The 55,439-nt window shown below is 64.0% G+C and carries 51 protein-coding genes and 1 pseudogene (2 of these 52 cut by a window edge); 23 read left to right on the forward strand and 29 right to left on the reverse strand.

Annotation, left to right across the window (positions count from 1 at the left end; translation table 11 throughout):
- The 8 genes from tssH to tssA form a co-directional block, all read right to left on the reverse strand.
- Positions 1-60, reverse strand: the 5' end (the start) of a protein-coding gene (tssH, locus tag ACOZJV_RS18600; RefSeq protein WP_421548209.1) for a type VI secretion system ATPase TssH. Its footprint begins 2,622 nt before the window's first position; only the first 60 of its 2,682 coding nucleotides appear in the window; its start codon is at positions 58-60; its stop codon lies beyond the left edge, outside the window.
- The gene (gene tssG, locus ACOZJV_RS18605) at positions 53-1,105 is read right to left on the reverse strand and encodes a type VI secretion system baseplate subunit TssG (protein WP_078470428.1); all 1,053 of its coding nucleotides are present in this window, start codon (positions 1,103-1,105) and stop codon (positions 53-55) included. The genes tssH and tssG overlap by 8 nt, the downstream gene beginning before the upstream one ends.
- Complete coding sequence (tssF, locus tag ACOZJV_RS18610; RefSeq protein WP_078470429.1) at positions 1,069-2,928, reverse strand: type VI secretion system baseplate subunit TssF; 1,860 nt, start codon at positions 2,926-2,928, stop codon at positions 1,069-1,071. Before tssF ends, tssG begins: the two co-directional genes overlap by 37 nt.
- The gene (gene tssE / locus ACOZJV_RS18615; protein ID WP_421548210.1) at positions 2,925-3,440 is read right to left on the reverse strand and encodes a type VI secretion system baseplate subunit TssE; all 516 of its coding nucleotides are present in this window, start codon (positions 3,438-3,440) and stop codon (positions 2,925-2,927) included. The genes tssF and tssE overlap by 4 nt, the downstream gene beginning before the upstream one ends.
- A 167-nt stretch (positions 3,441-3,607) precedes the next feature.
- A complete protein-coding gene (locus ACOZJV_RS18620; RefSeq protein ID WP_078470431.1) occupies positions 3,608-4,096 on the reverse strand; it encodes an Hcp family type VI secretion system effector in 489 nt (162 codons plus the stop codon).
- Between the two features lie 124 nt (positions 4,097-4,220).
- Complete coding sequence (tssC, locus tag ACOZJV_RS18625) at positions 4,221-5,714, reverse strand: type VI secretion system contractile sheath large subunit (protein WP_078470432.1); 1,494 nt, start codon at positions 5,712-5,714, stop codon at positions 4,221-4,223.
- A 15-nt stretch (positions 5,715-5,729) separates the two neighbouring features.
- Entirely contained in the window at positions 5,730-6,245 is a 516-nt protein-coding gene (tssB, locus tag ACOZJV_RS18630) for a type VI secretion system contractile sheath small subunit (protein ID WP_078470433.1), read from the reverse strand.
- A gap of 81 nt (positions 6,246-6,326) precedes the next feature.
- Positions 6,327-7,349, reverse strand: coding sequence for a type VI secretion system protein TssA (gene tssA / locus ACOZJV_RS18635; RefSeq protein WP_421548211.1), 1,023 nt, complete (start codon positions 7,347-7,349; stop codon positions 6,327-6,329).
- A gap of 392 nt (positions 7,350-7,741) precedes the next feature.
- On the opposite strand from tssA, the gene tagH reads away from it, so the two are divergent.
- The 13 genes from tagH (at position 7,742) to ACOZJV_RS18700 (ending at position 25,715) form a co-directional block, all read left to right on the forward strand.
- Positions 7,742-9,277: a type VI secretion system-associated FHA domain protein TagH gene (tagH, locus tag ACOZJV_RS18640; RefSeq protein WP_421548212.1), complete on the forward strand. Its 1,536-nt coding sequence runs from the start codon at positions 7,742-7,744 to the stop codon at positions 9,275-9,277.
- A gap of 62 nt (positions 9,278-9,339) precedes the next feature.
- Positions 9,340-9,849, forward strand: coding sequence for a type VI secretion system lipoprotein TssJ (gene tssJ, locus ACOZJV_RS18645; protein WP_078470436.1), 510 nt, complete (start codon positions 9,340-9,342; stop codon positions 9,847-9,849).
- Between the two features lie 15 nt (positions 9,850-9,864).
- Positions 9,865-11,199 carry a type VI secretion system baseplate subunit TssK gene (gene tssK, locus ACOZJV_RS18650; protein WP_020294506.1) on the forward strand — a complete coding sequence of 445 codons (1,335 nt, stop codon included), beginning with the start codon at positions 9,865-9,867 and terminating at the stop codon, positions 11,197-11,199.
- 6 nt (positions 11,200-11,205) lie between these two features.
- Positions 11,206-12,531, forward strand: a complete 1,326-nt coding sequence (locus tag ACOZJV_RS18655) for a DotU family type VI secretion system protein (RefSeq protein ID WP_078470437.1) — start codon at positions 11,206-11,208, stop codon at positions 12,529-12,531.
- Positions 12,528-16,031, forward strand: coding sequence for a type VI secretion system membrane subunit TssM (gene tssM / locus ACOZJV_RS18660; RefSeq protein WP_078470438.1), 3,504 nt, complete (start codon positions 12,528-12,530; stop codon positions 16,029-16,031). Before ACOZJV_RS18655 ends, tssM begins: the two co-directional genes overlap by 4 nt.
- Positions 16,028-16,681, forward strand: a complete 654-nt coding sequence (tagF, locus tag ACOZJV_RS18665) for a type VI secretion system-associated protein TagF (protein WP_421548213.1) — start codon at positions 16,028-16,030, stop codon at positions 16,679-16,681. The genes tssM and tagF overlap by 4 nt, the downstream gene beginning before the upstream one ends.
- A gap of 1 nt (position 16,682) precedes the next feature.
- Positions 16,683-17,417, forward strand: coding sequence for a PP2C family protein-serine/threonine phosphatase (locus ACOZJV_RS18670; RefSeq protein ID WP_078470440.1), 735 nt, complete (start codon positions 16,683-16,685; stop codon positions 17,415-17,417).
- 2 nt (positions 17,418-17,419) lie between these two features.
- Positions 17,420-20,551 carry a serine/threonine-protein kinase gene (locus tag ACOZJV_RS18675; protein ID WP_421548214.1) on the forward strand — a complete coding sequence of 1,044 codons (3,132 nt, stop codon included), beginning with the start codon at positions 17,420-17,422 and terminating at the stop codon, positions 20,549-20,551.
- Positions 20,551-21,267, forward strand: coding sequence for an ABC transporter ATP-binding protein (locus tag ACOZJV_RS18680; protein ID WP_421548333.1), 717 nt, complete (start codon positions 20,551-20,553; stop codon positions 21,265-21,267). Before ACOZJV_RS18675 ends, ACOZJV_RS18680 begins: the two co-directional genes overlap by 1 nt.
- Positions 21,267-22,469: an ABC transporter permease gene (locus tag ACOZJV_RS18685; protein WP_421548215.1), complete on the forward strand. Its 1,203-nt coding sequence runs from the start codon at positions 21,267-21,269 to the stop codon at positions 22,467-22,469. Before ACOZJV_RS18680 ends, ACOZJV_RS18685 begins: the two co-directional genes overlap by 1 nt.
- Complete coding sequence (locus ACOZJV_RS18690; RefSeq protein ID WP_078470443.1) at positions 22,462-24,171, forward strand: formylglycine-generating enzyme family protein; 1,710 nt, start codon at positions 22,462-22,464, stop codon at positions 24,169-24,171. Before ACOZJV_RS18685 ends, ACOZJV_RS18690 begins: the two co-directional genes overlap by 8 nt.
- Before the next feature lie 83 nt (positions 24,172-24,254).
- The gene (gene tagQ / locus ACOZJV_RS18695; RefSeq protein ID WP_078470444.1) at positions 24,255-25,193 is read left to right on the forward strand and encodes a type VI secretion system-associated lipoprotein TagQ; all 939 of its coding nucleotides are present in this window, start codon (positions 24,255-24,257) and stop codon (positions 25,191-25,193) included.
- A 138-nt stretch (positions 25,194-25,331) separates the two neighbouring features.
- Positions 25,332-25,715 carry a helicase gene (locus ACOZJV_RS18700; RefSeq protein ID WP_078470445.1) on the forward strand — a complete coding sequence of 128 codons (384 nt, stop codon included), beginning with the start codon at positions 25,332-25,334 and terminating at the stop codon, positions 25,713-25,715.
- A gap of 88 nt (positions 25,716-25,803) precedes the next feature.
- Here ACOZJV_RS18700 and ACOZJV_RS18705 read toward each other — a convergent pair whose 3' ends face one another.
- The 6 genes from ACOZJV_RS18705 to exbB form a co-directional block, all read right to left on the reverse strand.
- A complete protein-coding gene (locus ACOZJV_RS18705) occupies positions 25,804-27,204 on the reverse strand; it encodes an aminoacyl-tRNA deacylase and HDOD domain-containing protein (protein ID WP_078470446.1) in 1,401 nt (466 codons plus the stop codon).
- A 79-nt stretch (positions 27,205-27,283) separates the two neighbouring features.
- Positions 27,284-29,359 carry an ATP-dependent DNA helicase RecG gene (gene recG / locus ACOZJV_RS18710; RefSeq protein WP_078470447.1) on the reverse strand — a complete coding sequence of 692 codons (2,076 nt, stop codon included), beginning with the start codon at positions 29,357-29,359 and terminating at the stop codon, positions 27,284-27,286.
- 9 nt (positions 29,360-29,368) lie between these two features.
- A complete protein-coding gene (locus ACOZJV_RS18715; protein ID WP_020296032.1) occupies positions 29,369-30,289 on the reverse strand; it encodes a hydrogen peroxide-inducible genes activator in 921 nt (306 codons plus the stop codon).
- Positions 30,290-30,452: 163 nt separating this feature from the next.
- Complete coding sequence (locus tag ACOZJV_RS18720; protein WP_020296031.1) at positions 30,453-31,202, reverse strand: TonB family protein; 750 nt, start codon at positions 31,200-31,202, stop codon at positions 30,453-30,455.
- A complete protein-coding gene (exbD, locus tag ACOZJV_RS18725; RefSeq protein WP_020296030.1) occupies positions 31,199-31,627 on the reverse strand; it encodes a TonB system transport protein ExbD in 429 nt (142 codons plus the stop codon). Before exbD ends, ACOZJV_RS18720 begins: the two co-directional genes overlap by 4 nt.
- 6 nt (positions 31,628-31,633) lie before the next feature.
- The gene (gene exbB / locus ACOZJV_RS18730; protein WP_421548216.1) at positions 31,634-32,626 is read right to left on the reverse strand and encodes a tonB-system energizer ExbB; all 993 of its coding nucleotides are present in this window, start codon (positions 32,624-32,626) and stop codon (positions 31,634-31,636) included.
- 189 nt (positions 32,627-32,815) lie between these two features.
- On the opposite strand from exbB, the gene ACOZJV_RS18735 reads away from it, so the two are divergent.
- Positions 32,816-33,667, forward strand: coding sequence for an SDR family oxidoreductase (locus ACOZJV_RS18735; protein ID WP_421548217.1), 852 nt, complete (start codon positions 32,816-32,818; stop codon positions 33,665-33,667).
- Between the two features lie 88 nt (positions 33,668-33,755).
- Here ACOZJV_RS18735 and ACOZJV_RS18740 read toward each other — a convergent pair whose 3' ends face one another.
- From ACOZJV_RS18740 to ACOZJV_RS18765, 6 genes are all read right to left on the reverse strand, one after another.
- Positions 33,756-34,496: a hypothetical protein gene (locus ACOZJV_RS18740; RefSeq protein WP_421548218.1), complete on the reverse strand. Its 741-nt coding sequence runs from the start codon at positions 34,494-34,496 to the stop codon at positions 33,756-33,758.
- A gap of 55 nt (positions 34,497-34,551) precedes the next feature.
- Entirely contained in the window at positions 34,552-34,932 is a 381-nt protein-coding gene (locus ACOZJV_RS18745; protein ID WP_003176922.1) for a RidA family protein, read from the reverse strand.
- Between the two features lie 39 nt (positions 34,933-34,971).
- Complete coding sequence (spoT, locus tag ACOZJV_RS18750; RefSeq protein ID WP_020296026.1) at positions 34,972-37,077, reverse strand: bifunctional GTP diphosphokinase/guanosine-3',5'-bis pyrophosphate 3'-pyrophosphohydrolase; 2,106 nt, start codon at positions 37,075-37,077, stop codon at positions 34,972-34,974.
- Positions 37,078-37,134: 57 nt separating this feature from the next.
- Positions 37,135-37,398, reverse strand: a complete 264-nt coding sequence (gene rpoZ / locus ACOZJV_RS18755) for a DNA-directed RNA polymerase subunit omega (protein WP_003177259.1) — start codon at positions 37,396-37,398, stop codon at positions 37,135-37,137.
- 168 nt (positions 37,399-37,566) lie between these two features.
- Positions 37,567-38,187 carry a guanylate kinase gene (gmk, locus tag ACOZJV_RS18760; RefSeq protein ID WP_078470452.1) on the reverse strand — a complete coding sequence of 207 codons (621 nt, stop codon included), beginning with the start codon at positions 38,185-38,187 and terminating at the stop codon, positions 37,567-37,569.
- 12 nt (positions 38,188-38,199) lie between these two features.
- Positions 38,200-39,063 (reverse strand): YicC/YloC family endoribonuclease, encoded by an 864-nt coding sequence (locus ACOZJV_RS18765; protein WP_421548219.1) that lies wholly within the window; start codon positions 39,061-39,063, stop codon positions 38,200-38,202.
- A 272-nt stretch (positions 39,064-39,335) separates the two neighbouring features.
- On the opposite strand from ACOZJV_RS18765, the gene rph reads away from it, so the two are divergent.
- Positions 39,336-40,058, forward strand: a complete 723-nt coding sequence (rph, locus tag ACOZJV_RS18770; protein WP_020296023.1) for a ribonuclease PH — start codon at positions 39,336-39,338, stop codon at positions 40,056-40,058.
- 33 nt (positions 40,059-40,091) lie between these two features.
- Positions 40,092-40,460 (forward strand): DUF4870 domain-containing protein, encoded by a 369-nt coding sequence (locus ACOZJV_RS18775; protein WP_078470454.1) that lies wholly within the window; start codon positions 40,092-40,094, stop codon positions 40,458-40,460.
- 61 nt (positions 40,461-40,521) lie between these two features.
- On the opposite strand, the gene ACOZJV_RS18780 is transcribed toward ACOZJV_RS18775, so the two are convergent.
- Positions 40,522-41,301, reverse strand: a complete 780-nt coding sequence (locus ACOZJV_RS18780; protein ID WP_020296021.1) for an exodeoxyribonuclease III — start codon at positions 41,299-41,301, stop codon at positions 40,522-40,524.
- 82 nt (positions 41,302-41,383) lie between these two features.
- Here ACOZJV_RS18780 and pyrE point away from each other — a divergent pair, with 82 nt between their 5' ends.
- A complete protein-coding gene (gene pyrE / locus ACOZJV_RS18785) occupies positions 41,384-42,028 on the forward strand; it encodes an orotate phosphoribosyltransferase (protein ID WP_078470455.1) in 645 nt (214 codons plus the stop codon).
- A 94-nt stretch (positions 42,029-42,122) separates the two neighbouring features.
- Here the strand turns inward: pyrE and argB are convergent, their stop codons facing one another.
- The 4 genes and pseudogenes from argB to coaBC all read right to left on the reverse strand — a co-directional run bounded on the left by argB (position 42,123) and on the right by coaBC (position 46,381).
- Positions 42,123-43,028, reverse strand: a complete 906-nt coding sequence (gene argB / locus ACOZJV_RS18790) for an acetylglutamate kinase (RefSeq protein ID WP_020296019.1) — start codon at positions 43,026-43,028, stop codon at positions 42,123-42,125.
- A gap of 24 nt (positions 43,029-43,052) precedes the next feature.
- A pseudogene (locus ACOZJV_RS18795) lies at positions 43,053-44,456 on the reverse strand (phosphomannomutase/phosphoglucomutase); the annotation flags it as partial.
- 255 nt (positions 44,457-44,711) lie between these two features.
- On the reverse strand, positions 44,712-45,167 hold the full coding sequence (dut, locus tag ACOZJV_RS18800) for a dUTP diphosphatase (RefSeq protein ID WP_020296017.1): 456 nt from the start codon (positions 45,165-45,167) through the stop codon (positions 44,712-44,714).
- A gap of 5 nt (positions 45,168-45,172) precedes the next feature.
- Positions 45,173-46,381, reverse strand: coding sequence for a bifunctional phosphopantothenoylcysteine decarboxylase/phosphopantothenate--cysteine ligase CoaBC (gene coaBC, locus ACOZJV_RS18805; protein WP_020296016.1), 1,209 nt, complete (start codon positions 46,379-46,381; stop codon positions 45,173-45,175).
- Between the two features lie 131 nt (positions 46,382-46,512).
- Between coaBC and radC the strand changes: the two genes are divergently transcribed.
- A complete protein-coding gene (gene radC / locus ACOZJV_RS18810; protein WP_078470457.1) occupies positions 46,513-47,187 on the forward strand; it encodes a RadC family protein in 675 nt (224 codons plus the stop codon).
- Positions 47,188-47,254: 67 nt separating this feature from the next.
- On the opposite strand, the gene ACOZJV_RS18815 is transcribed toward radC, so the two are convergent.
- Complete coding sequence (locus ACOZJV_RS18815; protein WP_020296014.1) at positions 47,255-48,841, reverse strand: ABC transporter substrate-binding protein; 1,587 nt, start codon at positions 48,839-48,841, stop codon at positions 47,255-47,257.
- Between the two features lie 546 nt (positions 48,842-49,387).
- On the opposite strand from ACOZJV_RS18815, the gene rpmB reads away from it, so the two are divergent.
- Positions 49,388-49,621 carry a 50S ribosomal protein L28 gene (rpmB, locus tag ACOZJV_RS18820; protein ID WP_007894701.1) on the forward strand — a complete coding sequence of 78 codons (234 nt, stop codon included), beginning with the start codon at positions 49,388-49,390 and terminating at the stop codon, positions 49,619-49,621.
- A gap of 11 nt (positions 49,622-49,632) precedes the next feature.
- The gene (rpmG, locus tag ACOZJV_RS18825) at positions 49,633-49,788 is read left to right on the forward strand and encodes a 50S ribosomal protein L33 (RefSeq protein ID WP_003177274.1); all 156 of its coding nucleotides are present in this window, start codon (positions 49,633-49,635) and stop codon (positions 49,786-49,788) included.
- Positions 49,789-49,846: 58 nt separating this feature from the next.
- Here rpmG and ACOZJV_RS18830 read toward each other — a convergent pair whose 3' ends face one another.
- Entirely contained in the window at positions 49,847-50,209 is a 363-nt protein-coding gene (locus tag ACOZJV_RS18830) for a cupin domain-containing protein (RefSeq protein WP_201128577.1), read from the reverse strand.
- A gap of 236 nt (positions 50,210-50,445) precedes the next feature.
- Between ACOZJV_RS18830 and ACOZJV_RS18835 the strand changes: the two genes are divergently transcribed.
- The 3 genes from ACOZJV_RS18835 (at position 50,446) to ACOZJV_RS18845 (ending at position 53,668) form a co-directional block, all read left to right on the forward strand.
- On the forward strand, positions 50,446-51,939 hold the full coding sequence (locus ACOZJV_RS18835) for an aldehyde dehydrogenase (protein WP_421548220.1): 1,494 nt from the start codon (positions 50,446-50,448) through the stop codon (positions 51,937-51,939).
- 132 nt (positions 51,940-52,071) lie between these two features.
- The gene (locus ACOZJV_RS18840) at positions 52,072-53,220 is read left to right on the forward strand and encodes an MFS transporter (RefSeq protein WP_078470460.1); all 1,149 of its coding nucleotides are present in this window, start codon (positions 52,072-52,074) and stop codon (positions 53,218-53,220) included.
- A 34-nt stretch (positions 53,221-53,254) separates the two neighbouring features.
- Positions 53,255-53,668, forward strand: coding sequence for a hypothetical protein (locus ACOZJV_RS18845; protein ID WP_421548221.1), 414 nt, complete (start codon positions 53,255-53,257; stop codon positions 53,666-53,668).
- A 15-nt stretch (positions 53,669-53,683) separates the two neighbouring features.
- Here the strand turns inward: ACOZJV_RS18845 and ACOZJV_RS18850 are convergent, their stop codons facing one another.
- Together ACOZJV_RS18850 and ACOZJV_RS18855 are read right to left on the reverse strand one after the other, a co-directional pair.
- Positions 53,684-55,249: a phospholipase D family protein gene (locus ACOZJV_RS18850; RefSeq protein ID WP_201128572.1), complete on the reverse strand. Its 1,566-nt coding sequence runs from the start codon at positions 55,247-55,249 to the stop codon at positions 53,684-53,686.
- A 60-nt stretch (positions 55,250-55,309) separates the two neighbouring features.
- Positions 55,310-55,439 carry the final stretch of a PLP-dependent aminotransferase family protein gene (locus ACOZJV_RS18855; protein ID WP_421548222.1) on the reverse strand. Its footprint extends 1,304 nt past the window's final position, so the window shows 130 of its 1,434 coding nt (coding positions 1,305-1,434); the start codon falls outside the window, past its right edge — the gene reads right to left on this strand; its stop codon occupies positions 55,310-55,312.

Below are 55,439 nucleotides of genomic sequence, written 5' to 3' on the forward strand. Positions count from 1 at the left end.
GGCTTTGTAGGCGACGCTGTTGAGTTTGCCGAACAGCGCTGCGCGACTGATTTCACCCATGCTCTGTGCTCCTTGATGTGCGTGAGGTAGTGGCCAGTTCGGCGTAGTGCCGGGCCAGAATTAAGTCATCGGCGTCTTTGCCGGGTTGGCCGAGCCAGGTGTTGAAACCCAGGCGGAAGCGACCGTTGAGTTGCAGCGCGGGCACCTGCGCCTGCTCCAGGACCAGGTTCAGGTCCCAGTCCAGTTCGTGCCCCAGGTACTCGGCGACCCAGGCCACCAGTTCCTTGAATTGCTGGCCGTCGGGGAGCATGCCCATGTAGGCGTCCAGGGACAGCGGCCCGAGGCGGATGCGGAATTTGTGCTGGCGATCCCAGACGTGGCTGCCCAGGCAGAAATCCACCCCCAGCTGATTCGCGCTGACCCCGACCCGGCTGCGCTCGGGCAGCTCCAGCCACTGGCCGACGTATTCCTCGATCTGCACCGGCAGCCCGAAATACTCGCCGATGATCGCCCGCAGGCCGTCGGGGTAACGGGTCTGGGCCGCGAGGTGGCCGCTGTAGTGCAGCTTGGCGGTGTCCGGGATCAGCCCCTGCTTGAGCAGGCTCGGCATGCCGCGCCCGCTGAGGGCGGCCAGGCGCGCCGACCAGTAATCGTCGTCCGGACGGTCGTGGCTGACGGTTGGCCGGGCCTCGGCCCAGGCCCGGTAGAACAGGCTCAGCAGGCGGTGGTGGAACACATCCAGAAAGCGCTTGCTGGTGCTGTCGGCGTTGTTGCGCTGGCGCTCGCGCACGTATTCGGTGATGTGCAGCGGCAACGGGCCGTTGGGGCCGCCGAGGCCGAAGAAGAACTGCTCCAGGCGCGCCGGGGCGCCGTCGCCGCCAGGTTCTACCGACGCCAGGGTGGACGGGGCGAAGCTGCAGTCGGCCTGCTGGCCAAGGCGCAGCGGGTCGTCCGCCAGGCGCAGGGAATGGCCGAAGCGCGGCAACTGCGGCGACAGACACTCGATACGCCGCAGCGCCTGGAAGAAATCATATTCCCAGGGCTCGGCGTGCATCGCCGTCAGCGTATTCAAAGAGTCGGACGGCGTCCGGGCTTGGCTTTCCATCGCATGATCTCGCCGCGTTCGGTGGTACGTAGCACCGTCTCGGTAAAACTGTTGATCGACACGTAACGTGCCAGGAAGCGCTCGAATACCGCGCCGAGGAGAAACACCCCGGTGCCACGGAACGCGTTTTCATCGAATTCGAGGGTGATCTCCAGGCCCCGGCCAAACACGATCGGCCCGGGCATCGGCAGGCGCCGGGTCACGGCCTTGCTGCTGACTTCACGCAGACCTTCGATCTGCAATTGCAGGGCGGCGTCATTGCTGTCGCCGTACAGGCGCAGCAGTTCGCGCAGGGCGGCGGCGCCCTGGCCCTGTTCGCTCAACGACAGGTAGTTCAGCGACAGCTGGCTGATCAGGCGCCAGGCCTTGCCGTCATGGGCGTGGCTGGGGCGCGGCCGGCTGGGCCCCGCCAGGCAGCGCACGGCTTGCACCGGGGCACTGTCGGCCAGGGTGAAGTCGGTCTTGCTGTTGCCCACGTTCATGAACAGCGGCAGGTCGCGGTTGGTGCACAGGGCGCTGACGCCCAGTTGCCGCAGGTCGTGGCGGTAGGGCGCCTGCTGGCTGTCCACCAGGCTGACGAAGCTTTCGCTGCCGATGTAGGTCGAGCGCGGGCCGTTGCGCCGCTGGTCGCTGGATAGCACCCGCGGTTCGCGGCGCAAGGTGTAGTAGGCCTGGTCGCGGCCGTAGCGCGACGGGTCGCGCACCGCATAGAACGGCAGGAAGGGTTGTTCCGGGCCGGTGCCGTGGCCGCTGATGGCGCTCAGGGAGTGGATCTCGAAATCCATCGGCCGGGTGCGGTCGGCGATCACGTGGTGTTCGTTGACCCGGTCCGAAAGGTGGATGCGGTCCACGCGCTTGGGGAACAGGTTGATCGCCGGAGTGCAGAAGGGCACGAACTGCGCCGCGCCGACGCTGCTTTCCAGGCTGGGGTCATGGCGCTCGAAGAGCACGATCAGCTCCAGCTCCTGGCCGCTGCAACGCTGCACGGCGCGACCCAGTTCGGCGAACTCGACGAACAGAAAGCGGTTGGGCAGGGCGAAGTATTCCTGCAACAGGCGATAACCCTGGAAGGCGCGGGGCACCACGGGCAGGGCCGCGTCGCAGTCATCGAAACCACGGGAGCGCAAGGCCCCGGCCGGCAGGCGCTCGACCCAGTTGCCCCCCGGCTGGCGGGCAAACACCGCGCAGGCATTGCCCAGCAGTTGCTCGTAGAGGCGGAACGGTTGTTCGTCATTGCCGTTGAGGTACAGCGGCAGGCTGTCCAGGGCCAGGCTGTTGAACGGCAGCTCGGCACCGGTGCGCAAGGTCAGGCGCAACCCGGCCTTGGCCTTGGGCTCGCTGGCGGCCAGGCGCCCGAGCACCGCCGAGGGGTTGCCGAAGTACTCGGCACTGGCGACCTGCAACGGCCACAACGTCACCGCGTGGGCGGTGCGGTACTCGCAGCAGGTCTGAGTGTCGCGGCCCAGGGCGGCGCGCAGAGTGGTGTCGCGCTCCAGGGTGAAGCCGCCGCTCAGGGAGCCTTCGTCCGGGTCGGCCTGCATCTGCACCACGGTCATCGACGGGGTCGGCGCCAGGTAGTGCGGGTAGGCGATTTCCAGCAGGTTGTGGGTGAAGGTCGGGTACTCGGCGTCGAGCTTCAACTGCACCCGCGCAGTCAGGTAGGCAAAGCCTTCGAGCAGGCGCTCCACATACGGATCGGCGCAGTCCATGCCCGACAGGGTCAGGCGGCTGGCGATCTTCGGGTATTCCTTGGCGAACTCCGCGGCGCTCTCGCGCACGTGGTGCAGTTCCTGGTTGTACAGCTCCAGCAGGCGCGGGTTCATGGGCGCCTCCGCTGGTCGGCCTGGACCACTCGCACATTCCCGGACTCCAGGTCCAGGTCGGTCTGCAGCAGCAGACGCAGGGGCACCGGCTGGGCCCACAGGTCGCCTTCGATTTCGAAGCTCAGGGCGTTGTGGTTCATCTCGCCAGGGGCGGTTCGCGCCCGCACGCGCAAGGTGTTGCGCAGGATGCGTGGCTCGAAGGTGGCGATGGCCTGGTGGATCAGGCTTTCCAGGGCCGCGATATCAATGCTCGACGCACTGTGCCCGGCCAGCGCCGGCAGGCCGTAGTTGATCACCGAGGTGCCGGCCGGGCTGTGCAGCGTGGCGTCGGCGTCGAGCAGGGAGGTGGTGTTGAGCAACCAGGTCAGGTCGCGCAGCACGGAATTCTTCAATTGGGTCAGGGACAGCACGCGCTTGTCGGCGCTTTCCTTGAGGTTGCCCGGTTCATCGTCGCTCAGGCGATCGAGCAAGGACGGTTGCAGGCGGTCGCGCGCGGCGATTTCGCTTACCACAGAGGCAGCTCCACGGTCGGGTTGCGAGGGCATGACGTGATGGAGACAGGCATAGCCATGGGTTCAGGCACCGGAGCGGGAGAGGGGCATGGAATCAGGTTCGAAGCGAACCCTGCAGCCGCTGCCACAGGCTGCGAAGGCAACCGGTGGCAGCGCTGCAGACGGAATCAGCGCTTGGTGTTCGAGCGGATGTTCCAGCCGTACTTGATGGCGCCGCCATCTTTGCTGCCGTCGGCTTTCTGCGGCTGATACTCGACCATCACCTGGGCGAAGTTCAGGGTGATGTTTTCGGTCAGGCGATCATCGCTGCCCGAACCGCCGGTGCTCAGCGAGGTGACCAGGACTTCTTCGAGGTCGATGATCATGTACTCGACCTGGCTTTCGCCGCCGGCCTTGCGCACGGTCAGGCGCACTTTGTCGATGTGCTTGCCGCTGGAGCAGAGCATCATCAGGTTCGGCGATGCCTTGTCGACGTACTTGGTCAGCGACAGGTCCTGGATGTTGACCTTGCCTGCGCCACCGCCACCACCAACGTGCATATTGCCGGACTGCGACATGCCCCAGCTCCAGTTCAGGACGTCGATCTCGTCCTTGTGGGCCTTGTCCATGGACTCGCCCTTGATGTCACCGATCTTGATGAAAATATCAACAGCCATGTTTTCTCCCTATGTGGCACTTGCCACGATGTTGGTTCTGCTTCTGTAGCCAGAAGACTGCGTCGTTCGATCCGAGCTGCCGCCGCTGCGTCGTACCTGGGCAGCGGCGACAGGTTATTGCGGTTTACGCGCCCTTGGCGGACGGCAACTTCGAGACCAGGCGCAACGACACGGTCAGCCCTTCGAGCTGGTAATGCGGGCGCAGGTAGAACTTGGAGTTGTAGTAGCCCGGGTTGCCTTCCACTTCCTCGACAATCACCTCGGCAGCCGCCAGCGGGTGCTGGGCCTTGGTGGTTTCGGTGGAGTGCGCCGGATCACCGTCGACGTAGTTCAGGATCCAGTCCTGCAACCAGCGCTGCATCTCGTCCTTCTCTTTGAAGGAGCCGATCTTGTCGCGCACGATGCACTTCAGGTAATGAGCGAAACGGCAGGTGGCGAACAGGTACGGCAGGCGCGCCGCGAGGTTGGCGTTGGCCGTGGCATCCGGGTCGTCGTATTCGGCCGGTTTCTGCAACGACTGGGCGCCGATAAAGGCCGCGAAGTCGGTGTTTTTCTTGTGCAGCAGCGGCATGAAACCGTTCTTCGCCAGTTCCGCTTCGCGGCGGTCGGAGATCGCGATCTCGGTCGGACATTTCATGTCCACGCCACCGTCATCAGTCGGGAAGGTGTGCGCCGGCAGGTTTTCAACCTCGCCACCCGACTCCACGCCGCGAATCCGCGAGCACCAGCCGAAGTGTTTGAACGAACGGTTGATGTTCACCGCCATGGCGTAGGCGGCGTTGGCCCAGGTGTACTTGGAGCTGTCGGCGCCGTCGGTGTTTTCTTCGAAGGCGAAGGCTTCCACCGGGTCGGTCTTGGCGCCGTACGGCAGGCGCGCCAGGAAGCGCGGCATGGTCAGGCCGATGTAGCGCGAATCTTCCGATTCACGCAGCGAACGCCAGCCGGCGTATTCCGGGGTGGTGAAGATCTTGGTCAGGTCGCGCGGGTTCGACAGTTCCTGCCACGAGCCCATGCCCATCACGGTCGGCGAGGCCGCGGCGATGAACGGGGAGTGCATGGCGGCGCAGACTTTCGACAGCTCGCCCAGCAGCTCGACATCCGGTGGCGACTGGTCGAAGTAGTAGTCGCCCACCAGGCAGCCGTACGGCTCGCCGCCGAACTGGCCGTATTCCTCTTCGTACATCTTCTTGAAGATCGGGCTCTGGTCCCAGGCCGTGCCCTTGAATTTCTTCAGGGTCTTGTGCAGCTCCGGCTTGGAGATGTTGAGCACGCGAATTTTCAGCTGCTCGTCGCTTTCGGTGTTGTTCACCAGGTAGTGCAGGCCACGCCAGGCGCTTTCCAGTTTCTGGAAGTCCGGGTGGTGGATCACCTGGTTGACCTGGGCGGTGAGCTTGGCGTCGATGGCGGCAATGATCGATTCGATCGACTTGATCGCATCGTTGGACACCAGGTCAGTCTGCGCCAGGGCCTGTTCGGCCAGGGTGCGGACGGCGGTTTCGACGGCTTCGCGGGCACGCTCGGTCTTGGGTTTGAATTCTTGCAGCAGCAGCGAGGCAAATTCGCTGGCCTGCTCGGTCCCGGCGGGCTGGGACTGATTGTCACGCATCGATTCGGTCATGATCGTAAGTCCTGATTAAGCGTTCGGCTCGGAGTCCGCAGGCTTTGGCGCGCTGGCCAGGGCCTGGAGCAACGCCGGATCCTTGATGGCTTTCATGATGATTTCTTCGGCACCGGTCTTGCCGTCCATGTAGGTCAGCAGGTTGGCCAGCTGGGTACGGGCTTCGAGCAGTTGGTTCAGCGAGTCGACCTTGCGCGCCACGGCGGCCGGGCTGAAGTCGTCCATGCTTTCGAAGGTGATATCCAGGCTCAGGTTGCCTTCGCCGGTCAGTTCGTTGGGTACATGGAACGCGACGCGCGGCTGCATGGCCTTGAGGCGCGAGTCGAAGTTGTCGACGTCGACCTCCAGGAACTTGCGATCCTCAACCGCCGCCAGGGGCTCGGCCGGCTTGCCCGCGAGATCGGCCATCACACCCATGACAAAGGGCAGCTGGACCTTTTTCTCGGCGCCGTAGAGTTCGACGTCGTACTCGATCTGCACGCGGGGCGCACGGTTGCGCGCGATGAACTTCTGAGAACTTTGCTTCGCCACGTTGCTGCTCCTGGTCGCTACTGCGACGGTGTTGGCGTCATCGGTGGTTGCCGTTAACGGGACTGCTTGCTCCGGGCGTGGTTAGTCGCTTTCGGGGCCGCGCAGGTTTTCAAATTGGGACATGCCATCGGGAATCAGGTTGCGCACGATCGACTCGAAGTCGGCGTGCACCAGGTTCTTGGCCCGGTTCAACAGCACGGGCAGCGGGCTCGAAGGCTCATGGCGGCTGTAGTAGGCCAGGAGCCGGTCGAGGCTGCGCAGCACGTCGTCGCGGTTGCCGATCTCGCCTGACACCCGGGGCACGGCGGCCACGGCCAGCGGTTGCCCGGGGGCGTCGGCCACCGGCTCATCGGCGCTGGCCACAGGCGCACTCTCGACGCCTTGCGGCGCGTGCTGGCCGAGCACTTGCAGGGCCATTTTCAGCGGCTGCTTGAGGGCCGAAAGATCGACGCCACTGGCCGAACCGACCTGCTCGTTGACCTGTTGTTCGATGGCTTCGGCGGCGCTGCGGGCCTGGTTCAAGGCCGCGCGCACCTGCTCCAGCTGCTCGGGGTCGCTGTCGCGCATGGCCCCGGCCAGGTGATCGGCGCCCAGGGTCTCGCCGGAGAAACTCTGCAAGCCGCTGGCGTTGAACGCCGCCCGCAGGCTGACCGGGCCAAAGGCGCGGGAGCGGGTCAGGATGCTTTCGCGCAGCAGGCGCACGGTGGCGTCCGAGGTCAGGCCAGCCAGGGCGTTGATGCGTACTGTGGGGTCGTTGTTGTCGTCTGCATCCAGGCGCGGGTGCAGGTGCGGCCAGTACTGCAGGAGCAGTTCGCTGATCAGGGTCAGGGACGTGGCCAGGCCCGGCAGGCCTTCAAGGGCCAGGCTGCTTTGCAGGAGCAGTTGGGCGATGCGCAGGTCTTTGCTGCGCGCGAGCAGGTCCAGGCTCTGCTGCTGGACGCCGCGCCAATCGGGCGCTTCGGCAGGCAGGATCGAATCACCCATGCTGCGCTCGGGCTGGCCTTGTGCGGCCCGCTCCAGGTGCAAAAAGTCCGCGTCATATTCCAGGTCTTCGCCACAAGGCGAAGTCTCGGAAATTGCGGCGAGCAGCATTGGCACATCCACCTGTTTCGATCTCCATATCAGCCTGCGGGACAGTCAGGCAATTAGCGCGGAAGTTCTTTGTGAACTGCAGCACATTCTTGCTTATATAGACTCACTGATATTAGTAAGCCATCATCCGTATTCAAGAAGTTGTGCATTTTTGGTGTAGTACTTGTGGCTTGTCAAGGTAAGCTATTCGCCCCGCATGACAGTGATAAGTCTCCAATATCCTGACCTGACTATTGGGTCAGTGTGAGGGGCGGTGAGCGGCGTTCTGTCACCTGGGGCGGGCAAATTAAGTGAACGTGCTGGTAAAACCGGCATTGAAAGGATTTTTTCAAAGTTTGCCGGTTTTTTACGGAACTTTTTCCCCGTACCCGGTTCGCAGGCGAAACACCCAGCAAGGAGGCGAGATGTCGCTGTGTTTGACTATCACTAGTTATCACAAGATCACCCCAGGTCAATGCCCCGAGAAAGTAATGGATCGTGGCGTGATATCAATTGGCCGTGCCTCTGATAATGACTGGGTACTTCCCGATCCTGAGCGTTTAGTTTCGGCGCGACATTGCTCTATTCAATACAAGGACGGTCGTTATTATTTAACCGATAACAGCACTAACGGCGTGGAGTTGCTCAACGCCGGTATTCGTCTGCGCCGTGGCAATAGCGAGCCCTTGCAGGATGGCGAGGTCATTCGCATCGGCGATTACGAAATCAGTGCCCGTATCGACTTCAACCTGAACAGCGCCCAGGCCCAGCCGTTCGCGGTGGATTCATCCAACAGTTTTGAAGCCCTGATGGGGCGGCAACAGCCGCTGCCCAGTGCCGCGCCGATTATTCCGAGCGCGCCGGTGGCGCACTTCCAGGGTGGGTCGGCGCTGGACACCATGCCCGACCTGTTCGACTTCCTGAGCCCCACGGCCACGCCGCCTGCCACCCAGCCCGACCATGTGCCGGCCGAGCAGCATGATTTCCGCCCGCCAAGCCCCACCAGCATTCCGGCGCCTGTGGTTGAAGCCCCGCCCGCACCAGCGGTGGCGGCTTCGGTGATCCCGGAAGACTGGGACCTGTTTGCCGACACCCCGCTGCCGCGCAGCGAACCCCCCATGCAATGGCCGCCCCTGGAACCGATCGCGCCACTGCCGACCAGCCTGGCGCCGCAACCGCAACCGCAGCCGCAGATCCAGGCGCCCGCCCAACCGCCGGCGGCGCCGCCTCAGCCCCAGTTGCAGGTGGTTCCGGTGGCCGTGGCAGTCGCCGTGGCGCCGGTGGTGCAACCCGAGCCGCCCGTCAGCGTGCCGGCCGCCGCGCCGGCAACCGTGCCCGAGCCGGTGCCCGCCGCCGTTGCCGCCAGCCCCCAGGCCGATCTGCTGCAGGCTTTTCTGCGCGGTGCCGGCCTGGACCAGCTGCGTATCGACAAGGAGCAGGCCGAGGCGCAGATGGAAAGCATCGGCCGCAGCTACCGGCTGATGGTCGAGGGCCTGATCGATGTGTTGCGGGCCCGCAGCAGCCTCAAGGGCGAGTTCCGCATGCAGCAGACCATGATCCGCCCGGTGGAAAACAACCCGCTCAAATTCGCGCCGAATGTCGATGAAGCCATGTTGCTGATGCTGCGCCACAGCAAGCAGGCGTTCATGGCTCCGGACCAGGCGGTGCAGGACAGCTTCGACGATCTGCGCGCCCACCAACTGGCGGTGATGGCCGGGGTGGAAGCGGCGATCAAGCACCTGTTGCAGCGTTTCGAACCTGCCGAGCTGGAGGCGCGCATGGGCAAGCCCGGCGGTTTGAGCAACCTGTTCAGCGGCTCTCGCCAGGCCCAGTACTGGCAGCAGTTCACTGCGCTCTACAGCCAGATTTCCCGCGAGGCCCAGGACGACTTCCAGGACCTGTTCGGTCGGGAGTTCAGCCGCGCCTACGAAGAACACACCAGTCGGGTACGACGCTCCTGAGCGCGACCCAACCCCAGCAAACACGGATTCACGGACAGCTGATACGTCATTGAGGACGCAGGATGATTCAACGATTTCTGACATTGGTCGCCATGCTGCTGCTTGCGGCATGTGCCAAGGATGAGGCAGCAGCCCCCGCCGAGGCGGCACCGGATGCGCTCACCACGGCCACCATCGAACTGCATTTTTCCGCCTCCCCCGGGCTCAACCCTGGGCCCGACGGGGTGCCTGCCCCGGTGCGGGTGCGGCTGTTCGAGCTGAAGAATCCGGCGACCTTCGCCCGTTCCGACTACTTCGCCCTGGCCGAGCGGGCCCAGGCGACCCTGGGCGCCGACCTGATCGATCAGGACGAAGTGCTGATCCAGCCCGGTGACCAGTTGAACCTGGAGCGCACCCTCGACCCGGCCACACGCCAGATCGGCCTGCTGGTGGGCTATCGCGACGTGGACCGGGCGCAATGGCGCGCGGTGATGAATGTGCCGCCAAGGCAGCGCACCGAATATCAGATCAGCCTCGATGCCCGCGCGATTCGCGGTGTGGTCGCGGCGTCCCCATCCAGCCCTGCCCAATAGGCAATCGGAGCAACCATGTCCTGGAACAATCGCGTGGTCTGGTCGGAAGGCATGTTCATTGGAACCCAGCACTTCCAGCAGCATGACCGTTACCTGGAAAACCTAATCGATGCCCGTAGCCGGCCGTTGTCCGCAGGTGCCTGGGGCTTCTCCGAGCTGCTGATCGACCAGGGCCTGCTGGCCCAGGGCAAGCTGGCGATTGTCTCGGCGCGCGGCCTGTTGCCCGACGGCACGCCGTTCAATATCCCCCATGACGACCTGGCACCGAGCCCGCTGAGCATTGACGACAGCCTGCGCGATGGCCTGGTGTACCTGGCCCTGCCGCTCAAGCGCGCCGGCGCTCGCGACACCGTCGACGAAGGTGAAGAGCTGGGCGCTGCGCGCTACCTGAGCCAGGTGCGCGAGGTGCGTGATGACAACGCGCCGTTCGAAAACCGTGCGCCGGTGGCCGTCGGTTCCCGGGCCTTGCGCCTGCTGACGGTGCAGGACGGCCTGAGCGACTACGCCGCCATCGGCCTGGTGCGGGTCAAGGAAAAGCGTGCCGACCGTGCACTGATCCTCGATGACAGCTACATCCCGCCGGTGCTGGATGTGGCGGCGTCGAAACCGCTGACCGCGTTTCGCAGCGAACTGCTGGGCCTGCTCCATCAGCGTGGCGAAGCCCTGGCCGGGCGAGTAGTGGCCTCGGGGGCGGGCGGTGCCTCGGAAATTGCCGACTTCATGCTGCTGCAACTGGTCAACCGCGCCCAGCCGCTGGTGGCGCACCTGGCCCAGCTCAGCCCGCTGCACCCCGAGCGCTTGTACAGCGAGCTGGTAGGCCTGGCCGGCGAATTTGCCACCTTCTCCAGCGCCGGCCGGCGCCCGGCCGAGTACCCGCAGTACCAGCACGACGAACTGGCGGCGAGCTTCGCCCCGGTGATGCAGGCGCTGCGCGAAGCCTTGTCGATGCTGATCGACAGCAAGGCGACGCCGATTCCGATTGTCGAGAAAGCCTACGGCGTGCATGTGGCGATGCTGGCGGACAAGACCCTGATCGACAACGCCAGCTTCATCCTGGTGGTGCGGGCCGATGTGCCGGGGGAAACCCTGCGCGGGCGCTTCGCCCAGCAGAGCAAGGTCGGCTCGGTGGAGCACATCCGCGATCTGGTCAACCTGCAACTGCCGGGGATCGGCCTGCTGCCGCTGCCGGTGGCGCCGCGGCAGCTGCCGTACCACGCGGGCTCGACCTATTACGAACTCGACCGTGGCAGCGAACACTGGAAACAGCTGATCCATTCCGGTGGTTTTGCGTTCCACGTGGCCGGCGAATTTCCGGGCTTGAACCTGGCCTTCTGGGCCATCCGAGGATAAACCGCGATGCATCCCAACGATGATTCGCCAGGGCAGCCGTCTGCCGCCAACGACCGTACCCAGTTCATGCCGCGTCCCGGTGGCCGTGGCCCGGACAGCTCCCGGCCGGCCGCCGCTGCGGCCCAGCCCCTGGCCATGCCGGCCGCGCCGCCGCTGACCGGCCAGGCCCGGGGCCTGAACCCGCTGGAAAGCGCCGCCGGCCCGTTGCTGGCGCTGTTGACCCGGTTGCGCAGCACCATTGCCCACCCGGCGCCGGCCAGCCTGCGCGCACAACTGCTGGCCTACCTGCGCCAGTTCGAGGAGCGTGCCGAGGCCGCCGGTGTGGCGCGCAACGATGTGCTGCTGGCGCGTTATGCGCTGTGCACCGCCCTCGATGAAGCGGTGTTGAGCACGCCATGGGGCAGCACCAGCGACTGGGGCAAGCAGAGCCTGCTGATCACCGTGCACAACGAAGCCTGGGGCGGCGAGAAAGTCTTCCAGTTGCTGGAGCACTGCCTGCAAAGCCCGCGCGAACGCCTGTACCTGCTGGAGCTGTTGTACCTGTGCATGTGCCTGGGTTTTGAAGGGCGCTACCGGGTAATGAACGACGGCCGCAGCCAGCTCGAGGCCCTGCGCGAGCGCACGGCCGCGACCATTCGCAGCGCCCGTGGCGAACACGAGCGCGAGCTGTCGCCCCATTGGCGTGGGGTCAGCGTGGCCCGTGATCGCCTGGCGCAATTCATGCCGCCCTGGGTGGGCGTGGCCATCGGCCTGGCGCTGCTGCTGGCGCTGCTGTTCGGCCTGCGCATGAAGCTGGCCTCGGATGCCGAGCCGGTGTTCAAGAATATTCATGCCCTGGGCGAGATCCCGGTGCAGGCCATCGACCGGCCGGTGATTCAGCCCAAGCTGGTGGAACGTCCGCGCCTGGCGGGCTTCCTTGCCGATGAGATCAAGGCCGGGCGGGTGGCGGTGGAAGACGCCGTCGACCGCTCGATCGTGACCATCCGTGGCGACGAACTGTTCGCTTCGGCCAGCGCCGGCATCGTCGATGACTACCAGCCCCTGATGCTGCGCATCGCCGACGCCATCCGCAAGGTCAAGGGCCAGGTGCGGGTCACCGGCCACAGTGACAACCGGCCGATCGCCACTTTGCGCTTTCCGTCCAACTGGAAGCTGTCCCAGGCCCGTGCCGAGTCGGTGCTGCAGATCCTGGCGGCCAAGACCGGGCAACCGGAGCGCTTCAGCGCCGAGGGCCGCAGCGACACCGAGCCATTGGCGTCCAACGCCACCCCGGAAGGGCGTGCGCGTAATCGTCGGGTAGAAATCACTGTGTTGGCGGAGGGGGTCGAGTGAAGGCGTTTTTCAGTTTTGTGATTCGCTGGGTGATCCCGCTGCTGGGCCTGATCGCCTTGAGCCTGATCATCTGGTTTATCGGGCCGCTGCTCGAAGCCCTGGTGCCGGAAGGTCGGCGCTGGGGGTTGATCATTTTCATCTTCGCGGTGTGGATCGCCTACCGGGTGTTTCGCATCATCCAGGCCCGGCGTCATGCGGCCAAGGTCTTGCAAAGCCTGGCCGCCGACACCCCGCCGGACCCGGACAGCGTGGCCACCGCCGAAGAGCTGGCGAGCCTGCGCCAGCGCATGGACGAAGCCCTGGCCCTGTTGAAAAAGGCCAAGCTTGGCGGCGATGAGCGGCGCAACCTGTATGAGCTGCCGTGGTACGTGATCATCGGCCCGCCGGGCTCGGGCAAGACCACCGCGCTGGTCAACTCCGGGCTGCACTTTCCCCTGGCTGCGCAGTTGGGGGCCGGTGCCGTGCGCGGCGTTGGCGGCACCCGCAACTGCGACTGGTGGTTTACCGACCAGGCCGTGCTGCTCGATACCGCCGGGCGCTACACCACCCAGGACAGCCACGCCACGGTGGACAAGGCGGCCTGGCTGGGCTTTCTCAACCTGCTGAAAACCCAGCGTTCGCGGCGCCCGATCGATGGCGCCTTCGTCGCCATCAGCCTGTCCGACCTGCTGCTGGGCAGCGACGCCGAACGGGCGGCCCACGCGGCGGCGATCCGTTCGCGGATCCAGGAGCTGTACACCGAGCTGGGCGTGCGTTTCCCGATCTACCTGATGCTGACCAAGCTCGACCTGGTGCCCGGGTTCATGGAGTTCTTTGACTCCCTGAGCAAGGAAGAGCGGGCCCAGGTCTGGGGCATGACCTTCGAGCTGGACGACGGCAAGAGTGGCGACAGCCCGCTGGCGCACCTGCAAAGCGAGTTCGCCGGCCTTGAACAGCGCCTCAACGAGCGTTTGGTCGAGCGCCTGCAACAGGAACGCGACCCGGCGCGGCGTGACCTGATCTACGGCTTCCCGCAGCAGTTCGGGGCGCTCAAGGATTGCCTGCAAAGCTTCCTCGAAGGGGTGTTCAAACCCAATGCCTTCGAAGAGCGGGTCCTGCTGCGCGGGGTGTATTTCACCAGCGGCACCCAGGAAGGCAGCCCCATCGACCGCCTGATCGGCAGCATGGCCCAGAGCATGAACCTGGACCGCCAGCAGTTGGCCCGCCAGACCGGCACCGGCCGCAGCTATTTCATCGAAAAACTGTTCACCGCCGTGGCCTTTGCCGAGCGTGGCCTGGTTGGGGTCAACCCCAAGGTCGAGCGCCGGCGCAAGTGGATCGCCCGTGGCGTGCTGGCCGCGACCGTGGCCCTGGTGCTGGTGGTCAGCACCCTGTGGTGGATCAGCTACCGTGCCAACCAGGCCTACATTGCCCAGGTTGACCAGCGCCTGGCGCCGCTGGGCCCGGTGGTGCAGAACCTCAGCCCGGCCCAGCGCGATGTGCTGGCGGTGCTGCCGCTGCTCAATGCGGTCAAGCACCTGTCCGACGATGCGCCAGGCTGGGCCGAAGGCCTGGGCCTGTATCAGGGCGACATGCTGGAAGCCGAGTCCGGCAGCGTCTACCGCAAGCTGCTGATCGCCGTCTTCGCCCCGCGCCTGCTGACCCGGATCGAAGAGCAACTGCACAGCGGCGGCAATTCGGACTTCCTCTACGAAGGCCTCAAGGCCTACCTGATGCTGGCCGACGGCGAGCATTACGACCCGGACTTCATCAAGGCCTGGATCGCCCTGGACTGGGACCGCAGCCTGCCGCGGGACTTGCCGGCCGAGCAGCGCCTGGCCCTGACCGAGCACCTCAAGGCCCTGTTCGACAAACACCCGCCCAATGCGCGCCTGGACCAGCGCCTGATCGACGACCTGCGTCGTCAGTTGCAGCAGTTGCCGGTGGCCCAGCGCGTGTATGACCGGGTCAAGCGCCAGAAACTGCCGGCCAGCGTGCCGGACTTCCGTCTCAGCGACGCCGCCGGGCGCGATGCCGCGCTGGTGTTCACTCGCAAGAGCGGCAAGCCCCTGGGCGAACCCCTGAGCGGCCTGTTCACGGCCAAGGGTTACCGCGAAGGCTTCCTCCTGGCCAGCCTCAATCAGGCCGGCACCTTGGCGGAAGAGCAGTGGGTACTGGGCCGCGACCAGGCCGACCAGCAGAACGTCGCCAGCCTGGCGGCGGATGTACGTCGCCTGTATTTCCAGGACTACCTGCGCCAGTGGGATGCCTTGCTGGCGGACATCGATTTTGTCCCGATCACCAGCGTGGCCCAGGCCGCCGACGTGCTGCGGATCATCTCCGGGCCGACCTCGCCGCTGAAAAAGCTGCTGGTGGCGGTGGCCAAGGAAACCGATCTGCAGCAGGAAGAACGCCTGATCGCCGCCCAGGGCCAGAAGGTCGACGGGGGCGTCGACCAGCTCAAGCAACGCCTGGGTTCGCTGCTGGGCCAGGAGCAGGCGGCCGGCACCCAGCCTGCGGCGGCCAGCGAGGACCCGGTGAGCACGCACTTTGCCGACCTCAACAGCCTGGTGACCAAGGGTGAAGGTGAACCGGCGGCCATCGACGGCCTGCTGGCAGACATGAACGCGCTGTATGTGCAGGTCAGCGCCATGGTCGGCGCCAGCGGCGACGCGTTGCTGGGCGAGGCCAAGAACCAGGCCAGCGCCGCGGCCAACCGGGTCAGCCTGACCGCCGAGCGCCAGCCGCCGCTGGTCCAGGGGCTGGTCAAGTCGGTGGTCACCTCCACCACCAATACGGTGATGGGCGGCGTGCGCAACCAGTTGAACGCGGCCTGGGTCAGCGAGGTGGTGAACGTTTATCGCCAGTCCCTGAGCGGGCGCTATCCGATGTCGCCCGGCAGTGCGCGGGACGCCACTCTGGATGACTTCGGCCAGTTCTTCGGGGTGGGCGGGGTGATGGACAACTACTTCCGCAAGTACCTGCAACCCTACGTCGACACCTCCGCGGCCACCTGGCGCTGGCAGCCGGGCGCGGCGCAGAAGCTCGGGATCGCCCCGGGCGTGCTGCAGACCTTCCAGCGCGCGGCGAGCATTCGTGATGCGTTCTTCCGTTCCGGCGGCACCTCGCCAGCGGTGCGTTTCGAACTCAAGCCGGTGGCAATGGACGCCAGCATCAGCCAGTTCCTGCTCGACCTCGACGGCCAGCAATTGAGCTATGACCACGGCCCGAGCAGGCCGGTGGCCATGCAGTGGCCGAACCCGGGCAGCATCGGCGTGGTGCGGCTGTCGATCATGCCGCCGTCGGCCAACGGTCGCTCCGGCGTCACCCTGGACGGCCCCTGGGCCTGGTTCCGCCTGCTGGAGCAGTCGGACCTGACCGCTGGCAATTCGCCGGACCGCTTCAACCTGCGGCTGCGCATCGATGGCGCGAGCATCTCCTACGAGTTGCGCGCCAACAGCGCCTTCAACCCGTTCAAGAGCCGTGTGCTCAGCGGCTTCAGCCTGCCGGAGCGGCTATGACGACCCAGGGCTTCTACGGCAAATTGGCCAGCCGGGGCGACTTTGTCAGTCGCGGCTTGCCCCAGGGCTTTATCGGCCCCTGGGACAGCTGGCTGGCGGCCGGGTTGCTGGCCAGCCAGCAGACCCTGGGCAGCGAGTGGCTCAATGCCTATCTGGTCAGTCCGCTGTGGCGCTTCGCCCTGGCGCCGGGGGTGTGTGGCGCCCAGGCGGCGGTTGGGGTGGTGATGCCGAGCATCGACCGGGTCGGGCGCTATTTCCCCCTGACCATCGCGGCCCTGCTCGATCACGACAGCGACCTGGCGTCCCTGGTGGTGGGCCCGGACCTGTGGTTCGAGCACGTCGAGGAGTTGCTGTTGGGCACCCTGGATGAAGACGCCAGTTTCGAAGCACTGGAGCAGGCGATGCAGGACCTGCCAGCCCCCGCTGCGGCGCCGAAAGTGCCGGGCAGCCGCTTTGCCGGTTTGCAGCAATTTGCCGTCAGCGAGCCTCGGGAGCGCGGCGCCGTGCTCGCGGCCCAGGCTTGCGAGGGCATGAGTTTCTGGTGGGGCCGTGGGTCGCAGAGCATCAGCCCGATGCTGTTGCGTTGCCCGGGTTTGCCGCCAGCCAATGATTTCGCGCAGTTTCTGCTCGGACAAGAAGGTGCCGTCTAACATGCGCTCAGCGCCTCAACTGTCCTACCAGTCCGCGAGCTACAGCCACGTGGGCATGGTGCGCAAAATCAATGAAGACGCTTTTCTCGAAGCCCCGGAAACCGGCCTCTGGCTGGTGGCCGACGGCATGGGTGGACACGCCGCCGGCGATTACGTCAGCAGCCTGATCGTCGACAGCCTGCGCCGGATTCCGGCCGGCGACAGCCTCGAGGCTTACGTCGCGGCCCTGCGCAACGGCTTGGCGGCGGTCAATGCCGCCGTGCGTGAAGAAACCGCCAACCGTGGGGTGAACATGATGGGCAGCACCGTGGTCCTGCTGGCCGTGCGCGGTGCCCGCGGCGTGTGCCTGTGGGCCGGTGACAGCCGCCTGTATCGCCTGCGCGACGGCCAGCTCGACGCCATCTCCCGCGATCACAGCTACGTCCAGGACCTGCAGGATAGCGGCCTGCTCAGCGAGGCCGAGGCCCGGGTTCACCCGCGGGCCAATATCGTGACCCGCGCGGTGGGCGTCGAGGCGCACCTGGAATTGTCCCAGGTCGACCTGCAGGTGCAGGCCGGCGACAGTTTCCTGTTGTGCAGCGACGGCCTGAACAAGACCGCCGAAGACCACGAATTGCGCGATGTGCTGTGCCACACCGACCCCCATGACGTGGTACGCAGCCTGATCCACCTGGGCCTGACCCGGGGCGCCCCGGACAACATCACCGCCATTGTGGTCAAGGCCGCAGGACACTAACCATGGAACTACTGATTCCCGGCTACGACATCCAGGGCGAAATCGGCGAAGGCGCGATGGCCACGGTGTACCTGGCGACCCAGCGGTCCCTGGAGCGCAAGGTGGCGCTCAAGGTCATGGCTGCGGCGCTGGCGGCCGACCCGAGTTTCTGCGAGCGCTTCCTGCGTGAAGGCAGGACCCTGGCGCGCCTGTCGCACCCCAATACCGTGACCATCCATGACATAGGCAATGTCGACGCCCTGTACTACATGGCCATGGAGTACCTGCCCAACGGCACGCTCAAGGAACGCATCGCCGCCGGCCTGACCCCGGAGCAGGGCCTGGTCTACATCCGCCAGATCGCCTCGGCCCTGGGCTATGCCCACGCCCAGGGGCTGGTGCACCGCGATGTGAAGCCGGCGAACATCCTGTTTCGCGCCGACGGTACGGCCGTGCTTTCGGACTTCGGCATCGCCAAGTCCCTGGACGATCGCACCCAGTTCACCCAGGCCGGCTTTGCCGTGGGTACCCCGAGCTACATGAGCCCGGAACAGGCCCGGGGCCAGGAGATCGACGGCCGCGCCGACCTCTATGCGCTGGGGGTGGTGCTGTATGAAATCCTGGTCGGCAAGTTGCCCTATAACGGCAACGATGCGCTGTCCACGGCCCTGGCCCACCTGACCGAGCCGCTGCCGGAGCTGCCCCTGCACCACGGCCGCTATCAACACATCCTGAGCAAGCTGCTGGCCAAGGACCCGAACGAGCGCTACCCGGACGCCGCCGCCTTGCTCATCGCCCTGGACAACCTGCCGCCGGTGGTCGAGGAGGTCGAGGCGACGCTGATCCAGCCCCTGCAACTGCCGCCGCTGGAGTCATTGCCCAGTAACGACCTGGCCGGGCTGACCCCGGTGTCGATCGAGATCCCGCAGCAGGCACCGCCGGCCAAGCCTGCGCCGCCGGTGGTGCCACCGGAGCGGCCATCCGAGCCGCCCCGCGCCGCGCCGCCACCGCCCAGGAGCGCCGCTGCGGCGCAGTCCCGTGGTCCACGTTTGGCCCTGGCGGGGGTGGCGGTGGCCGTCGCCCTGGCCGTGGCCGGCGCCGGTTACTGGTGGCTGAGCGGTGACAGCAAGGACCCGGTGAGCAAGACCCAGGCTTCGACAGCCGTCGGCCAGGGCTCAGGTAGCCCGAGTTCGGGCAGTCCGAGCCCAGGCAGCGTGCCGCCGGCGAACCGGAATCAGACCCAGGTGCAGGCCCAGGTGCAGCCAGGCACGCCTGTTGCGGACGTCGATGGCGGCCAGCGGCCGCTGTTGATGCCGGGCAAGAAGACCCTGTTCCAGCGCGTGCTGAGCAAGCCTGAGGCACGTTTTTCCGAGGCCCCGGGTGCGGCGCCGGGCAAGGCGTTGCCGGCGTTTTCCGTGCTGTATGTCTACCAGCGCAAAACCGTGGACGGCAGCCCCTGGCTGCGGGTCGGCGCCGCCAGCGACGGGCGCAGTGCCGGCTGGTTGCCAGAGAGCCAGGTCAGCGACTGGAAGCAGAGCCTGGTGCTCAAGTTCACCGAACGCTCCGGCCGCGCGCCGGTGATGTTCGTGCGCCAGGCCAGCGAGCTGGAACGCTTGCTGGCCGACCCTTCTGCGGCGAAAAACCTGCTGCTGCGGGCGCAGAAAAACCCGGCTGACGAGCAGCAGGTACTGGCCCTGGAGCCGGGCGCGAGCGCGGTGCCCCAGGAGCAGTTCTACCTGCTGCCGATTTTCGAATCCCGCGAGAGCTTCGACGAAAACGGCCAGCCGGTGCAGCTGCTCAACATCGCCTCGATCGACCCCGGCAGTACCTCGCCTGCGCTCAGCAGCCAGCAGCCGGCCGCCGCCCGAAAAGCGCCGGCCGATGCCTTCCGCACGGCGGTGGTGCTGGTGGTGGACACCACGGTGTCGATGCAGCCCTATATCGACCAGGTGCGCGATGTGGTGCACGAGCTGCAAACCCGGATTGCCGAACGCGGCGAGCTGGACAGCGTCAGCTTCGGCCTGGTGGGCTTTCGCAACAGCACCAAAAAGACCCCGGGCCTGGAGTACGTTTCCAAGACCCTGATCACTCTCGATCAGGGGCGCGACCCCAAGCGCTTCATGGAGCTGGCGGGGCAGGTCAAGGCGTCCCAGGTGTCGAGCCATTCGTTCAACGAAGACGCGTTTGCCGGGGTGATGCAGGCGGTCGAGGGCATGGACTGGTCCGGCTACGGCGGGCGCCTGATCCTGCTGGTGACCGACGCCGGGGCCCTGCGCAAGAACGACCCGTTTGCCGCGACCCAGATGAACGAGGCCGAAGTGCGTCAGGCGGCGCTGGGCAAGCAGATCAAGATCTACGCCCTGCACCTGCGCTCCGACGCCGGCAAGAAAACCCACAGCGGCGCCGAGACCCAGTACCGGACCCTGACCGCCGACGCCAACCCGCAGATCGGCGACCTGTACATCCCGGTGCCCGGCGGCGATGTGCGCAAGTTCGGCGAGCGGGTCGACGAGATCGGCTCGGTGTTCGCCAACCTGGTGCACCAGGTGCGCAGCAACCAGCCGCAAGCCGTGCCGGTACTGGCCGCGGCGCCGAGCCTCAGTGAGAAGTCGGCGGCCATCGGCTACGCCATGCACATGGACTTCCTCGGCCGCAAGTCCGCGAGTCAGGCGCCCCAGCTGGTCAGTGCCTGGACCGCCGACCGTGATCTGACCAACCCGGCGCTGCCGGCGTTCCAGGTGTGCGTGATGCTGACCAAGTTGCAGCTCAATGACCTGCAACAGTCGCTGAAACTGATCGTCGATGCGGCGCGCAAGACCCAGACCTCGCCCAAGAACTTCTTCCAGGAAATTGCCAGCGCCAGTGCCTACATGAGTCGCGATCCGGCGGCCCTGAAAAAAGGCGGCAACCTGGCCGACGGCGGCGTGCTGGGTGAGTACCTGGAAGGCCTGCCGTATCGCAGCAAATCGCTGAGCATGACCCAGGACCTGTGGCTGTCCCTGAGCGTGGCCGAGCAGGAAGATTTCATCGATGAGCTGGACTCGAAAATCCGCCTCTACGAAACCTTCCACAACGACCTGGCCAACTGGGTGCGCTTCGGTGATGCCGAGCCGGGCGATGCCTTGTACCGCGTTCCGTTGTCGACGCTGCCATGATGCTCAACCTCGGCGATGTGCGTAAAAGCCGTGGAACGGGTAGCCAGCGCTACAGCCTGGTGATCCCGCGTCTGCAATTGCACGCCGGCGAGCAACTGGCGGTGGTCGGGCCCAGCGGCTGCGGCAAAAGCACCTTGCTCGACCTGCTGGCCCTGGTGCTGGCGCCGGACCGGGCGGCACGTTTCGAGTTCGCGCCGGGCCGCGAGGCCCTGGACATCGCCGCGATCTGGCGCGCCTCGGGGCAGAATCCGCTGGCTGCGCTGCGCAGCCGGCACCTGGGTTATGTGCTGCAAACCGGTGGCCTGCTGGGGTTTCTCGATGTGCGGGCGAACATCGGGTTGTCCCGCAGCCTGCTGGGGCTGGCCGACGACGGTGTGGTGCGGCGCCTGGCCGAGCAGCTGGAAATTGCCGATCAGTTGCACAAGAGACCGGCGGCCTTGTCCGTCGGGCAACGCCAGCGGGTCAGTTGCGCCCGGGCCCTGGCCCACGGCCCGCAGTTGCTGCTGGCCGATGAACCGACCGCCGCCCTCGACCCGCTGAATGCGGCGCGGGTGATGCAGCTGTTGCTGAGCCGGGCCCGGGACCAGGGCACCTGCTGCGTGATCACCACCCATGACGAAGACCTGGCGCGCAACAGCGGCTTGCAAATCCGCCGCATCGCCTGCCAGCGCGACGCCGATGGCGGGGTCACAGCGACGCTCGGGGAGGCCTGCTGATGCGCAGCTCCCTGGCGGCGTCCCTGGCCTGGCAGGATTACCGCGCCGACACCTGGCTCTCGGCCTGTTCGGTGCTGGCCCTGGTAGCGGTGATCGCGCCATTGATGGTGCTGTTCGGGCTCAAGTTCGGCCTGGTCAGCAGCCTCACCGAGCGCCTGCAGAACGACCCGGCGGTGCGCGAGATCATCCCCCTGGGCGGCGGGCGTTTCAGTGCCGAATTCATCGAGCGCCTGGGGCAGCGGGTGGACGTGGCCTTTGCCTTGCCGCGCACCCGGCAGATCGCGGCCACGGCCGATCTGGCGGTGTCCGCCAGCGGCCCCGGGCTGACCGTGGAAATGATCCCCAGCGCGCCCACCGATCCCTTGCTCGGCGGCCTCAAGGCGCCCGAGGGCCTGAGCGGCGTGCTGCTCAGCCAGACCGCCGCTGAGAAGCTCGGGGTCCGGGCCGGCGATTGGCTTCAGGCCAGCTTTGGCCGGCAGGTGGCCGGGCGCAGCGAGTCGCAGCGGACCCGGGTGCAGGTGCAGGGCATATTGCCCCTGGAAGCATTCCAGCGCGATGCCCTGTTTGCGCCGCTGGTGCTGCTGGAAGCCGCCGAGGATTACCGCGATGGCCGTGCCGTGGCCGCGTTGGGCTGGGCCGGCGAAACCCCGGGCGCCGCGGCGCAGCGGGTGTACCCGGGGTTTCGCCTGTATGCCCGCAGCCTGGATGACGTCGAGCCACTGCGCCTGTACTTCGCCGAGCGCGGGCTGCTGGTGTCGACCCAGGCGCAGACAATCGCTCAGGTGCAGTCACTGAGCCGCAACCTATCGATCGTTTTCTGGGTCATAGCCGGGCTGGCCCTGGCGGGGGCCTTTGCGGCGATCTTCGCCGGGGCCCTGGCGGCGGTCGCGCGCAAGCGCCGCGAGTTGTCGGTGCTGCGCCTGCTGGGGTTCTCCACCGCCGCGCTGTTGCTGTTCGTGGTGGCCCAGGCGTTGTACAGCGCCGGGTTTGCCGCGCTGTTGAGCGGGCTGCTGTACGCCCTGGCCGAAACCGGCCTGAACCGTTTGTTTATGCAGGTGCCGGGCGAATACGCCAGCCACCTGTTACCGGCGCACTACGCGCTGGCCCTGTTCGCGACGCTGGGCGTCAGCACCGTGGCGGCAGCCCTGGGTGGCTGGCGCGTATCGCGCATTGAAGCGTGTGAAGGAATTCGAGATGTATAAGTTGCTGAGTGCCGCGCTGGCCCTGACCCTGACCGGCGCCGTGTGGGCCGACGAGGTCAACAAGCTGGACAACCCCAAGCCGTTGCCGGACGACGTCAGCCTGCCGCTGCCGTGCGACGGCGAGATGGTGTTCCGTTACGTGTACGTGCTGGCCCAGGGCACCCTCGACGACCGCGAGATCAGCCTCGGCTACCCCTTCAGCGAAGGCGAGGCGGGGTATCAGCAGTCGTTTATTTCCGGCTACCGCCGCGACTTCATCAACGGCCAGTTCACCGTCAAGGACCTGCCTTCGAGCTGGAGCAAGAGCATCGCCTCGGGGTTGCCCAAATCCGGGGCCGGGATCCCGCTCAAGCCGATGCTGTATTTCATCGGCAAATACGAAGTGACGGCGCGCCAGTACGCCCAGGTCATGGCCCAGGCTCAGTCCCTGGCCAGCGGCGAACCGGCCCCGGCCTGCGAAGCGCCCGAAGGCATGCAGGGGCGCTTGCCCAAGGTCAAGCTCTCGCGCTTTGAGGCCGAGCGCTTTGCCGCGGTGTACAGCGCCTGGCTGATGAAGTACCACCGTGACCTGCTGCCGGTCAGCGGCCGGGGCACCGCCAGCGAAGACGGCGGCCTGGGCTTTGTGCGGCTGCCGACCGAGGTCGAGTGGGAATACGCCGCCCGTGGTGGCCAGGCCGTGAGCCGTCAGGACCTGGAGGGACGCCTGTTCCCCCGGCGCCTGGAAGGCAGCGACAGCGACGGCCCGCTGGCGGACTGGGCAGTGTTCAACCAGGTGGCGGGCGGCACCGGGCAAGCCGCGCGGCTGATGCCGATCGGCACCAAGCTGCCCAACCCTATCGGCATGTTCGACGTGATCGGCAACGCCGCCGAGATGGTCCAGGAATCCTTCCAACTGGTGCACTCCGGGCGTCGCCAGGGCACCTATGGCGGCTTCGTGGTCAAGGGCGGCAACTACCTTGAAGGCGAGGGCACGCTGTTCACCGGCATGCGCCGCGAATACCCGCTGTTCGCCGCCGATGGCACCGAGCAGAGCAACGAGACCACCGGTTTTCGTGTGGCCCTGGGGGCCCTGGCGGCGCCGCGCTCGCGCTACAAGGAGCTGTTCGCCCAGTGGCAGAAAGAGGGCCGCCTGGCGTCCCTGACCGATGCCATCGATGACGCCCAGGACCCCACCAAGCGCCTGGACAGCATCATCGCCGCCAGCGTCGACCCGCGCCTGCAGGCCGAATTGGGGCTGGTCAACGAAGAGCTCAAGCGCAATGTCTCGCTGATCGCCCAGCAGCGCGAAGAGGCCGCCGGCAACCTGATCCAGTCCTCGGCGCTGGTGGCCGAGACCATCAATAACTACAACATCCGCCTGACCAACCTGAAGAAGAGCCAGCAGCAGGCTGTCGACGCCAAGGACGAGCCCAGCGCCAAGCTGTTCGCCGAAGCCATCGACAACGGCCGCAGCGCACTCGACGGCGCGGTGGCGATCTACATCGACAACCTGGCCACCGGCACCCGCTACACCGACGCGGTGATCCAGGCGCAGTTTCAACGCATCAAGGAAGAACTGAATCGCAAGCCGGTGCTCGGCAAGAGCCTGGTGACGCGCGCAACCCTATTCGTTCGTCATGTCGGGAATTATCGCCAGCAACGGCGAGCCGATCCGGCGACGATTTTGAAAGAACTGCTCGCATCGACCGCTCAGAAACCGTGAGCGGACGCTGTCTGGCGAGCTTGGAGGGTCTCGGACGGCATGGCGCCGTACCGAGCTGGTCAAACTTAAACGAGAAAACAAACATGCTTTTTTCCCGCAAACCATTTGCTTCAACATCCAAGCGTCACCTGCTGTTGGTTGCCGCCGGATTCAGCACCGTGTTGACCGGCTGTGCCACTTCACCGGTGTCCAAGGTCGCTTCGACGACCAAGGTCGAGTACTACCCGAGCTGCTACGAGCCGGTACAGCACCTGCGTGCCACTGACTCGGACATGACCAAGTCGGTCGTCACCGGCGCTGCCCTGGGCGCAGCCGGCGGTGCACTGCTGGGCGCCCTGACCGGCGACTCGGACAAGCGCGGTCGCAATGCCGCCATCGGTGCCGCTGGCGGCGCCCTGGCCGGTGGTGCTGCGGGTTACTACACCGAGCGCCAGAAGCAGATCAGCGATGACAACCAGCGCATCGGCTCCTACGCCACCGACGTCAACAAGCGCGCGGCCGACATCGACCGCAGCACCGCGTACGCCAAGGCTTCGCAGAGCTGCTACCAGCGCGAGTTCGACAACCTGATCTCGGGTCGCAAGGCCAAGACCATCAACGACACCGAAGGCCGCAAGCGTCTGGCGGAAATCGTTGCCGGCCTGAAAGAGTCCAACGACCTGATCACGGCGGTTAACGGCAAGGCTGGCGAAGACCTGAACAACTACACCCAGGCCTACGAGACAGACCTGCAGCAAGTGGGCGTGCAGCGTACCGACGTGGCCACTGTGGTCGCCGCCGATACCACGACGCTGGTTACCAGCGGCAAGACCAAGATCAAGCAGCCGCCGAAAGTGACCAAGAAGCCACCCCTGCCAAAGGTGCCTCAGGAAGCGGTCGCGACCGAGAAGACCCTGCGGGACGCCAAGATCAAGCAGGACGAAAGCGCGAAGGTCGCCAGCACCGGCCAGAGCCAAGTCAACAGCATGTGCAAAAGCCCGGACCTGGGTGACTGGGCACCGGTGCCTTGCCCTAACGTCTGAGTCCGCGATTGTCTGACAAGATGACGCGATAAGTGCTAAACGCCAGTCGATCTCCGGGTAATCACGGAGATCGCTGGCGCTCTTTTACTGAACGGTTAAACTGCCCGGGCCATCTAATAACTACCCGAGGCGCCGTGCATGAAATTTCGTTTTCTTCTGTGGATGCTTGGCCTGTTGATGGGCAAAGCCAGCCGTAACAATGCCGCCTTCCAGCAACAGCTGGGCGACAAGGAGCTGGTGTTCCAGTTGCAGACCCTCGACGGCAAAGTCTCCCGTCACTTCTTCGTCAAGAACCAGCGCATTACCAGCCGTTCCGGCACCTATCCCGATCCTGCCTTCGCCATCGCCTTCAAAGACGCCGCCTACGGCTTCGCGACGATGCAGGCCAAGAACAAGCAACTGGCTTTCATGACCGGGATCCAGGACAAATCGATCCAGATCAAGGGCAACCCCGCGCTGGTGATCTGGTTCCAGGGCCTGACCAAATACCTGAAACCGAAAAAGCCCAAGCCCAAAGCCTGACCTGTAGCCGAGCCTGGCGGTAGCGGCTACAGAGGCAAAAAAAACGCCCCGCACGGGCTGCCGTGCGGGGCGTTTTTGTGGCTGCGGCTCAGGCCTGGCTGAATTGCGACGCCAGTTCCCGCAGCAGCACTTCGGCTTCCAGGACTTTGCTGACCACATCCTCGGCCTTGTCGCGGCTCAGGCCGACGCGTTCGAGCAGGGCGTCGGGGATGTCTTCATCAGGGCCGGAACCGATGCCGCGGCTACGCAGCAGGCGCACCGCCAGGCACACCAGGTTCGGGTATTCGGCGTAGGCGCCGTCGTAGCTCGGGTCGTGCTGGAAGCGCAGGGCTGTGGACAACTCGTCCGGCATGTCCCAGTAGCGCATCAGCCAGGCGCCGATCTGCTCGCGGCTGATGCCCAGCAGGTGCTGCTCGACATAGCTGTGGCACAGGTGCGGGTTGACCTCCAGGTGCCGGCAGATCAGCGAGAAGTGCGGCGGGAACACATGGGCCAGCAGCAGGTAGCCGAAGTTGTGCAGCAGGCCGGCCAGGTAGGTCAGGCCGGCTTCCGGGCGCTGGGCGCGAGGCATGGCGCGGGTCAGGCCTTCGATCACGGCGGCGGTGTAGATCGACTGCTGCCAGTACGGCGTCGAATGCTGCGGCTGATCCTTGGGCAGGCTCAGCGTCTTGCCCAGGGCCAGGCCCAGCGCCAGGTTGATCACCAGGTCAAAGCCCAGCACGCGGACGATGGCGTCTTCCACCGAACGGATCTTGCCGGGCGAAGCGTAGTACGGCGAGGCGGCCCAGCTCACCACCTGGGCAGCCAGGGCCGGGTCGGTCTCGACCACGCCGGTGATGTCGTCGATGGTGGCGTTGGGGTCGACCCGCAGCTTGATGATTTTTTGTGCAGTTTCCGCCAGGGGCGGAATCTCGATGGTGGCTTCCAGGCGCTGCTGGATCCGGCGGGCGGTGAAGGCCTGCATCGCCTGGGTGATTTCCTCGCGGTCATCATCGGGGCGGTCGAGGTTCGGCCGGATGAGGCTCAGGGCTTCGCCGAAATTGCCGGCGCTAGCCTTGCTGAGCATGGTCTTGAAGTCTTCGCGGGTGATTTCCAGGAGCACTCCGGGCTCGCCGGAATTGATCAACACACTGGGCTCGCGCAGCAGGCTCTCTTCGTACAGGCACGGTGAACTGGTGAGGGCCGGCAGGCCGGGCAACAGGCTCAGGCTGTGTTTGCCGAGCATGCGCTCCAGGCGTTCGGTGGACACGGCGGTCAGGCGCCGGCCCGTGAGCTCGGCCAGGCGATTGAGGTCCAGCAACTGGCTCTGCGGGAACAGCACCATGAGCGCGCCGACGGCGTCGTCCAGCAGAACCGCCTGCACCTTGCGCTCGGTCGGAAGACCGGGGCGGTCGAGCACTTCGTTGTAGCTGATGGCCAGCTTGCCCAGCAGCAACCGGATTACAGACGGAGCGTGCGGGGCTTGGTCGGCGAGGGCAACTTCGGTCATGGTCTGTATCCGTTTTCCCAACAATTGGACCAGTATAACCAGCTTGGTTACACCAGCGTTCCATTAACTGAGAGGTGTTTCACACTTGGCCGTATTGCTGGCCGTGACGCAGCCAGCGGTCCAGCAACGGGCTCACGTGGTGCGGCCAGCGCTCCAGCAGGGCCTGGGCCGCGTCGCGCACGGCCGGCAACAGGTCGGCATCGCGCATCAGGTCGGCGACCTTGAATTGCAGCAAACCGGTCTGGCGCGTGCCGAGCATCTCGCCGGGACCGCGCAGCTCCAGGTCCTTTTCGGCGATGACGAAGCCGTCGTTGGTTTCCCGCATGATGCCCAGGCGCTGGCGCCCGATCTGTGACAGCGGCGGATGATAGAGCAGCACGCAGTGGCTGGCGGCGCTGCCGCGTCCGACCCGGCCGCGCAACTGGTGCAGCTGGGCCAGACCCAGGCGTTCGGGGTTTTCGATGATCATCAGGCTGGCATTGGGCACATCGACCCCGACCTCGATCACCGTGGTCGCCACCAGCAACTGCAATGCGCCGGCCTTGAACTGAGCCATGACTTCGGCTTTTTCTGCAGGCTTCATACGCCCGTGGATCAGGCCCACGCGCAGTTCGCCGAGGGCCGCGGTCAGGTCTTCGTAAGTGGTTTCGGCGGCCTGGCAGGTGAGCTCTTCGGACTCTTCGATCAGGGTGCAGACCCAATACGCCTGGCGCCCTTCGGCGCAGGCGGCACGCACCCGCTCGATGACTTCGACGCGGCGGCTGTCGGTCACTAGCACGGTATTGACCGGGGTGCGCCCGGGGGGCAGTTCGTCGAGGATCGAGGTGTCGAGGTCGGCGTAGGCGCTCATGGCCAGGGTCCGGGGAATCGGCGTGGCCGTCATGATCAACTGGTGCGGGCACATGCGCCCGCCAACGCCTTTCTGGCGCAGGGCCAGGCGCTGCTGCACGCCGAAGCGATGCTGTTCGTCGATGATCACCAGGGCCAGGTTCTTGAACTGCACTTCGTCCTGGAACAGCGCGTGGGTGCCGACCACCATCGGCGCGCCGGCGGCGATCTGTTCCAGGGCGGCGCTGCGGTTCTTGCCCTTGAGCTTGCCGGCCAGCCAGGCGACTTCCAGGCCCAGGGGTTCGAGCCAGCGCTTGAAGGTAATGAAGTGCTGTTCGGCGAGGATCTCGGTCGGCGCCATCAACGCCACCTGATAACCGGCTTCCAGGGCCTGCAGGGCGGCGAGGGCGGCGACCACGGTCTTGCCGGCGCCGACATCGCCTTGGATCAGGCGCAGCATCGGCTCGGGCTGGCTCAGGTCGTAGGCGATTTCCCGGCCCACTCGCTGTTGCGCGCCGGTGGGCGCAAAGCCCAGGTTGCGCAGGTATTTGGCCGGCAGTTTTTTCGCCGGGGGCATGGCCGGTGCGCGCAGCGAGCGCATGCTTTCGCGCAGGCGTTGCTGGGACAGCTGGTGGGTCAGCAGTTCTTCGAACGCCAGGCGATGCTGGGCCCAGTGATGGCCGAGGGCGAGTTCGTCGACATCGGCGTCGGCCGGCGGGTGATGCAGGTAGCGAATCGCATCGTCCAGTGGTGCCAACTGGTAATCGCGCGCCAGCTCCTGCGGCAGCCAGTCGGGCAGGCTGCTCGGGCCTAGCAGGGCCAGGCTCTGCTGGCACAGCTGGCGCAGGCGTTGCTGGGTCAGGCCTTCGGTGAGCGGGTAGATCGGGGTCAGGGTCTGGTCCACCGGAGGTGGCTCATCGCCGCTGATGGCGCGGTATTCCGGGTGGTAAATCTCCAGTCCGGAAGCGCCGGGCCGGGCTTCGCCGTAGCAGCGCACACGGGTGCCGCGTTTCAGGCCGTCTTTCTGCGCATTGCTGAAGTGGTAGAAGCGCAGGCTCAGCCCGCCGGTGCCGTCCTGCAGGCGTACCAGCAGGCTGCGGCGTTTGCCCATGACCACGTCGGCGCCGCTGACGGTGCCTTCGATCACCGCGTCCTGGCCCGGGCGCAGGGCGCCGATGGGCACCACGCGGGTGCGGTCCTGGTAACGCAGGGGCAGGTGGAACAGCACGTCCTGGAGGTTTTCCAGGCCGACCTTGGCCAGCTTTTCGGCCATGGCTTCGCCGACGCCCTTGAGTGCCGTGACCGGCACTTTCGACAGCTCAGTCATCGCGACGGCTTAGCTCGCGGCAGGCGGCTTGGCCACCGAGCACAGGCGGATCGAGTCGGCGAGGATCTCGATCGCCTTGGGCCGTGGAAAGCTGGCGCGCCAAGCGATGGCCACGGTGCGAAACGGCACGGGCGGGGTCAGCGGACGCACTTCGATCACGCCGGGGGCGTAATGATGGCTGTCCACCGCCGACAGCGGCAGGATCGAGATCCCCAGGCCGGAGGCAACCATATGGCGAATGGTTTCCAGGGAGCTGGATTCCACCGTGGTGTGCTTGGCGCCGTCGTTGCCCTTGGTCAGGGTGGGGCAGGCTTCGAGCACCTGGTCGCGGAAACAGTGGCCTTCGCCGAGCAGCAGCAGGCTCTTGTCGTTGAGCAGGCTGGCGTCGATGGTGTCCTTCTGGGTCCATGGATGGCCGGTGGGCATCAGCACATAGAAGGGTTCGTCGTACAGCGGCAGCGTGAGGACGTCGGCCTCATTGAACGGCAGGGCGATGATGATCGCGTCCAATTCGCCGTTGCGCAGCTTGTCACGCAGGACGTGGGTGAAGTTTTCCTCGATGTATAACGGCATCTGCGGCGCGACCCGGTGCAGTTGCGGAATCAGGTGCGGGAACAGGTAGGGGCCGACGGTGTAGATGGCGCCGACCTTCAGCGGGGCGGTCAGCTGATTCTTGCCGGCCTGGGCCAGTTCGCGAATGCCCTGGGCCTGTTCGAGGACCTTTTGCGCCTGGGCCACGATGCCTTCGCCGACCGGAGTCAGGCGCACCGCGCTTTTGCTGCGCTCGAAAATCAGTACACCGAGCTCGTCTTCAAGTTTTTTCACGCCCACCGACAGGGTCGGCTGGCTGACGTGGCAACGCTCGGCCGCGTGGCCGAAGTGCTGCTCTTGGGCGAGGGTGACGATGTAGCGTAATTCAGTGAGGGTCATAGCGGGCGTCCATGAGGTGCGGGCCAAGCATACCGGCTGCAATCGATAGACGCACGTTATCAGACAGAGGGCGCAGTGCGACACCGGCTAATGCATGTTCGTCGCCGGCGGATATGCAAAAGGCACCTTTCGGTGCCTTTGCAGGGGGAGCTGGCTGAAGGGATCAGCGGCGCCGTTTCTCCAGGGAGTAAACGAAGGGTGCCACGATCTCGATCGAGCCGTTGTTGAGCATGTCCGACGGCGGCTTGGGCAGCGGCTGGGCCTTGCGGATCATTTCCAGGGTGGCCCGGTCCAGATCGGCGTTGCCCGAGCGTCCCACCAGCTCGTAGGACAGCACATTGCCTTCGGCGTCGACCACGAACCGCAGGCGGTTCAGGCCTTCCTTGCCCCGGGACTGTGCGCCTGGCGGGTACTTCTTGTACTTGGCCAGGTGCGCCAGCAGGGTGCCTTGCCAGCTTTCCTTGGCGGCCAATTGCGCAGGCGAAGGACCCGGTGCCGGTTGCGCGGACTTGTCAGTCTTGGCGTTGGTCGGCGGTGCGTCGCTGGGTTTTTCCTCGCTGGGCTTTTCCTTGGTCGGCTCAGGCGGCTTTTCCACCGGCTTGGGTGGTTGCGGCTTGGGCTTGGGCTTGACCGGCTTGGGCACCGAGATCGTCGGCTTCGGCGCTTCAGCCAGCTTCGGCAGCGGCAGTTCTTCTACCGGAGCCGGTGGCTGCGGTGGCGTTATGACCTTGGGCGGTGCGGGAGGAGGCGGTGCCGGAACCGGCGCCAGCTCGATCATCATCGCCTGGGGTGGCAGTTCGACCGGTTGTGGCGACGACCAATTGAGGGCGAGCAGAATCGCCACCGCATGGACGCCCAGCACCACCGCCAGGCTACCGCTATAACGCGTCAGCTTTTGGCGCGTCGTGATCATTTCTTGGCTGCCGTCTCAAGTCCGACCAGGCCTACCTTCAAGTATCCGGCGGACCGCAGGGTATCCATCACGCTCATCAGGTCGCCGTAGTCCACGCCTTTATCGGCCTGGAAGAAGATCGTGGTGTCCTTTTTGCCTTGAGTCTTGGCATCGAGGGCGCCGCCGAGGGTTTCGGCCTTCACTTCGTCTTCGCCCAGGAACAGGCGCTGGTCGGCCTTGACGCTGAGGAACACCGGCTTTTCAGGGCGCGGTTCAGGCTTGGCGGTGGAGGCCGGGAGGTCGACCTTGATGTCCACGGTGGCCAGGGGTGCCGCCACCATGAAGATGATCAGCAGCACCAGCATCACGTCGATAAACGGCGTGACGTTGATTTCATGGTTCTCGGCGAGATCGTCGTCAGCGCCTTCTTTCAAATGCAAGCCCATGGCTGATTACCCTACTTTGACCACGTGGGGTTGTGTGGAGCGCTCAGTGGTCGGCAGGTGATCGAGATCACGGCTGACCAGCAACAGGACTTCAGCAGAGGCGTCCGACACCTGCGCCTTGTAACCGGCGATGGAGCGGGCGAAGACGTTGTAGATCACTACGGCCGGGATCGCTGCAACCAGGCCCAGGGCCGTGGCCAGCAGGGCTTCGGCGATACCTGGTGCAACCACCGCGAGGTTGGTGGTCTGGGTTTTGGCGATGCCGATAAAGCTGTTCATGATGCCCCACACGGTGCCGAACAGACCGACGAAGGGTGCGGTGGAACCAATGGTTGCCAGCACGCCGGTGCCGCTGCTCATGTTGCGGCCGCAGGCAGCTACCAGGCGCTCAAGGCGGAAGCTCACGCGTTCCTTGATGCCTTCCTTCTCCCGGCTGTTGGCCGACAGGCGCATTTCTTCAAGGGCGTCGTGGACCAGCAGGTTGGCCAGGGTGCCTTCCTTGGTCGCGGTGGCGCTGGCTTCCTTGAGGGTGGTGGCCTTTTTCAGGCTGAGGATTTCACCGCGCAGACGACGCTTGGCGCCCATCAGCTCGAAGCCTTTGGCGATCCAGATGGTCCAGGTGATGATCGAGGCGATGGCCAGGCCGATCATCACGATCTTCACAATGATGTCGGCGTTCTGGTACATGCCCCACGGCGACAGGTCATGGGCCATGCCCAGGGTGTTGTCGGCTTCGAGTACTTCAGGAACGTCCTCTGCAGCTTCGCCTTGGGCCGGGGTCTGGGCCGGGTCGGTGGCGACCGGAGTCACGACCGGTGCGGCAGGTTCGGCCGGTGCATGGGTGGCGTTCGCGGCTGGCGCGGTGGCCGGTGCCTGTGCGTCGGCGAAGGCTGCGCTCGGTGCCAGTACCAGGCTGAACAACAACGCTGCAACCGCGCTCATGGCGCGCAGCGGGCTTGGGCGTTTGGTTGGCGAAGCGGAGAGTTGATTGGGTGTCATGCTGGCCGGACCTGAGAGAGGAAAGAGGTAAATGTCCTTCTAGGCCTCGCGGGGCCGAGAACAATTTGGGCGCTTATTATTGCAAGTAATTCTTGTTAACAAAAGTAATAGAGTATCTTTTTTTCCTTGATTGCTAGCCGCTCGTCCATCGCCGCGGCTAGTCTTGAGCTTTGCGAACGGAGTTTAGTGATGCCCGCCCTTTCTGTTTTGATCGCCGGTTGTGGTGATGTCGGCAGCCGCCTGGCCAGTCAATTGCTTGTCGAGGGTTGGCAGGTTCATGGCTTGCGCCGCAACGTTTCACGCTTGCCGGACGGGGTCATTGGCGTTGCCGGTGATCTGTTCAACGCCCAATGCCCTCCGACCTGGCCAAGCGCTCCCCTGGATTACCTGGTGTACTGCGCTGCTGCCACCGAGCATGACGAAGCGGGCTATCGCGCCGCCTATGTCGAGGGTCTGCAACACGTGCTGAGCTGGCTCAAGCAGCACGGCCAGCAGCCCAGGCGCCTGCTGTTTGTGTCCAGCAGCAGTGTCTACGGGCAGAAAGACGGCGAATGGGTTGATGAAACCTCAGCCACCGAAGCCAGCGGTTATTCCGGGCGGCTGATGCTGGAGGCGGAGCAAGTGGCGCTGCACAGCGGCATCCCCGCCAGCCTGGTGCGCCTGACCGGCATTTACGGTCCCGGCCGCGAATGGTTGCTGACCCAGGTCCGCCAAGGCTATCGGGTGGCGATCGACCCGCCTTTGTATGGCAATCGGATTCATGCTGATGACGCTGCAGGCTTGCTGGCGTTCCTGATGCAGGCCGATCAGCGCGGAGTGGCGCTGGAAGACTGCTATATCGGCGTCGACGATGCGCCGGCGCCGTTGGCGGAAGTCGTGGGTTGGCTGCGCGAATACCTGGGGGTCACCGAATGGGCCGACGACGCCAGTGTGCGGCGTGCCGGCAGCAAGCGCTGCAGCAACGCCCGGGCTCGGGCGCTGGGCTGGGTGCCGCGTTACTTGAGTTACCGCGAAGGCTACGTGGCAATACTGAAAGGGTGATTCTGTAGCTGCCGCCGAGCCCGCGAGGTTGCGCTGGCCCAGCGCAACGCCGCTATTCCGGCAAAGGCTCAGCGTGCGGCTACAGCCGTTATTGCTTTTCCAGCAGCCACTGACGAGTGCCGGGTGCCAGGGATGGCACTTCATCCGCCTGGGCGGTATTGACCGCCTGGAAGATTTCCAGCTGCTTGTCCTTGCGCATGAAGATCCAGGCATTGCCCTGGCCATTTTGCTGGAGCCAGAGGTTATCGTTGCCGCCACTCATGGAGGCGCAGTCTCCGGCCAGGCACAGGGCGTAACGATCAGCCCCCGGCAGGCCCTGGACCGCGCCGTCGCCCTGGAACTGCACGGTGGCGCCTTCCCCCGGGCCGCTGAGGATTTTCCAGGAACCGCCCATATACGCCGTATAGAGCGCGCGCTCGAAGTTGGCGCCCAGGGGTGCCCCTTCCGGCGCAGGATCCTTGGGACGGTCGAAGACCTGTTCGGGTTCGTTGTCGTTCGCTGCTTGCAGCAGTTGTTTGCCGTCGCGCTTCAGTTCAGTAGCGGAGCTGCCGTAGAAGTCGACTTTCCAGCTGCCGGCGGGGTCGGCAATGACCTTGCCTTCGGCAATTTCGAAACCGTTGGTGTAGCGGGCCTGGCCGGCGCGGGTGTTGATCTCCCACTCCAGGTTCGGGCCGTAGGCTTGCAGCGCTTCACGCAAAGGGCCGCCCTTGGAGGCCGCGTCGATCGCAACCTGGTTGATCCAGGTGCCGCCGACATCAGTTTTGGCGGGGTCGCTGGCGCAACCGCCGAGCATGACGGCGAGCAGCGAGAAAGCTAGCGCTTTGCGCATGATGAAATCCTTTCAAAGCAAAGTCGGCGCAGCCTGGGACGCTGCGCCGCGGGTGTTACTCGATGACCAGAATGGCATCCATCTCAACCTGCGCACCCTTTGGCAGGGCGGCGACGCCGATGGCGGCGCGGGCAGGGTAAGGCTGTTCGAAGTACTTGCCCATGATCTCGTTGACCTTGGCGAAGTGGCTCAGGTCGGTGAGGAAGATGTTCAGCTTGACGATGTCCTTGAACGAACCGCCGGCGGCTTCGGCAACCGACTTCAGGTTCTCGAACACCTGGACGGTCTGGGCTTCGAAGCCTTCGACCAGTTCCATGGTTTTTGGGTCGAGGGGGATCTGGCCGGACATGTACACGGTGTTGCCAGCCTTGATCGCCTGGGAATAGGTGCCGATGGCAGCAGGCGCTTTGTCGCTGGTGATAACAGTCTTGGTCATTTATGAGTCCTTGTAAGTGACGATGGCTTATGTGAGGCGCTACGCGCGCATGCGGGTGATGCGAATCACCCCGGTCAGGGCGCGGAGTTTCTTGATCACGCGGGCCAGGTGCACGCGGTCGTGCACGCTGACCACCAGTTGGACCACGCTGATGCGACCATCGCGTTCATCCATGCTGATTTTCTCGATATTGCCGTCGGCGGCGTTGACGCTACTGGCCAACAAGGCAATCAGGCCACGCTGGTGTTCCAGCTCGACCCGCAGTTCGACGTTGAATTCGCCGGTGACATCCTTGGCCCACGAGAGCTGGATGCATTTTTCCGGGTTGTGGCGGATTTCGCTGATATTGCGGCAGTTGTCCAGGTGCACCACCATCCCCTTGCCGGCGGACAGGTGGCCGACGATCGGGTCGCCCGGGATCGGCGTGCAGCACTTGGCGTAGCTCAGCACCAGGCCTTCGGTGCCGCGAATCGCCAGCGGGCCTTCCGGGCTTGGCAACTGTTCGCCCTCGCCGAGCAGGCGGCGGGCCACCACATAGGCCATGCGATTGCCCAGGCCGATGTCTTCGAGCAGGTCTTCGATCAGTTCCAGGCGGTATTCGTGGAGCATCGCCTGGATGCGTTCGGCCGGGATCTTTTCCAGCGAACTGTCGAAACCGTTGAGCACCTTGTTCAGCAGGCGCTCGCCGAGGCTGATGGATTCGGAGCGGCGCTGCAGCTTCAGGGCGTGGCGAATATGGGTGCGGGCCTTGCCGGTGACCACGAAGTTGAGCCAGGCCGGATTCGGCCGGGCGCCAGGGGCACTGACGATCTCCACCGTGGAGCCGCTTTGCAGCGGTTCGGACAGCGGTGCGAGACGGCGGTTGATGCGGCAGGCAATGCAGCTGTTGCCGACGTCGGTGTGCACCGCGTAGGCGAAGTCGACGGCCGTGGAGCCTTTGGGCAGCTCCATGATCCGGCCTTTGGGCGTGAACACGTAGACCTCGTCCGGAAACAGGTCGATCTTCACGCTTTCGATGAATTCCAGAGAGTTGCCAGCGCGTTGCTGCATCTCCAGTACACCCTTGACCCATTGGCGGGCGCGGGCGTGGGTGCCTTTTGGCTGCTCGTCGCCACTGGATTTGTACAGCCAGTGCGCGGCGATGCCGTTGTTGGCCATCTCTTCCATTTCCCGGGTGCGGATCTGGATCTCGATCGGCACGCCGTGCATACCGAACAGGGTGGTATGCAGCGACTGGTAGCCGTTGGCCTTGGGAATCGCGATGTAGTCCTTGAAGCGTCCCGGCAGCGGTTTGTACAAATTATGTACAGCACCCAGCACGCGATAGCAGGTGTCTACCTTGTCGACGATGATGCGGAACGCGTAGACGTCCATGATCTCGTTGAAGGCCCGACGCTTGCCGCGCATCTTCTTGTAGATGCCGTAGAGGTGTTTCTGCCGGCCGCTGACCTCGCCCTGGATACCGTCGATGGCCAGGCAGTGGCTGAGGGATTCTTCGATCTTGTTGACGATTTCCTTGCGGTTGCCCCGGGCGCGCTTGACGGCCTGGTAGATCCGCGCGGAACGCATCGGGTGCATGGCCTTGAAGCCAAGGTCTTCGAATTCGATGCGGATGGCATGCATGCCCAGCCGGTTGGCGATGGGGGCATAGATTTCCAGGGTTTCCTTGGCGATGCGCCGGCGCTTTTCGCCGGACAGCACTTCCAGGGTCCGCATGTTGTGCAGGCGGTCGGCCAGCTTGACCAGGATCACGCGAATGTCGCGGGCCATGGCCATGGCCATTTTCTGGAAGTTTTCAGCCTGGGCTTCGGCCTTGGTCTCGAAGTTCATCTGGGTCAGTTTGCTGACCCCGTCGACCAGTTCCGCCACGGTTTCGCCGAACTGCGCTGAGAGCGCTTCCTTGGCAATACCGGTGTCTTCAATCACGTCATGCAGCATGGCCGCCATCAGGCTCTGATGGTCCATATGCATGTCGGCAAGAATATTCGCCACCGCCAATGGGTGCGTGACGTACGCCTCGCCGCTGCGGCGGCGTTGGCCGTCGTGGGCTTGTTCGGCGTAGAAATACGCTCGGCGGACCAGGTTGACCTGGTCCGTGCCGAGATAGGTCGATAAGCGATCGGCGAGGGCGTCTATGCTCGGCATGCTGACTCCTGCCGTAAGCTGTATTCCCGCGCCGTGCTACGTCGACCAGGCATAGGCTTAGACGGCCTCGTTGGACTCGTCCTCGAACGCTGCGAACAGCGGTTCGTCTTCAACGATCTCAGCGTTGGCAATGAACTCGTAGCTCATCAGGCCTTCGGCAATTTCACGCAGGGCTACAACGGTAGGCTTGTCGTTTTCCCACTGAACCAGGGGCTCTTTGCCGCCGGTGGCCAGTTGACGGGCACGCTTGGTAGAGAGCATGACCAGCTCAAAGCGGTTTTCCACGTGTTCTAGGCAGTCTTCAACGGTTACGCGGGCCATGGTATTCCTCGGAGCGAATGCAATATGCGCGCTGCCCGGTTGGGCGAGCGGACTCAACAGTTTAAAAAATCACCAGCGATTAGGGAAGCGCTGATTTTTTGACCAGGCCCTGCAACGCGCTGCAAGTGCCAATGTAAAGCGCTTGCAGCGGTTTTGGGAAGTGCTGTTTTAGCCCAGCAATTCAGCGAGCAATTTGCCAAAACGCTGCTGCTGACGCTTTTGATGCAGCTGATTGGCCCGGAAAATCGCCTTCAGGTCCGCCAGCGCATGGGCAAAATCATCGTTGATGATCAAATAGTCATAGTCGACGTAGTGGCTCATTTCGCTGACCGCTTCGCGCATCCGCCCGTCGATGATCTCGTCACTGTCCTGGCCGCGGTTGGTCAGGCGCTGGTGCAAGGCCTCAAGGGACGGCGGCAGGATGAAGATCGAGCGGGCTTGCGGCATCAATTTGCGCACTTGCTCGGCGCCCTGCCAGTCGATCTCCAGAATCAGGTCATGGCCCGCATCCAGGGTTTGCTGCAGGTGGCTTTGCGAGGTGCCGTAGAGGTTGCCGAATACTTCGGCACGCTCGAGGAAGTCCCCATGCTCGCCCATCTTCACGAACGCTTCGCGGGAGACGAAGTGATAGTTCACGCCGTTCACTTCACCGGGGCGCATGGCCCGGGTGGTGTGGGAGACCGAGACACGGATCTCCTGGTTGGCGTCGGTCAGGGCCTTGACCAGGCTGCTCTTGCCCGCGCCCGAAGGGGCGGAAATGATGTACAGGGTGCCGGTGCTGTGGGTCATGTGGGGGTAGCCTTACTCAATATTCTGTACTTGTTCGCGCATCTGCTCGATCAACACTTTGAGGTTGACCGCAGCCTGGGTGCTGCGCGGGTCGAAGGCCTTGGAGCCCAGTGTGTTGGCTTCGCGGTTGAGCTCCTGCATCAGGAAGTCCAGGCGCCGACCGGCGGCGCCACCGGACTTCAGCACGCGGCGTACTTCAATGATGTGGGTGCTCAGGCGGTCCAGTTCTTCGGCGACGTCGCTCTTTTGCGCAAGCATCACCATTTCCTGCTCCAGGCGCGTCGGGTCGAGCTCGGCCTGCATGTCGGCGAAGCGGTCGAGGACCTTCTGGCGCTGGGTCGCGAGCATTTGCGGCACCAGTTCGCGCAGGGTCACCACGTCTTCCTCGATCGAGGTCAGGCGCTCGTTGATCAGGCGGGCAAGCTCCGAGCCTTCGCGTTCGCGGCCGCCCTTGAGCTCCTTGAGGCCCTGCTTGAACAATTCCATGGCCTCGGAATTCAATGCCTGTGGATCGGTTGCGTCAGCCACCAGCACGCCGGGCCAGGCCAGGACTTCCAGGGGATTGAGCGGTGCGGGCTGCTTGATCAGACTGGCCACCGACTCGGCTGCGGCCACCAGTTGCGCGGCCCGTTCGCGATCCACTTGCAGGGGTTTGCCGGTGGTTTCTTCGGTAAAGCGCAGGGTGCATTCAAGTTTGCCGCGGGACAAACCCTGGCGCAGCGCTTCACGAACCGCGCCTTCGAGGTCGCGAAAGGACTCCGGCAGGCGCAGGTGCGGTTCCAGGTAGCGGCTGTTGACCGAGCGCAGTTCCCAGCTCAGGGTGCCCTGAGTGCCGGCCCGTTCGACCCGGGCGAAGGCGGTCATGCTGTGCACCATGGAGGTACCTCCGATTCAGGTCTGGCACCAACCGCAATAGGGTTGGGCGGGCCCGATAGATATGAATTAAAGCCGACAGGCTGCGAAGGCGCAGGATTGTAGCGCAGTGCGGCGAAAGCCCCCAACCGTGGCGGTGACAAAGGGTTGCGGCGGGGCGCTGGAGCCTTCGTGCAGAGCCTTTGGTCCGCCCCTGGATTTTTTAGAACTGCCCAGGCGCGGCCGCGGGCTCTATAATGTTCGGCAGTTTTCCGTCCCCGTACAGGTGTTCCCCTATGAAACGTCCAAGTGGTCGCGCTGCCGATCAGCTCCGCTCGATCCGCATCACCCGCAACTACACCAAACACGCCGAGGGATCTGTACTGGTCGAGTTCGGTGATACCAAGGTTATCTGCACGGTCAGCGTCGAGAACGGCGTGCCGCGCTTCCTCAAGGGCCAGGGCCAGGGTTGGTTGACCGCCGAGTACGGCATGTTGCCGCGCGCTACCGGCGAGCGTAACCAGCGTGAAGCCAGCCGTGGCAAGCAAGGCGGCCGGACCCTGGAAATCCAGCGCCTGATCGGCCGCTCCCTGCGCGCCGCGCTGGACATGTCCAAGCTGGGTGACGTGACCCTGTACGTCGATTGCGACGTGATCCAGGCTGACGGCGGCACCCGTACCGCGTCGATCACCGGCGCCATGGTGGCCTTGGTCGATGCGCTGAAAGTGATCAAGAAGCGTGGCGGCCTCAAAGGCGGCGACCCGCTCAAGCAAATGATCGCTGCGGTGTCGGTGGGCATGTATCAGGGCGAGCCTGTGCTGGACCTGGACTACCTGGAAGACTCGGCTGCCGAGACTGACCTCAACGTGGTGATGACCAGCACCGGTGGTTTCATTGAAGTCCAGGGCACTGCCGAAGGCGCACCGTTCCAGCCTGAAGACCTGAATGCAATGCTGGAGCTGGCGAAGAAAGGCATGAGCGAGATTTTTGAACTGCAGCAGGCGGCCCTGGCCGACTGATTGCGCTACGGACGACCCGCCAAGGAGAACGCCATGAGTGACGACCAGCTTCCTCTGCCTACGCCGAGCCATGAGGTTCGGCAGTGGGCAATGTTTTGTCATCTGTCTGCCTTGCTGGGGATCTGGGTGCCGTTCGGTACCCTGATTGGTCCGTTGATTCTGTGGCAGATCAAGCGCGAATCCGACCCGTTCATCGACGCTCAGGGCAAGGAGGCGCTGAATTTCCAGATCACCGTCGCCATTGCCTCGGCTATCTGCTTCCTGTTGATGCTGGTAATCATCGGCTTCTTCTTGTTCGGGTTGCTGGCGATCGGCGCCTTGGTGCTGACGATCATTGGCGGGGTCAAGGCGGGGGAAGGGGTACCGTATCGCTATCCGTTCACCTGGCGCTTGATCAAGTAAAACCGCCGCGCACAAAAAAGCCGACACGGATGTCGGCTTTTTTGTGGCTGCGAAACGACGCTTAGATAGTCAGCGTCCAGTCGTAGTCCACGATCAGCGGTGCGTGCTGCGAGAAGCGTGGCTGGCGCGGCAGGCGTGCGCTGCGCACGAAGCGACGCAGGCCCGGGGTCAGCAACTGATAGTCGAAACGCCAACCCAGGTTGAGCATCTCGGCCTGTTCGTTGTCCGGCCACCAGCTGTACTGATCGCCTTCACGGCTGACTTCGCGCAAGGCGTCGACATAACCCATGGTGCCGACAATCTCGTCCATCCAGGCACGCTCAGGCGCCAGGAAGCCCGGGGATTGCTGGCTGTCACGCCAGTTCTTGATATCCAGCTTCTGTTGCGCAACGTAGAGCGAGCCACAATAGATGTACTCGCGACGTTTGCGCCGCTGTTTATCCAGATAACGGGCGAAGTCGTCCATTAGCTTGAACTTCTGGTTCAAGTCTTCATCGCCGTTCTGCCCCGAAGGAAGCAGCAAGGTCGCGATGCTGACCTTATCGAAATCGGCTTGCAGGTAGCGCCCGTAGCGATCGGCTGTCTCGAAGCCGAGGCCGCTGATGACCGCCTTAGGTTGCAACCGCGAATACAAAGCCACGCCACCTTGGGCGGGGACTTCAGCATCGCAGGCATAAAGGAAGTAGCCATCCAGTTGGAAGGCTGGGTCGTCCAGTTCAAAGGCGGAGGCGCGGGTGTCCTGCAGGCAGATGACGTCGGCATTCTGGGCCTGCAGCCAACTGAGCAAACCACGCTCGACTGCAGCCTGAATACCATTGACGTTCACACTGATGATCCGCATAAATGGCCCCAAAAATCACGTGCGTGTATGATACCCGAGGTCTACCTAATTAGCTAAATCCGTGGTATCTGGGGCTTTTTTCATGCAAGCGTATCAGCGCGATTTCATTCGTTTTGCCATCGATCGCGGGGTTTTGCGCTTCGGTGAGTTCACCCTGAAGTCCGGGCGCACCAGTCCTTACTTCTTCAATGCAGGGCTGTTCAACTCGGGTTCCGCCCTGGCGCAGCTGGGTCGTTTTTATGCGGCCGCCATCGTTGAAAGCGGTATTTCCTTCGACGTGCTGTTCGGTCCGGCGTACAAGGGCATTCCCCTGGCCGCCGCCACAGCCGTGGCCCTGGCTGAACATCATGGGCAGGATCTGCCATGGTGCTTCAACCGCAAGGAGGCCAAGGCCCACGGTGAAGGCGGCAGCCTGGTGGGCGCGCCGCTCAAGGGCGATGTGCTGATCATCGACGACGTGATCACCGCCGGTACGGCGATTCGCGAAGTGATGCAGATCATTGCGTCCCAGGAAGGTGCCAAGGCCGCTGGCGTGCTGATCGCGCTGAATCGCCAGGAGCGCGGCAACGGTGAATTGTCGGCCATCCAGGAAGTGGAGCGTGACTTCGGGATTCCGGTGGTCAGCATCGTGTCGCTGAACCAGGTGTTGCAGTTCCTGGAAGACGATCCGCAGCTCAAGCAGCATTTACCGGCGGTCAAGGCGTATCGCGAGCAGTTCGGCGTCTGATTCGCGACTGCTAGGCCGTACGGCGGGAGCCAGCGCCCTCGCCACAATAAAAAAGCCCCGCTCAACCAGGTTGAGCGGGGCTTTTTTTCAGCGCTTAAGGGCGCTTGCGATTGCTGATCAGGGTACCCACACCGGTATCGGTGAAGATTTCCAGCAGGATCGCATTTGGAACCCGGCCATCCAGGATCAACGAGCTGCCAACCCCGCCTTGCACGGCTTCCAGCGCGCAACGGATCTTCGGCAGCATGCCGCCGTAGATGGTGCCGTCGGCGATCAGGTCGTCCACTTGCTGGGTTGTCAGGCCGGTCAAGACCTTGCCTTCCTTGTCCATCAAGCCGGCGATGTTGGTGAGCAGCATCAGCTTCTCGGCCTTCAGCGCCTCGGCCACTTTGCCGGCCACCAGGTCGGCGTTGATGTTGTAGGACTCGCCGTTGGCACCGACGCCGATGGGCGCGATCACCGGAATGAAATCGCCTTTCACCAGCAGGTTCAGCAGGTCGGTGTTGATGCCGATCACTTCGCCCACCTGGCCGATGTCGATGATTTCCGGCTGGGTCATCTCCGGCGTCTTGCGGGTCACGGTGAGTTTTTTCGCGCGAATCAGCTCGGCGTCCTTGCCGGTCAGGCCAATGGCGCTGCCGCCGTGACGGTTGATCAGGTTGACGATGTCTTTGTTCACCTGGCCGCCGAGGACCATCTCCACCACGTCCATGGTCTGGGCGTCGGTGACGCGCATGCCGTCGATAAAGTGGCTCTCGATGGACAGGCGCTTGAGCAGGTCACCGATTTGCGGGCCGCCACCGTGTACCACCACCGGGTTGATCCCGACGGCTTTCATCAACACGATGTCACGAGCGAAACCGGTCTTGAGCTCTTCGCTCTCCATAGCGTTGCCGCCGTATTTGATCACCAGCGTCTTGCCGACATAGCGGCGAATGTAAGGCAGCGCTTCGGATAGAACCTTGGCGGTGTTGGCGGCGGCATCGCGTTCGAGGGTCATTCAGGGCTCCGGTGTTTCAGAAAATCAGAACGGTAGTTGGAGATCGGGTGCAACACGTTTCAATTGGACGTGGAACACATCCTTGATGCGCTGCAGCTCGGCTTCGTTGTCGGCCTCGAAACGCAGCACCAGCACCGGCGTGGTGTTGGAGGCGCGGACCAGGCCCCAGCCTTTGGCGTAATCGACTCGCACCCCGTCAATGGTGGTCAAGTTGGCGCCTTCGCCCCACTGCGCGTCGTGCAGAGCATCAATGATGCTGAATTTGCTCTCTTCGGTCACATGGATATTGATTTCCGGCGTCGAAATATCGTTCGGGAAGGTCGCGAACAGCTCTTCGGCGCTGGATGGCTCCTTGCTGAGGATCTCCAGCAGGCGCGCGGCGCTGTAAATCCCGTCGTCAAAACCGAACCAGCGCTCCTTGAAGAAGATATGCCCGCTCATTTCGCCGGCCAACAGGGCGCCGGTTTGTTTCATCTTCTTTTTGATCAACGAGTGGCCGGTCTTCCACATTAGCGGCTTGCCGCCGTATTCCTTGATCAGCGGGGTCAGGCGGCGGGTGCATTTGACGTCGAAGATGATTTCCGCGCCCGGGTTGCGCGCCACTACATCCTTGGCGAACAGCATCAGCAGGCGGTCCGGGAAGACGATGCTACCGGTGTTGGTCACCACGCCGACGCGGTCGCCGTCGCCGTCGAAGGCCAGACCCAGGTCGGCTTTGGTTTCCTTGACCTTGGCGATCAGGTCCACCAGGTTTTCAGGCTTGCCCGGGTCCGGGTGGTGATTGGGAAAGTTGCCGTCGACCTCGCAGAACAGCGGGATGACTTCGCAGTTCAGGGCTTCGATCAACTGCGGGGCAATGACCCCGGCCGCGCCGTTGCCGCAATCGACCACCACTTTCAGGCGGCGGGCCAGTTTCACATCGCGGGTAATCTCGTCGCTGTAGCGCTCAAGGATCTGCACCCGGGTGATGCTGCCCTTGCCGCTGCTCAGGTTGTTGTCCTTCAGGCGTTGGTGCAGGGCCTGGATTTGTTCATTGGCCAAGGTGTCGCCGGCAATGACGATTTTGAAGCCGTTGTAGTTCGACGGGTTGTGGCTGCCGGTGAGCATGACCCCGGACTTGCCGGCCAGTACGTTGGCCGCGTAGTACAGCGCCGGAGTGGGCACCAGGCCGACGTCGCTGACGTGGCAGCCGCTGTCGGCCAGGCCTTTGATCAGTTGCTCCACCAGCTCCGGACCGGAGAGACGGCCGTCGCGGCCAACGGAAACGTCAGGTTCACCCTGAGCCAGGCTCTGGGCGCCAATGGCGCGGCCGAGCCAGTAAGCGGTTTCAGCGTTCAAAAACTCCGGGACGGTGCCGCGAATGTCGTAGGCGCGAAAGATGCTATCGGGAAAGCTCGGTGCGACTGGGGCCGGGTTGCTCATCGGGGTTGCTCCATTTCAAAAGGGGGCGGGACAGGCCGGGCCAGGGTGGGCCGGCAGGCTCAAACTGAAGGGTATGACGGCGTTTTTGCCATTGGGTTCATGGTGCAAAAATGCCATCGTCGGCGATTCAGCCTGCTTTTGAGGGTCTAATGCCTTGATTTGGGGAGGGAAACCCACGAAGGAGCTTTGCCCGATTTTCGTCCTGAAACACAAAGCCCGGAACTCTGGCCGGGTTTGGCGCCCGGCCAGGTTCCGCGTCGATCAGTGGCTGCCGGAATGCCCGAAACCGCCTGCGCCGCGCTGGCTTTCGTCGAAGGCCTCGACCACTTCGAAGTGCGCCTGGACCACCGGCACCAGTACCAGTTGGGCGATGCGCTCGCCGACCGCGATGTTGAAGGCTGTCTGGCCACGGTTCCAGCAGGACACCATCAGTTCGCCCTGGTAGTCCGAGTCGATCAGGCCCACCAGGTTGCCCAGGACGATGCCGTGTTTATGGCCCAGGCCGGAGCGCGGCAGGATCAGCGCCGCCAGGCCCGGGTCGCCGATGTAGACCGACAGGCCGGTGGGGATCAGCAGGGTCTGGCCCGGCTCCAGCACGGTGTCTTGCTTGAGCATGGCGCGCAGGTCGAGGCCGGCGGAGCCCGGGGTGGCGTACTGTGGCATCGGGAATTCGTTGCCGATGCGTGGGTCGAGGATTTTGGCTTGTAGAGCGTGCATGCGAGTTAAACCTGGTTCAGCCGTTCGGCGATAAAAGAGATCAGTTGGCGGGCGATCTTGCCCTTGCTGGTCTGGGCGAAGAGAGTTGCGTGCAACTCCCGGTCAATCACGCTGCAGGCGTTTTCCTCGCTGTTGAAGCCAATGCTCGGGTTGGCCACGTCGTTGGCGACGATCAGGTCGAGGTTCTTGTCTTTCAATTTGCGTGCAGCGTAGTCGAGCAAGTGTTCGGTCTCGGCGGCGAAGCCGACACTGAAAGGGCGATCGGGACGGGTGGCGATGGTGGCCAGGATGTCCGGGTTACGCACCATCTGCAGCAGCAGGCCGTCACCTTTCGTAGGGTCTTTCTTTAATTTTTGTGGGGCAACGACTTCCGGGCGGTAGTCCGCCACCGCCGCCGAGGCGATAAACAGGTCGCAGGGGATGGCGGCCTCGCAGGCGGCGAGCATGTCGCGGGCGCTGACGACATCGATCCGGGTCACCCGATCCGGGGTCGGCAGGTGCACCGGGCCGGTGATCAGGGTCACTCGGGCGCCGGCTTCAACTGCGGCTTCGGCCAGGGCAAAGCCCATTTTGCCGGAGCTGTGGTTGGTGATGTAGCGCACCGGGTCGATGTTTTCCTGGGTCGGGCCGGCGGTAATCAGTACGTGTTTGCCGGTCAGTGCCTGATGCTGGAAGCAATCGGCGGCGCACAGCACCAGGTCGTTGGCTTCGAGCATGCGGCCCATGCCGACGTCGCCGCAGGCCTGGCTGCCCGAGGCCGGCCCGAACACCTGGAGGCCGCGGCTTTGCAGCAATTGGGTGTTGGCCTGGGTGGCCGGATCGCGCCACATGGCCTGGTTCATGGCCGGGGCGATGGCGACGGTGGCGTCCGTGGCCAGGACCAGGGTGGTCAGCAGGTCATCGGCGATGCCTTGGGCCAGGCGCGCGATCAGGTCGGCGGTGGCGGGGGCGATCAGCACCAGGTCGGCCCATTTGGCCAGCTCGATATGGCCCATGGCAGCCTCGGCTGCGGGATCGAGCAGGTCCAGGTGAACCGGGTGCCCGGAGAGTGCCTGCATGGTCAGCGGTGTGATGAATTCACTGCCGCCACGGGTCATGACCACACGCACTTCGGCGCCCTGGTCGAGGAGTCGGCGAACCAGCTCGGCGCTCTTATAGGCGGCAATGCCGCCGCCGACGCCGAGGACGATGCGTTTCCGATACAGCCGCTGCATAGGCCTGCCTTTGAGTTCAATGATTGCTGCTTGTAACGCCCCCTCCCCAGGGGAAATCACAGGCAAAAAGATGGGCTAAGATACCACAGCGACCGCTATGGAACAGCGGCGCCCACACACATGGAGGTGCTATGAGCATTCGCGACTGGCCCGCGGCGGAGCGCCCGCGGGAGAAGCTTCTGGAGCAGGGTGCGGCGAGCCTTTCCGACGCCGAATTGCTGGCAATTTTCTTGCGTACCGGGGTTGCCGGAAAAAGCGCAGTGGACCTGGCGCGTCACCTTTTGCATCAGTTCGGCAGCCTGCGTCGCCTGCTGGAGGCGGACCAGTTGACCTTCAGCCGCCAACTCGGCCTGGGCCCGGCAAAATTCGCCCAGTTGCAGGCCGTAGTGGAAATGGCTCGTCGGCATCTGGCCGAAAAACTGCGTCGCGACTCGGTGCTGGAAAACCCGCTGGTGGTCCGCGACTACCTCAAGTCAATGCTGCGCCATGAGCCCCATGAGGTGTTCGGCTGCCTGTTTTTGGACACCAAGCACCGGGTGCTGGCGTTCGAGGCGCTGTTCCAGGGTTCGATTGACAGCACCAGCGTCTACCCGCGGCAGGTGGTCAAGCGTGCCCTGGCACACAACGCCGCCGCCGTGATCCTGTGCCACAACCACCCTTCGGGCATCTCCGAGCCCAGTCATGCCGATCGCGTGGTGACACGTCGGCTGAAAGAGGCCCTGGATCTGGTGGATGTGCGGGTACTCGATCACTTCATCATCGGTGAAGGCGATCCACTGTCGATGGCGGAATACGGTTGGGTCTAGGTGAGGGCAGCGGCAAGTGTTGAACGGCAGGTTCTGGGCATTGGGGCGCCCAGAACCTGTGGCGGGGTTATTTGCCGACGCTGACTTTGGAGAAGTCCTGGCGGCCGAAGGGGCTGACCTGATAGCCCTGGACTTCCTTGCGGGTCAGGGCGAAGGCGGTGGGGTGCGCCAGGGGCAGCCACAGGGCCTGTTGCTGGATCTGCGCCTGGGCCTGCTGATAGAGCTTGCTGCGCACGCCTTGCTCGCTGGTGGTCTTGCCGGCGGTGATCAGCTTATCCAGGCCCTGGTCGCAGTAGCGGGCGAAGTTGGTGCCGGACTTGACCGCCGCGCAGGTGAACTGCGGGGTGAGAAAGTTATCCGGGTCGCCGTTGTCGCCGGCCCAGCCCATGAACAGCAGGTCATGCTCGCCGGCCTTGGCGCGGCGGATCAGTTCGCCCCATTCGATCACGCGGATCTCGGCCTTGATCCCGATTTTCTCCAGGTCAGCCTGGAGCAGTTGTGCGCCGAGGCTGGGGTTGGGGTTGAGCAGGCTGCCGGATGGGCGAGTCCAGATGGTGGTCTGAAAGCCGTCTTTCAGGCCGGCCTTGGCCAGCAGTTGGCGGGCTTTTTCAGGGTCGTGGGCATAGCCCGGCAAGTCCTTGGCATAGCTCCAGGTGTTCGGCGGGAACGGGCCGTTGGCAGCTTCGGCGGTGTCTTCGAAGACCGCTTTGAGGTAGCTGGCCTTGTCGAAGGCCAGGTTGATTGCCTGGCGCACTTCCGGTTTGTCCAGCGGCGGGTGCTGACTGTTGATGGCGACAAAGGCGGTCATGAAGGCGGCGGTGCGTTCGACTTTCAGCGCCGGGTCCTGGCTCGCGGCATTGATGTCCAGGGGCTTGGGCGAGAGGGCGATCTGGCATTCATTGCGCCGCAGTTTTTGCAGGCGCACGTTGGCATCCGGGGTGATGGCGAAAATCAGCGGGTCCACGTCCGGCTTGCCGGCGAAGTAGTCGCGGTTGGCCTTGTAGCGGATCGACGCGTCTTTCTGGAAGCGGCCGAAGATAAACGGCCCAGTGCCGATCGGCTGGTTGTTGAGCTTCTCCGGTGTGCCGGCCTTGAGCAGTTGCTCGGCGTACTCGGCAGAGTAGATCGAGGCGAAGCCCATGCTCAGCGTGGCGATAAATGTCGAGTCGGCGTGGTCCAGGGTGAAGCGCACGGTCAGTGGGTCAAGGGCGTCAATTTTCTTGATCAGTGCCGGCAACTGCAGGGATTGGGCGTGGGGGAAGCCGCTTTGCGCAATCTTGTGCCAGGGATTGGCCGGGTCGAGCATGCGCTCGAAACTGAACTTCACGTCTTCGGCGGTCAGTTCACGGCTGGGGTTGAAGTAGTCGGTGTGGTGGAACTTGACCTTGGGGTGCAGCTTGAACACATAGGTCAGGCCGTCGTCGGACACCTCCCAACTGTCTGCCAGGCTCGGCACCACCTTGCCGCTGGCTTCGTCGAAGTCGACCAGGCGGTTCATCAGCACGTCCGCCGAGGCGTTGGTGGTGGTCAGCGAGTTGTATTGCACCACGTCGAAACCTTCCGGGCTGGCTTCGGTGCAGACGCTCAGGGCGGCAGCCTGGGCCAGCGGGCTCAGAAACGGTACGAACAACAGCGGTAGGGCGGCGAGACGCATATTCGGCTTCCTTTGCAGATCGAAGGCCCATCTGCGAGTGCAGTCTGGAAAAGGCTTACCCTAGTGATCTCGTCGGAAAATGACTATCCCCATTTTCCATTTATTGACGTGGGTGGAGTGGGCCTTCAAAGGCAAAAAGGTCGGTTTTTACCCTGGCCGACGGCCAATAATTTGCCATGAATTGACAAATTGACCCGTTCGAAGGGTCCTCGCGGGTGCTGGCGACGGTGAATGACGCTGCTTTGGCGGGGGCTTTGCGGGGCAGGAATTTTATTCTGCGACGAGCGGTCGATAACTGCGGTAGCCTTTGCCGCAGGCGCTTGGCGCAAGAAAAACGGGACTTTTTGAATTCCCGACCACAGTGACTGTTGTTGCTATTGGGTCTTTCTGGTATAAAGCAGCGCTCTTTTCTAGGGGCCCGGTTCCTTCGTTTGTAGGTGTAGCCGGTAAGACCCCTAAAGAAACGCGGCGCCTGGCGCCAAATGACTGAGAGATTAAGCGGCCAACCCATGCCGGGTTGGGCATGTGGTTTTAGAGGGCTGAGGCATGTCGAGAGTCTGTCAAGTTACCGGTAAGGGTCCGGTGACTGGGAATAACATTTCCCACGCAAACAACAAAACCCGTCGTCGTTTCCTGCCGAACCTGCAGCATCACCGCTTCTGGGTTGAAGAAGAGAAACGTTTCGTGCGTCTGCGCGTATCTGCCAAAGGCATGCGTATCATCGACAAGCGTGGCATTACTGTCGTGCTGGCCGAAATCCGCAAAGCTGGCAAGATCTAAGGGAGCTAATCATGCGTGAATTGATTCGTTTGATTTCGAGCGCCGGTACTGGTCACTTCTACACTACCGACAAGAACAAGCGCACTACTCCGGACAAAATCGAGATCAAGAAATATGATCCGGTTGTTCGTAAGCACGTGATCTACAAAGAAGGCAAAATCAAGTAATTGATTTTTCTTCTGACAAAAAAACCCGCCTTCAAGCGGGTTTTTTTGTGCCTGTGATTCAGGCTTTCTGTTCGAAGGCCACGTAGATCTTGCGGCAGGGCTCCAGCACTTCCCAGGTGCCCTTGAAGCCGGCCGGGATGACGAAGCGGTCGCCGGCGCGCAGGGTCTTGGCATTGCCGTCGCTGTCGCGCAGCACCGAGACACCCTGCACGATTTCGCAGTATTCATGCTCGGTGAAATTCACCGTCCACTGCCCGACCGCACCTTCCCAGACCCCGGCGTTCATCTGCCCGCACGGGCTGGCGTAATGGTTGAACACCGCCTGTTCCGGGTCGCCCTTGAGGACTTTTTCCGGTGCAGGGCGATAGCGTTCACCCTCGGTGGTGGCCTGGCTGAAGTCGACGACGTGCTGAATGCTCATTCTTGTATTCCCCCGTGATTGGCGGCGCGAGTGGTAGTGGGGCCAAAGTCTATGTTTATTAAAATGAACATAGCAATGGCGTTTACTGGGGTTATGTCAAATATATTGAAACTTCGGGTGCCACTGGTTTAGGGTGGCCGGTGCCTTGGGCCGAAAGAAGGCTGGCCGGGCAGAATTCCTGAAGGTGCCTGCGTTGATCGCGTGGCGCTTGTATTCAATAAGAGGAGGACACTCGTATGACCACCCTGACTCGTGCCGACTGGGAACAACGTGCCCGCGACCTGAAGATCGAAGGCCGCGCCTATATCAATGGCGAATACACCGCTGCGGTTTCCAGTGAAACCTTCGAATGCATCAGCCCGGTTGACGGTCGCGTGCTGGCAACCATCGCCAGTTGTGACGCCGCCGACGCCCAGCGTGCTGTAGAAAATGCCCGCGCCACATTCAATTCCGGCACCTGGTCGCGCCTGGCCCCGGCCAAGCGCAAGGCCACCATGATTCGTTTTGCCGGCCTGCTGAAAAAGCACGCCGAAGAACTCGCCCTGCTTGAAACCCTGGACATGGGCAAGCCGATCAGCGACTCCCTGGGCATCGACATTCCGGGCGCGGCGCAAGCGCTGAGCTGGAGTGGCGAGGCCATCGACAAGATCTACGACGAAGTCGCCGCCACGCCCCATGATCAACTGGGCCTGGTGACTCGCGAGCCGGTGGGCGTAGTCGCGGCCATCGTGCCGTGGAACTTCCCGCTGATGATGGCTTGCTGGAAGCTGGGGCCGGCGTTGTCCACCGGTAACTCGGTCATCCTCAAGCCTTCGGAAAAATCCCCGCTGACCGCAATCCGCATCGCCGCCCTGGCCGTGGAAGCCGGTATTCCGGCGGGCGTGCTCAACGTGCTGCCAGGTTATGGCCACACCGTGGGCAAGGCCCTGGCCCTGCACATGGACGTCGACACCCTGGTGTTCACCGGCTCGACCAAAATCGCCAAGCAATTGCTGATCTACTCCGGCGAATCGAACATGAAGCGCGTCTGGCTCGAAGCCGGCGGCAAGAGCCCGAATATCGTGTTCGCCGATGCACCGGATCTACAGGCCGCTGCCGAATCGGCCGCGGGCGCCATTGCCTTCAACCAGGGCGAAGTCTGCACCGCGGGTTCGCGCCTGCTGGTGGAGCGCTCCATCAAGGATAAATTCCTGCCCCTGGTGATCGAGGCCCTCAAGGGCTGGAAGCCGGGCAACCCACTGGACCCGGCAACCAACGTCGGTGCATTGGTCGACACCCAGCAGATGAACACCGTGCTGTCCTACATCGAAGCCGGGCATGCCGACGGCGCCAAGCTGGTCGCGGGCGGCAAGCGCACCCTGCAGGAAACCGGCGGCACCTATGTCGAGCCGACGATTTTCGACGGTGTGAGCAACGCGATGAAAATCGCCCAGGAAGAAATCTTCGGCCCGGTACTGTCGGTGATCGCCTTCGATACCGTCGAAGAGGCCATCGAGATTGCCAACGACACCCTGTACGGCCTGGCCGCAGCGGTCTGGACAGCCAACATCTCCAAGGCTCACCTGACCGCCAAGGCCCTGCGTGCCGGTAGCGTGTGGGTCAACCAGTACGATGGCGGCGACATGACCGCGCCGTTCGGTGGCTTCAAGCAATCGGGCAACGGCCGTGACAAGTCGCTGCACGCATTCGACAAGTACACCGAGTTGAAGGCGACCTGGATCAAGCTCTGACCTGAAGGGCTCGGGGCGGGCGCTTGCCCGCCGGACCGGGCCTCGATCCAAAATCGCAGCCGGACTTTCCGCAAGGGAAGTCCGGCTGCGTTGTCTGTGTCGGTATAAAAAATGATCCACAGGAGCGTGGAAATGCGTTGGGCGACCTATTTCGCCGTTTTGGCGGCTGTCCTGAGTGTCGGGCTGGCCCTGGGTGTCAGCATGCCGCTGGTGTCGTTTCGCCTGGAAGGCTGGGGTTATGGCCCCTTTGCCATTGGCGTCATGGCGTCGATGCCGGCCTTTGGCGTGTTGCTTGGGGCCAAGCTTGCCAGCCGCCTGGCGGCGCGTTTTGGTACTGCGGGCCTGATGCGCCTGTGCCTGTGGGGCGGGGCGCTGTCCATTGCTTTGCTGGCGCTGTTGCCGAGTTACCCGCTGTGGCTGGTGCTGCGATTGGGCCTGGGCATGGTGCTGACCATCGTGTTTATCCTGGGCGAGAGCTGGATCAACCAGTTGGTGGTCGAGCAGTGGCGCGGGCGGCTGGTGGCGCTGTATGGCAGCTGTTACGCCCTGAGCCAGCTGGCCGGGCCATTGCTGCTGGGCGCGCTGGGCACCGAGACCGACTACGGCTTCTGGGTCGGTGTCGGGCTGCTGGTGGTATCGCCCCTGCTGTTGATCGGCCGCAGCGGCGCCCCGACCACTGAAGCCTGCAGCGTGACCCTGGTCGACCTGTGGCGCTTTTGTCGTGGGCTGCCGGCGATTGCCTGGGCCGTGGCGCTGTTCGCCGCTTTTGAGGCAATGATTCTTACGCTGTTACCGGTGTATTGCCTACGCCAGGGCTTTACCGAAGACATCGCCCTGGCGATGGTCAGCACCGTGGTGGTCGGCGATGCGGTGCTGCAATTGCCGATTGGCGCCCTGGCCGATCGCCTGTCGCGGCGCTCCCTGTTCACCGGCTGTGCGGTGGCGCTGTTGTTGTCGAGCCTGGCGATTCCGCTATTGCTCCACACCTTGTTGATCTGGCCGTTGTGGGTGCTGTTCGGCGCCAGCGCCGGGGGCCTGTTCACCCTGTCGTTGATCCTGATCGGCGAGCGTTACCGTGACGACGCCCTGGTGCGAGCCAATGCCCACGTGGCGCAACTCTGGGGCATTGGCTGCCTGATCGGGCCGTTGGTGGCCGGGGCGGGCAGCCAGTGGGTCAGCGGCCATGCCTTGCTGTGGCTGATGGCGGCCGGGGCTTTTGGGCTGATTGTGTTGTTGCTGCGCCAGGGAGCATTGGGTGCCGCGGCGCCGCAATCGGTATAGGCTTCACCGCTGTTGGTTCAATCAGGGAGGTCAGATGAAGCTTAAGCCAGGGATTCGATTCAGCGGGGCGCTCTGTGCGCTGACGATTTTGCTCGCCGGGTCCGCCCACGCCGCACCCAAGGACCCGCCCGTGGAGCGGGTCAAGCAACTGGCGCTGAAGCAGTGCCTGGACGATAACTACGGGCGCTTGAAGTTCTACAAGGCGTACGACCTGCACGACGCGTCCTACTTCGTCGATCGGGTGCAACTGGACCGCGACGGCACCGACCGCCGTACCCGGGCCCTGAGCAACTTCGTCGAGCAGCAGACGGGCAGCTTCCATATCGGCGGGCCGCCGATGAAGAACGAGGCCGGTTACCCGATCAACGCGATTTTTGAACGCTGCATGGGTTTCTATCACTCGCCCGGGCTGGACGCCTTTATCAAAAACCAGCTGCTCAAACGCTGACAGATCGGCGCGGGCCTAGAGCATGCGCTCCAGGCCGACGCTGGTGCTCAGCCAGGCGTTGATGCGCCGCCACCAACTGCCCGGCTCCCGGGTCAGGGTGTGCAGTTGCTGGTTGTCTTCGGTGACCCAGACGATCTTGCCGTCCTGCAGCTTGGCCTCGTAGCTCAAGGCCGGGGCCATGCCTTGCAGGGCCAGGGCGCGCACATGTTCGGCCAGTTCCGGGCTGTCGACCAGCACCCCGACTTCGGTGTTCCACAGCACCGAGCGCGGGTCGAAGTTGAACGAGCCAATAAAGGATTTCTGCCGGTCGAAGATCATCGCCTTGCTGTGCAGGCTGGAGTCCGAGCCGCGCCAGGTGCTGCGGAACAGGTGTGGCCCGCTGCCGCCATGATCGCCGGGCTGGCGGCGCAATTCGAACAGCCTCACCCCGTGTTCCAGCAGGGCCTTGCGGTAAGGCGCGTAGCCGCCGTGCACTGCCGGCACATCGGTGGCTTCCAGGGAGTTGGTCAGAAGGCTCACTTGCACCCCGGCGTCGGCACGCCCGGTGAGGTACACCAAGCCCGGCTGGCCGGGCACGAAGTAGGCCGAAATCATGATCAGTTCCTTGCTTACCCCTTGCAGCTCCGGCGCCAGCTGGGTGGTCAGCAGCAATTGCGGGTCGGGCTCGTTCCTGGCCAGGACCTTGCTCGGCGCGTCCCACAGGGCCTGGTTCCAGGCCCAGATCAGCTCCTTGCGCCAGATATCCATGCGCGGGTGGCTCTGGTAGGTCTTCAGTTGCTGGTACAGGGCGTGGTTCTGCCGGCGGGTGTCTGCCAGGGACTGTTCCAGTTGTTGCCGGGTGTTGGCCAGGTCCCGGGCGGTGGGGGTGCTGGAGAGGAACTCGTCGATGGGCTTGCTCAGGGCGCTGTTCCAGTACTGGTCGAAACTGTGCCCCAACTGCTCGGCCACCGGCCCGACGCTGAGCATGTCGATGTCCGTGAAGTTGAGGCTGGGCTCGGCATCGAAATACTCGTCGCCCAGGTTGCGCCCGCCGACGATGGCCACGCTGTTGTCCGCCAGCCACAGCTTGTTGTGCATGCGCCGGTGTTGCTGGGACAGGTTGAACAGGCGCCCTGCCGCGCGGGTGATGCCGGTGCTGCGCCCCAGGTGTAGGGGGTTGAACAGGCGGATCTGGATCTGCGGGTGGGCGGCGAGGGTGGCAATCACCTGGTCCAGGCCATCGCTGGTGGTGTCGTCCAGCAGGATGCGTATCCGCACCCCGCGATCGGCGGCCTTGAGCAGCTCATCCACCAGCATCCGGGTGCTGATGCCGTCGTGCACGATGTAGTACTGCAAATCCAGGCTGCTTTGCGCATTGCGGATCAGCTCGGCGCGAGCCATGAAGGCTTCGGTGCTGTTGGACAGCAGGCGAAACCCGGAGCGCCCCTGATAGGGCGCAGCCTGGGCCTGGATCGAGCGTCCGAACGCCGACTCTGTGGCCGGCAGGGCCTGGCTCGGTTCCCGGGGCACGTTCAGGGTGGCACAGCCGCTGAGGCCCGCCGTGATCAGCAGAAGTAAGGCGAAAGCCTGTTTGAGTCTCAAGTCAGCTCGTCTCGAAGGCGGCGATGGTCGACATATGGACGCAGTCTTGGGGGAAAAAGGTCAGTCGGTCGTGCAATCAGTTTCAGCCAGCAGCTTGATCGCGGCTGCGCCGACCTTGCGCACCGCATCTTCGATCTGTGGCGTTGGCTTGGCAGCGTAGTTCATCCGCAGGCAATTGCGGTACTTGCCC

It is taken from the genome of Pseudomonas sp. QD4, from assembly GCF_049199125.1.
In the GTDB taxonomy this organism is placed as follows: domain Bacteria; phylum Pseudomonadota; class Gammaproteobacteria; order Pseudomonadales; family Pseudomonadaceae; genus Aquipseudomonas.

What these genes read in the sequence shown, in the direction of transcription:
- tssG (WP_078470428.1), bottom strand. Translation starts at nt 1,105, where the DNA reads ATGGAAAGCCAAGCCCGGACGCCGTCCGACTCTTTGAATACGCTGACG.
- tssF (WP_078470429.1), bottom strand. Translation starts at nt 2,928, where the DNA reads ATGAACCCGCGCCTGCTGGAGCTGTACAACCAGGAACTGCACCACGTG.
- ACOZJV_RS18620 (WP_078470431.1), bottom strand. Translation starts at nt 4,096, where the DNA reads ATGGCTGTTGATATTTTCATCAAGATCGGTGACATCAAGGGCGAGTCC.
- tssC (WP_078470432.1), bottom strand. Translation starts at nt 5,714, where the DNA reads ATGACCGAATCGATGCGTGACAATCAGTCCCAGCCCGCCGGGACCGAG.
- tagH (WP_421548212.1), top strand. Translation starts at nt 7,742, where the DNA reads ATGTCGCTGTGTTTGACTATCACTAGTTATCACAAGATCACCCCAGGT.
- tssJ (WP_078470436.1), top strand. Translation starts at nt 9,340, where the DNA reads ATGATTCAACGATTTCTGACATTGGTCGCCATGCTGCTGCTTGCGGCA.
- tssK (WP_020294506.1), top strand. Translation starts at nt 9,865, where the DNA reads ATGTCCTGGAACAATCGCGTGGTCTGGTCGGAAGGCATGTTCATTGGA.
- ACOZJV_RS18655 (WP_078470437.1), top strand. Translation starts at nt 11,206, where the DNA reads ATGCATCCCAACGATGATTCGCCAGGGCAGCCGTCTGCCGCCAACGAC.
- tagF (WP_421548213.1), top strand. Translation starts at nt 16,028, where the DNA reads ATGACGACCCAGGGCTTCTACGGCAAATTGGCCAGCCGGGGCGACTTT.
- ACOZJV_RS18670 (WP_078470440.1), top strand. Translation starts at nt 16,683, where the DNA reads ATGCGCTCAGCGCCTCAACTGTCCTACCAGTCCGCGAGCTACAGCCAC.
- ACOZJV_RS18675 (WP_421548214.1), top strand. Translation starts at nt 17,420, where the DNA reads ATGGAACTACTGATTCCCGGCTACGACATCCAGGGCGAAATCGGCGAA.
- ACOZJV_RS18680 (WP_421548333.1), top strand. Translation starts at nt 20,551, where the DNA reads ATGCTCAACCTCGGCGATGTGCGTAAAAGCCGTGGAACGGGTAGCCAG.
- ACOZJV_RS18685 (WP_421548215.1), top strand. Translation starts at nt 21,267, where the DNA reads ATGCGCAGCTCCCTGGCGGCGTCCCTGGCCTGGCAGGATTACCGCGCC.
- ACOZJV_RS18690 (WP_078470443.1), top strand. Translation starts at nt 22,462, where the DNA reads ATGTATAAGTTGCTGAGTGCCGCGCTGGCCCTGACCCTGACCGGCGCC.
- tagQ (WP_078470444.1), top strand. Translation starts at nt 24,255, where the DNA reads ATGCTTTTTTCCCGCAAACCATTTGCTTCAACATCCAAGCGTCACCTG.
- ACOZJV_RS18700 (WP_078470445.1), top strand. Translation starts at nt 25,332, where the DNA reads ATGAAATTTCGTTTTCTTCTGTGGATGCTTGGCCTGTTGATGGGCAAA.
- ACOZJV_RS18705 (WP_078470446.1), bottom strand. Translation starts at nt 27,204, where the DNA reads ATGACCGAAGTTGCCCTCGCCGACCAAGCCCCGCACGCTCCGTCTGTA.
- recG (WP_078470447.1), bottom strand. Translation starts at nt 29,359, where the DNA reads ATGACTGAGCTGTCGAAAGTGCCGGTCACGGCACTCAAGGGCGTCGGC.
- ACOZJV_RS18715 (WP_020296032.1), bottom strand. Translation starts at nt 30,289, where the DNA reads ATGACCCTCACTGAATTACGCTACATCGTCACCCTCGCCCAAGAGCAG.
- ACOZJV_RS18720 (WP_020296031.1), bottom strand. Translation starts at nt 31,202, where the DNA reads ATGATCACGACGCGCCAAAAGCTGACGCGTTATAGCGGTAGCCTGGCG.
- exbD (WP_020296030.1), bottom strand. Translation starts at nt 31,627, where the DNA reads ATGGGCTTGCATTTGAAAGAAGGCGCTGACGACGATCTCGCCGAGAAC.
- exbB (WP_421548216.1), bottom strand. Translation starts at nt 32,626, where the DNA reads ATGACACCCAATCAACTCTCCGCTTCGCCAACCAAACGCCCAAGCCCG.
- ACOZJV_RS18735 (WP_421548217.1), top strand. Translation starts at nt 32,816, where the DNA reads ATGCCCGCCCTTTCTGTTTTGATCGCCGGTTGTGGTGATGTCGGCAGC.
- ACOZJV_RS18740 (WP_421548218.1), bottom strand. Translation starts at nt 34,496, where the DNA reads ATGCGCAAAGCGCTAGCTTTCTCGCTGCTCGCCGTCATGCTCGGCGGT.
- ACOZJV_RS18745 (WP_003176922.1), bottom strand. Translation starts at nt 34,932, where the DNA reads ATGACCAAGACTGTTATCACCAGCGACAAAGCGCCTGCTGCCATCGGC.
- spoT (WP_020296026.1), bottom strand. Translation starts at nt 37,077, where the DNA reads ATGCCGAGCATAGACGCCCTCGCCGATCGCTTATCGACCTATCTCGGC.
- rpoZ (WP_003177259.1), bottom strand. Translation starts at nt 37,398, where the DNA reads ATGGCCCGCGTAACCGTTGAAGACTGCCTAGAACACGTGGAAAACCGC.
- gmk (WP_078470452.1), bottom strand. Translation starts at nt 38,187, where the DNA reads ATGACCCACAGCACCGGCACCCTGTACATCATTTCCGCCCCTTCGGGC.
- ACOZJV_RS18765 (WP_421548219.1), bottom strand. Translation starts at nt 39,063, where the DNA reads ATGGTGCACAGCATGACCGCCTTCGCCCGGGTCGAACGGGCCGGCACT.
- rph (WP_020296023.1), top strand. Translation starts at nt 39,336, where the DNA reads ATGAAACGTCCAAGTGGTCGCGCTGCCGATCAGCTCCGCTCGATCCGC.
- ACOZJV_RS18775 (WP_078470454.1), top strand. Translation starts at nt 40,092, where the DNA reads ATGAGTGACGACCAGCTTCCTCTGCCTACGCCGAGCCATGAGGTTCGG.
- ACOZJV_RS18780 (WP_020296021.1), bottom strand. Translation starts at nt 41,301, where the DNA reads ATGCGGATCATCAGTGTGAACGTCAATGGTATTCAGGCTGCAGTCGAG.
- pyrE (WP_078470455.1), top strand. Translation starts at nt 41,384, where the DNA reads ATGCAAGCGTATCAGCGCGATTTCATTCGTTTTGCCATCGATCGCGGG.
- argB (WP_020296019.1), bottom strand. Translation starts at nt 43,028, where the DNA reads ATGACCCTCGAACGCGATGCCGCCGCCAACACCGCCAAGGTTCTATCC.
- dut (WP_020296017.1), bottom strand. Translation starts at nt 45,167, where the DNA reads ATGCACGCTCTACAAGCCAAAATCCTCGACCCACGCATCGGCAACGAA.
- coaBC (WP_020296016.1), bottom strand. Translation starts at nt 46,381, where the DNA reads ATGCAGCGGCTGTATCGGAAACGCATCGTCCTCGGCGTCGGCGGCGGC.
- radC (WP_078470457.1), top strand. Translation starts at nt 46,513, where the DNA reads ATGAGCATTCGCGACTGGCCCGCGGCGGAGCGCCCGCGGGAGAAGCTT.
- ACOZJV_RS18815 (WP_020296014.1), bottom strand. Translation starts at nt 48,841, where the DNA reads ATGCGTCTCGCCGCCCTACCGCTGTTGTTCGTACCGTTTCTGAGCCCG.
- rpmB (WP_007894701.1), top strand. Translation starts at nt 49,388, where the DNA reads ATGTCGAGAGTCTGTCAAGTTACCGGTAAGGGTCCGGTGACTGGGAAT.
- rpmG (WP_003177274.1), top strand. Translation starts at nt 49,633, where the DNA reads ATGCGTGAATTGATTCGTTTGATTTCGAGCGCCGGTACTGGTCACTTC.
- ACOZJV_RS18830 (WP_201128577.1), bottom strand. Translation starts at nt 50,209, where the DNA reads ATGAGCATTCAGCACGTCGTCGACTTCAGCCAGGCCACCACCGAGGGT.
- ACOZJV_RS18835 (WP_421548220.1), top strand. Translation starts at nt 50,446, where the DNA reads ATGACCACCCTGACTCGTGCCGACTGGGAACAACGTGCCCGCGACCTG.
- ACOZJV_RS18840 (WP_078470460.1), top strand. Translation starts at nt 52,072, where the DNA reads ATGCGTTGGGCGACCTATTTCGCCGTTTTGGCGGCTGTCCTGAGTGTC.
- ACOZJV_RS18845 (WP_421548221.1), top strand. Translation starts at nt 53,255, where the DNA reads ATGAAGCTTAAGCCAGGGATTCGATTCAGCGGGGCGCTCTGTGCGCTG.